Source organism: Acetobacter fabarum (assembly GCF_029069195.1).
GTDB lineage: Bacteria > Pseudomonadota > Alphaproteobacteria > Acetobacterales > Acetobacteraceae > Acetobacter > Acetobacter fabarum_A.
In genome coordinates, this window is record NZ_JARDYK010000010.1 from 1 (window position 1) to 57,671 (window position 57,671).

Sequence of the window (57,671 nt, forward strand, 5' to 3'; positions counted from 1 at the left end):
ACTGGCGACGTGTTGCGACCAGATATGACCGTTGCGCTCACACCTTCATGTCCGCAATCCATATCGCAGCAAGCTTCATCTTCTATCTTAAAGAATGAGTCCTGAGCCTAGCGTGTTCAGGACTTCAGGAATTTTCCGGATAGCCGGGTATAGATCTTCCAATGCACACGCCTTGCTGAAAAGCCAGCCCTGAAGAGAGTCGCAATGCATATCCAGGAGTATCTTCGCCTGTTGCGCCGTCTCTATGCCTTCTGCGGTAACGGTTTTTCCCAATCCATGAGCGATGTCGATGACGCCGCGCACGATTACATAGTCTTCTGACAACATTTCGATATTCGACACAAAACGGCGATCAATTTTCAGGCGGTCGATCGGAAATTCGCGCAGATGCGTCAGTGACGCATAGCCGGTGCCGAAGTCGTCCAGCGCTACTTCAACGCCGACGCCGTGTAACTGACGCAAACCTCGTTCTACCCGTTTCTGATCGTCACCCAGTAACATGGTTTCGGTGACTTCGACACAAAACTGCTCGGGATCAATGGCCGTCTGGGCACAGCGGTTGAAGAACCGTTCCAGAAAAGCATCCGATCGGAAGTCTGCATTGGTCAGGTTGATTGCGACCCTTCCAAAGCAAATGCCTTTATCACGCATGATCACCATATCATCGAACACGTGTTCCAGCATATAAAGGCCGAAAATAGCGCATGTGGCCGGATCGGTGAGAGCTATATGGAAGTCGGTAGGACCGATAATGCCGCGCTGGGGATGATCCCAACGGGCAAGAGCCTCGAATGAGATTGCTGGATTGGACGCAGGATAGAAGACCGGCTGGTAGAAAAACACGAATTCTTCGCGCCGAAGCCCAACACTAACATCAGATAAAAGCTGGGACTTTTTTTTAACAGCCTCCATATTTTCATTATTGAATACTTCAAATCTGTCACGCCCCAGCGTCTTGGCGCGATAGAGCGCTATATCGGTGGCTTGTAACAGACTAGCTGCATCTGTTCCATGTTGGGGGAAAACTGCGCAGCCCATGCTGGCCGAAAAGTAGTGGGTTATCGAGCCGATCGTGATCGGGTTGCGAACGGAATCAAGAATTTTTTCACAAAGTTTTCTATTATCAAATGAATTTTCTCGATCAAGGACGATCCCAAATTCATCCCCTCCCAAACGCGCGATAAAGACATGATCATCCACAATGGCACGCAGGCGCGATGCAATGACTTTGAGTAGGTAGTCTCCCATTTCATGACCGAATGAATCGTTTATTTCTTTGAAGAGGTCGATATCAAGGATGGCCAGATGGAACGTGCCTGACTTTTTGGCGCTTCGGCTGATTGTATCTGCCAGGTGTTGGGAAAACCGTCTGCGATTAGGAAGATCGGTCAAAAAATCAGTGTTCGCAGTTTCTTCAAGGCATCTTATATTGATCTGAAGTTCTTCCTCCAGTTCTTTTCTTTTGGTAATGTCAAAGCGAATGGCAACGTAACCGTCGATTTTGTCTGTACCTGCAACGTGGGGAACGATCGTCGTGTCAACCCAGTAGAGGGAACCATTCTTTCGTCTGTTGCATATTTCTCCATGCCAGATATGCCCGGCCTTGATCCTTTGGTACATCAAATGGAAAAATTCTTTGTGATGTACTCCCGAACGCAGAATCCTGTGGTTGGAGCCAATTAATTCTTCTTTACTGTACCCGCTGATTTCACAGAATTTCTTGTTTGCAAATGTAATGGTCCCGTGCGCATCTGTCATGACGACAATGGCGGCATTATCAAGCGCATATCGGATGAAGCTTTCCTTCATGCTTATCCCCGACGATTATAATCGTTTGCGCTGACAAGCCTTAATGGATGGTTTGTTTTTTTGCCAATACTGCTTGCAGGTTCAGCCTGAGTTCTGAACGATGCGACCGACTGCGCCAGTTCGTCAGCTATTGTGACCAGCTTGTACGCGGCGGCGGCACTTTCCTCAGCGATGGCCGTGTTCTTCAGCGTGGTCTGTTCCAGACTGCGGATCGCGATTTTAACCTCATCCAGACCAGCAGACTGAGCCTGTGATGCTGTGGCGATGGTGGTGATGACACCGTTCATATCGCTGACCTGAGAGGTGATACGCTGCAAGGCTTCTCCCGCCCTGTGAACTTGCGTCACGCCAGACATTACATCCTCGGCGGCTTTGGTAATCAGATTGGCAATTTCCTTGCTGGCATTTGTCGAACGCTCTGCAAGCGCACGAACCTCACTGGCGACTACAGCGAAGCCACGACCGTAATCACCAGCCCTCGCGGCTTCAACGCTTGCATTCAATGACAAAATGTTGGTCTGCATGGAGATTTTGTTGATCACGCTTATAATATTCGAGATTTCCTGAGAGGATTTCTCGATCCGACTGATCGCTGCGATCGCCTCGGCCACGATCTGGCTGGCCTGCTCTGCGTCGGATTGCGCGGATTCCGCCATAAGACGGGCTTTGACCGTCTCTCCGGCCGTTTCGGAAGCGCCAAGAGCAATCTGTGTCACGGCTGCCGACATTTCTTCCTGTGCGGCAGCCTGCTGTTCGGTGGCCTGAGACAGGCTGTCCGCTCCTTGGCGGAACCCATCCGCGTTTGCCATGACGTCATGGGTGGACTGTGCGATCCGGCTCATGCTCTGTGCGAGTTGCTCGGCAGATGCATTGAACCGCTGCTTCAAGGAAGCCGAATGTTCTGGCAGGACCTCAGTTACGCGATAGGTGAGGTCCCCGTCAGCGAGGGATGTCAGCGCGGCATTGAGCGCGGAGAGAACAGCCTGATCGTCCCGCACTCGCCGTTCCTGCTCCGCGAGCAGTTTGGTACGGTCGGCTTCTATGGCTTCCAGGTAGAATGATACGGTGAGGTCGATTTCCGTGAGAACGGCCTTGCACAGACTGCTCACGCTTTCGGCCAGACGCTTCCGTCTCGATGATCTGGAGAGCAAACCGACACGTTTTCCACCATCTTCTTCGATAACGGATCGGATAAGGCGGTCAAGAATAATCGTATAAGCACCGATATACCATTGCGGTGTCAGACCGATCCGGGCATGCACTTCCCCGATGCTACGGACCTTTGCCACGTAAGCATCATCAAAACGCGCGTCCATAATGGTCTGCCAATGCGCCATCTGGGCCTGTTTGGCGTGCTCAAGCTTGGCTTCTGAGGCAAAAAAACGGCTGACTTCAGGCGTTCTGCGAATATGGGCGTAAAGAGTCTCGAGAGCATCAGGCAAAGCCTTGGCAAGAGGAGTGCGAAGAGCGCGCAGGGCCTGCAAATCCTCCGCATCCATTCCGATAAAATCATGTCGGCGCTGAAGATCAGCTAGACTATACTTGTCTTGTTCCACTTAGGCTTTCCAATCTTATTCATTTTCCGACAATATACTTCAATCGTCCAACTCTCACTGTTGGTCAGGCCATAGATTGAACCCCAGTCCTCGTTACCAATGCAAAGCCTTGCAGAACGGTTATCTGTTCTTTGATTATTCCCTATAGCGGTTCATAATCGGTGGTTTTTGACCCCTCGGACATGTGCCCTTACGAGCGTTTGTTCCATTGGATCGAAAACGGGGTTTTTGACGCATGAGATATGGCTATGCGCGGGTATCGACTGATCACCAGTCAACGGACGCACAACTGACGGCCCTTCGTCATGAAGGGTTGACCGATGATCAGATCACTCAGGATGTTATTTCAGGTGGTATCCCCGCCCTGATGCGACCCGGGATGTCTTCGTTGCTTGACAGGCTTCAGGAGGGCGACCACTTGATCGCCGCCAAGCTGGACCGGCTGGGGCGTGATACCATTGATGTTATGGGATTAATTAGAATTCTTAACGAACGAAGGATTAATCTGCGCATTCTCAATATTGGCATCGAAACGAATACGCCAAACGGTCGGTTATTCCTGACAATACTGGCGGGATTTGCTGAATTTGAACGTGAGATCATCCGCGAACGCACTCTTGCAGGCCTGGCCGCGGCCAGAGAGGCGGGTATCAAGCTGGGGCGACGCCCCAAATTGTCGATGCGGCAGCGTGAGCACGCGATCGAACTGTCTCAATCAGGCCTATCGAACCGGAAAATTGCTAATCTGTTGGGTGTGTCAGCGTCAACGATCCAGCGCTTGGTATACCCACGATTGCACCAAAAACTGGCTTTTTGACGCGGGGCATGTCTCACAGAGAACAGCAGTTTAATGAAGACATGACAGTTATCTTGACTTGAATCCGAAAACCACCGTTTTTGAACTGCCTCTGGTTTGGCGGAGAGTAAACCTCTCAGGGGATGAGCCTTATGGTAGAGAAGTAGACAATATCGCGTTATTTGCTTGCGTCCCGTGAGCGTGCTGTGCGCTGACCTGACGAGCATCGACTGGATTATCCGAGCCTTTCAGCGGCCTGTTGTGAAATGAGCGTTAAACCAGACTATGCTGCCGAGCCGCAGATGGGGCTGAAGGATGTGATCCGGGGCAGAAAGTTCATCGCGACCCGTCAGGGTCCGGGCTCCCCTGTCTCGATGACAGGGGCAACCAGCAGTTTCGGGGCGAGACTCCCAACCAGACCTGAAATGGCGTGGCTTATGCGACGTTCGTTATTGATGTGTTGCTACGATGTAACGGGCTGTATGGTCTGGAATTAAACCGAGTGTGCGAACTGTCGAAACCGCACGCATGGCTCCATGCCCGCACGAAGATGTCTGGTAAGCAGATGCTCTGCGGATTCGAGATTGCGAAGCAGGCGACAGGCCGTACGCAAGGCATAAGAATCCGGGTAACGTCATGGAATGTATGATGATGGGTTTGAGTCTATTTTCGTTGCTTGGGAATGATGCCAGTGCAAGCGGCTTTATTGTGTTGCAACCTGAAGAATTGAAATATCCGTACACGCTACGGGATATGATCATCAACTGGCCAGACGATATGTGATGTTCTGACATCATTTACATTTTATGAGAAAAAGCTTTGTCAATTAACTCTAGTCCATTGCCCATCACAGAGGGACGGAGATGTGTTATTTTAGACGACTGCGTGCGATTTTATTTCCCGTGAAGTGTGTTGTAATAATGCAGTGCATGAATATTTGTGAAAGATGTATATGATGCCAAACAGATTTCTTATCAGAATATCAACCTTGTTGATATTAACAACAGGATTTGCTGTACTGCCCACGGAGCAGGCAAGTGCGCGCGACAAGCCGCAGCAGGTGTCTTCCGCCGTTATTCAAAACGTGATCGAAGAGGCTTTTGAGAAGTACAGGACGGTTATGGATGGAAAAAATGCCAGTTATATTCCTTATCTGGCCAAGGCGGACGGCAAACTCTACGGCATTGCTGTTGTTACAGTGGATGGTCGGGTATTCCGGATTGGGGATGCGGGGCACCAGTTTCCTGTGGAATCTGTTTCTAAAATTTTTACACTTGCAGATGTTCTGCACAAGCAGGGGGCGGAGACTGTTCTGCATAAGATTGGTGTGAATGCGACTGGTCTGCCGTTTAACTCCGTGCTGGCACTGGAACTGAATAATGACAGGCTGGGTGGCAGCCCGCCCCCAGGTAATCCGCTGGTTAATGCTGGGGCCATTGCAACTGCCAGCCTGGTTACAGGCAGAACACTGGATGCAAAATGGCAGAGTGTTCTGGACACAGCCTCTGCATTTGCCGGGCATACATTGCATCTGAATGATAATGTTTACCGGTCTGAAATGGCCAGTAACCAGCATAATCAGGCGATTGCGATGTTGCTGCAAAGTTATGATCATTTATACGCTGATGTATCGGAGACAGTTGATCTTTATACGCGCGAATGTTCCTACGATGTAGATGCGGTCGACCTTGCAACCATGGGTGCGACATTGGCTAACGGGGGGACTAACCCGCGGACCCATCATGTTGTGGTTGATGCGGCAACAAGCGCCCATGTGTTGGCTGTTATGGCTACCGCTGGTTTGTACAATACGTCTGGCGAGTGGTTGTTCAAGGTGGGACTGCCAGGAAAAAGTGGCGTAGGGGGCGGTATTGTGGCCGTGGTTCCCGGCAAGCTGGCCATTGGTGTTTATTCGTCTCGTCTTGACGCGGCAGGGAACAGTGTGCGTGGGCAGCTTGCTGTACAGTTTATTACCGAAGCACTGGGAGCGAACATTTTTTTGTCAGAAGCACAGTAAAAATTATGGTAATAAGGAAAGTATACATTCTAAACGTTTTTATGGAGTGTATTTGCACAAAACCGGGGGGCTGGTCTGTTACCCGTTGGGAGGTAACAGACGTACCGGCTGTTTGCGGGCTTTGACCACCAGTGTATCGAGTTCAGAAAGAAAACGGGAGCGATCTACTTTGCCAAATGCAGCGCTCCCGGATGTGATCATTCCGGCTGAGCGTAGATCGGTCATAAGGTTTCGCATGGCCAGAGCCATGCCTATGGAATCGCTATCAAGCAACCTGCCTTTATGCTCAAGCACATAAGCGCCTTTTTCCACGCAGCGTGCGGCTAAGGGGATGTCGGCGGTTATGATTATATCCCGGTTCTGGACACGCTCGGCAATCCAGTCATCGGCCACGTCTGGGCCGGAATCTACAACAATGCGCTCGATATGTGGAGAATCTGGTACGGCAATAATGCGGTTGGAAACAACAAAAACATGCAGCTTATAACGTGTGGCGACACGGTACACTTCGTCTTTGACAGGGCAGGCATCGGAATCGATAAAAATACGGATCATATCCACAATTTGCCGCAGCCTTGTCCATGGAGCAAGACGGGCGGATTGGCGGGATATGGAAAACGCTCAGCAGTGCGGGTCAAGCGGGGAGAGTATTGATAATTCAGTATCCCAGATAGAGGGACAGGAAAGGTACACATATCTTGATCAGGAGAGTAAGGATTTCTTGTTGAAATTATATGTGGGAGTTTGATGAATGAAGGCCAATTTCAAGCGTATGACGTGTTATGGGGCGATTTGCTTTGCCGTGCTCGGTTTGGCGGCCGCTGTGTCTCCCGTAATGGCCGATGCGCAGCCGGATGTGAGTGTGGACAGCGCGAAAAACAGCTTTGAAAATGGGCACTCCATGCGCCCACTATGGGTGCTGGTGGCGCAGCGTGGTCCAGATAATGAAGATGCAATGATCACAGCTTCATTCTATACCAAAGCGGCCTGTGAAGATGCATTGAAGTTCTTCCGTGAACAGCAGGAACATCCTAACCGCGAATTTCACGGGGCATGTCTACCGTCGGGAGCTGCCTAACACATGGCCCGCAAGCTGCTTATCCGGTATTACGGACAGGCAGCTTGCGAGGTATCTGTGACGTTTATAACGGCCGCTCGGCCATATAAGCATGAAACACACCAAACGATGTGTGTTTACGTACTTTGCTAAACCCTGCGGATTGCAAGGTATCCAGAATACGGGCTGGAGGTACGCATTCCTCAATTGTATCCCAGTAATAGGCCATAAGCCTCCTGCTGTCCTGCGAGGCGGCAACACCGGATAGCAGCGGTACAACCCGTCCAAGGTAAAAGCGCAGCAGAGGCTGGACAAGGCGGTTGTCAGCGCGCCCGATTTCAAGGATCAGCACATGCCCGCCGGGTTTGAGCACATTCAGATAACCGGCAAATGTTGCTCTGAGGTCATGCACATGCCGTAATGCGTAGCCCATGCTCAGCATGTCCATACTGGCCGGAGCAACCGGCAGGGCCTGAGCGTCTGCCAGAATGACCTGAATGGGCAACTTGTCACGGCATTGGCTGAGCATGCCAGCACTCATATCCAGCCCGATAATGTTGGCTGCATCCGTTATTGTCGCGGCTTCCTGTGCAACCAGACCTGTGCCGGTTGCGACATCCAGCAACACCTGTCCTGCGCGCAGCCCGGCCATGCGTAGCATCCAGCGCCGGTACCACTTGCCTGACCCGAGCGAAAAAATTGCATTGATCCGGTCATAATAACAGGCTGTTTTGTCAAAAATAGAGCGAACAAACTGCCTGTGTTCCCCCTTGGTGCGGTAGTAGTCAGGCAGGACGGGGTGAGGGGGGCAGGGTATGCGCTCAGACATTACCATTTCCAGTGCAATGATCTTGGTGTTCGGTTCTTATCGTAATTGAGGTATGTGGACCAGTCTTGCCATGTTTTATCCTGTTCTGGTCACCCGGGTATGTCTGCCATGTTCCGCTGTGCTGTTCTTGTTCCATCCTATAATTCCGGCCCCTTGCTACGGAGCACGGTCTCTGCCGTTCTGGCCGTCTGGCCGGATGTGGTGGTGGTTATAGATGGCAGCACCGATGGGAGCGAACGCACGCTGGATGATATGCTGCCAGCACATGCGGGGCTTAAAGTCCTGCACCTGGCACAGAATGGCGGCAAGGGGCAGGCTGTTTTGCAGGGGGCGTTATGGGCCATGCAGGCAGGATATACTCATGTATTGACCATGGATGCAGATGGCCAGCATCCTGCTCAGGACGTGCCGGATTTTATATCGCTCTCCCGTTCCGCTCCGCAGGCTCTGGTACTGGGTGTGCCGGTATTTGGGCCAGAAGCACCGGCTCTGCGCGTGTGGGGGCGCAAGTTATCCAATATCCTCATTGGTATGGAAACGGGGGGAGCTGTTAAGGATTGCCTGTTTGGCTTCAGGGTTTATCCGCTCAGGCCTCTGCTAGCAGTTCTTCAGGCATCACGCTTTATGCAGGGGTTTGATTTTGATCCCGAGGTTGTGGCGCGTATGGTCTGGCAGGGAGTGCGGGTGCTCAATAAACCGGCCGTCGTGCAGTATTTCAATGCGGCGGAAGGTGGTATTTCTCATTTTTGTTACGTGCGGGATAATATACGGCTCATTTTTATGCATCTGAGGCTGTTGTTTGCATGGTCGAGGCGTGTGTGTTGCGGAAAGCCGCCACTGTCGTCCTGAGCGATACGTGTTGGAAATTGCGTATGACAAGACGCCTGACTCCAGATTCCACCACCATGAACAGCAGCGCCATAACAAATGTGCCGCCAGATAGCGGCCATTGCCATGCATCTGCCGGACCAAGCCAGAACAGCAGGGGCGGTGTGGTCAGGGCTGCTGCAAAAAATATTGTCCAGAAAACGGTCAGGGCATGTGTATAGCGTGCAATATCCGCGCGCAAAGGGCCATGGACCCGGCTGGCTATAACAGCAACAAAAGGCTGCCGGGGTGGTAGAAGGGAACGGCCAAAAATGAACAGCATCATGCTCAGAGAAGCCGCATAAAGCACACAGCCATCGGCGACCGTTACCTGATGTGGCCAGTACACGGCCAGAGGCACAAGGCAGATGGCCATAACAGTCATTTTTTTAAGATGCAGGCTTAGAAGAGCAAGCGCCATACACTGCATGAGGAGCGAGGTGATACTAATGGGAATTGCTACGTAAGACGCATAGGGTATATGCCCAAGAAGAATTGATAAAGAGATAAGCATAGCGCCAGTGCCACGCCGGAAAGCGGGGTGCTGTTCCAGCCATGTTGGCTTTGAGATAATGCGCGTTTGTGTTAGCTCACTCATGATATCTGCATTTAACATGAGACATGCTGTGAATACGACCCGCTCGACAACATTACAAACGCCTTTTGAGCATGAAGTTGCAGAACGGCTTGTTGCGGCACTTCAGCTAGAAGTTACGGCTGAAGAGATCGCTCCCGAAGCCCCTCTGTTTGGGGAAGGGCTGGGCCTTGATTCCATTGATGCGTTAGAAATCGCTCTGTTTGTCGGGCGCGATTACGGTGTGGCTTTGCGGTCGGAAGACCCAGACAATAAACGGATTTTTAGTTCACTGCGGTCTTTGTGTGCATTTGTGCAGGAAAACCGTACTGCTGGGTGAAGCCGATGCCAGACGCCAGGTTTGACCAGCAATGGCCCGATCTCTCTCTTGTTTATGCTCCGGACCGACCGCTTTTTCTGACTGATCAGGGTATTGTTACCGGCTGGAGTTTTCTGCGTGCCGCGCATGTGGTGGCCGCTTTGCTGCCAGACTGCCCGATTGTACCGGTCTGCTCAGACATAAGCAGTTTTGCACTTCTGCTGGCCGCTACCATGCTGCGAGGGCAGCATGTGCTCCTGAGTAGTGAGCGGAACCCTGCACGGCTGGCAGAACTTGCCTTGGAGCATAACGCTGTCTGTGCCAGCGTTGAAGGGGATTCCGAGAGCGCGCTGCTGGCTGGTGGTGGGTTGATGGTGCCAGATATTCTGGCAACGCTCCCTTCTTCCTATGCGGAAACCCCGTGTTGCCATAATCCTGTCATCAAGCCGGATGCTCTGGTCGCGCTGGTTTTTACTTCCGGCAGTACGGGGCAACCGGTCGGGCATCGTAAATATTGGGGTGGGTTGGTCACACGTAGTGTGACCGCACGCGTTCTGCTGGACCCGGATGATGCTCCTGCCTGTCTGGTTGGCACTGTGCCACCGTACCATATGTACGGGTTTGAAGCACTGGTTCTGCAATGCCTGAATACACGGGTCACTGTGGTTACGGGGAGCGGAGGGTATCCAGCAGACTGGCAGACCAGCCTGAACCGGGCGCTTGCCCCGCGTATTCTGGTCACAACGCCTTTGCAGCTCCGTACCATGCTGCGTTCGGGCCTGACATGGCCCGCCATCCGGCGTGTAGTCTCGGCCTCGGCTCCACTTGCGTCCGATCTGGCTGCTGAGGCAGAGGAGGTTCTGGGGGCAGAAGTGACCGAAATTTACGGTTCGACCGAAACAGGCTCCGTGGCCATGCGGCGAACGGTTAGCGGGGCGTACTGGCGATGGTATAAAGGTGTCACCCCACATGAAAGGGGAGAAGGGATTGAAATTTCAGCACCGGGTGTACCGAGCTATGTGCTGGCCGATTTTATTCAAACCCGGGACGATGGTACATTCCTGCTGCTGGGGCGGATGAAGGATGTAGTCAAACTGGGTGGCAAGCGGAGCTCGCTCGCTGCACTGAATGCCGTATTAAACGCCATTCCTGGCGTGGAGGATGGCGCATTTCTTCCTCCTGAGGGTGATTCCACCAATATTCTGGCGCGGATGCAGGTTTTTGCCGTATCCTCCACTTTAACTGACCAAAACATTCTGCGGGCCTTGCGGGAGCAGATTGAGCCGGTTTTTCTGCCTCGTAGTGTCAGGCTGGTGCCTGCCTTGCCCCGTAATGCCTTGGGCAAGCTGACCCTTAAGGCGTTGCGCGCAATGGCAGGGCAGGTCATGCAGGAGGAGGAGGCGGGGTCTTTTACGCTGCCTTCCGATCATTCCTGCCTGCCGGGCCATTTTCCTGGCAATCCGGTCGTGCCGGGTATTTTGCTGCTTGAGGCAGGGCTGGAACAACTGGGGCAGACTGGCCTGCATGTGGATATGGTCAAATTTCTGCATCCGGTTCTTCCGGGCCAGAAAGTGGTCTTTCAGGTCCGGAGTTCTGGCTCGGTTGTGCGTCTGACAGCCAGATTGAATGATCAGCCTGTCATGCGGGTCGTGCTAAAGGCAAAACAAGAGCATGCCACGCAGAGCTGACAGGCGCTGGGTTGTGCCGGAACGGGGGAGCCGGTTTGCCATGCAACTGGCTCTGCTTCTGGCCCGCAGGGTTGGAAGGCCGTGGCTGGAATGGCTTCTTGGTCCCATTACGCTTTATTTTTTTCTGCATAACGGGGCAGCCCGCCGGGCATCGCGTGTTTATTTACGCCGTGTTTTGCCGGTTCGTCCTTCAGTCATCATGATTATGCGGCACATGCGGTGCTTCGCGCAGGTTGTGCTGGACCGCATTTTTTTCCTGCAAAACGCCATAGACATGCCGCATGTGCGGGTTACGGGGCGGGAGAATTTTTTACAGACACTGGCTGCCGGGCAAGGATGTCTGCTGCTGGGCGCGCATATTGGATCGTTTGAAGCACTCAGGGCTTTGGGGCGGGAGCATTCCATAACATTGCGCATGCTCATGTACCGTTCCAACCTGGGCGGGGCAACAGATGTGCTGGAGGCGCTGGACCCGACCTACCTTCAAACCATTATTGCCATCGGGCAGGTGGATACCATGCTCCGTGTTGCAGAAAGTCTGGAGCGGGGGGAAGTGGTTGGTATTCTGGGGGACAGAACGCCTGATACGGGCCGGTGTATCAGCGCAAAAATGCTGGGAGGGGATATTTATCTGCCGGAAGGGCCTTTTCGGCTGGCGCTGGCGACAGGGACCCCCATTGTGCTGGTGAGTGCCATACGCGGGGCAGATGGTATTTATGATGTAAGTTTTGAGCCGTTTGATGTGCCTTACCCCACCTCCCGGCAGGAACGGTCCGCTTTTGTGCAACATGCGGTGGAGCGATATGCCGGTTGGATGGAGGCGTTGTGCTACAGGCATCCGTTCTCATGGTTTAATTTTTATGATTACTGGGGAGACCTGCCATGAAAATTTTTTCTCTTCTGGCGGTATGGGGGCTGCTTGCGGGCATGGGGCAGGCATGGGCGGTCGATAACGGAGCCGACCTGACAGGGCAGATCATTGCACATCTGGGGCAGGTGCCCGAGCGCGTTCAGCCGTTTCATGAACAGAAGGATATGGCAGTTCTCACGCATCCATTGCTTTCCAGCGGTGTGCTGCTGTTCCATCGCCCTGCATATCTGGAAAAAAACACGCAGCATCCCCACCCTGAAAAACTGGTGATCGACGGAAGCATGGTGTCCATCCAGCGGGGGGCCGGACGTGTGCATAATGTGCTTTTGTCGCAAAGCCCAGCGCTGGCGCTGCTGGTGACAACCATGCGCGCTCCACTGGCAGGGGACATGGTAAGCCTGATGCATGATTACACCTTGAGCGCGCAGGGCGATCTTGGTGCATGGACGCTTAATATGGCCCCCGCTTCACCGCAGGCGGTGCGTCTGGTACGTCTGGTCGTGTTGAAGGGGCGCAATAACGCCATAGAAAGCCTGAAGATCGTGCAGGCTAACGGGGATGTACAAACCCTGACCCTCGACCCGTGAGGCCGCGCAGAAAACCGGGGGTTCTGGCCATTGCGCTGGCGGCTTCGGCCCTGTTTGCGGTGCTGGTGTTCCTGAATATCCCGTTACGGATGGACATGGCGGGTTTTTTGCCCAAAGGACATGATGATGGAACACGCTTTTTATTGCGTGAAGTGCAGGGAGGTGTAGCAGGCACTGTCCTCATGCTGGGTGTGGAGGGAGCTCCCGAGCCCGAGCTTGTAAGGCTTAGTCTGGGCCTGCACGCAGCCCTTGCGGAGGATGCCCAGTTCGTTTCGGTCCTGAACGGTGTTTTTGCCACGGATCAGGCCGAGGCCCTGCGTGCTCTTCTGCTTGCACATCGTTACCAGCTTGCCCCCGATAATGCCGTGCGCAAACTGGATGCGCAGGCGCTGGAGCAGGCGTTTTCCAGTGTTCTGGATGGGCTGGATTCTGCTGCTGGACCTGTGTTGTCAGATGCGCTCCTGCGGGACCCGACAAATGCCTTTATGCAGACGGTCCGCGCATTGGAGCCGGATGTGCGTGTCAGAGTGGTGCAGGGCGTCTGGTTTGCGCCGGATCGGTCACGCGCCCTGCTGTTGTTGCGCACGCAGGCACCGGGTATGGACCTTGCCCGGCAGACGCGCGTGGAGCAGACCATAACTGCGGCATTTGCAGCTTTGCACCCCGGTCAGGCCAGACTACTCATGAGTGGTCCATCAGTTTTTGCCGTGTCCAGTGCAGCGGGCATGCGCAGCGATGTGGATATGATGGCGCTGTGCTCCTTTGCGCTTGTTGTGGGTATTCTTTACTGGCGGTTTCGTTCCCTGTGGGTGCTGGCAGCTATTGGTGTGCCATTTTTGCTCTCACTGAGTGTTGCCATGCTTGTTGTGCGGCTGGTTTTTGGTTTTGTACATGGCATTGCATTCGGCTTTGGCATGACCATGCTGGGTGTGGCGCTGGATTACCCGGTGCTGCTGATCGGGCACCGTGATCATGGTGAAGGCCCACAGGCAACCCTGTGTCGTATTGGCCATAGTTTGCGGCTGGGCGTTGTAACGGCTGTGCTGGGGCTGACCGGTATGGTGTTTTGCGGTCTGCCGGGGTTGGCCCAGTTGGGCATGTTTGCCGCCGTGGGGCTTGTGGTCGCTGCATTTGTTACCCTGCGCATCATGCCCGGACTGGTCGTGGCGGCAGATCTGGCTCCGCATGTTAGCGGACCATCCAAAGCTCTGGCTTTGGCTGAAGGCTGGCGGCGTTACCGGGTTATGATTTGTCTTCCCGTTATGCTTTGCGCCATGGTGTTATGGCGTTCCCCTCCGGTTATGGACACGCGTCTGACAGCCCTGAGTCCTCTGCCAGCAAAAACCCTGCATCTGGACGACTCATTACGTCGTGACCTGGGCGTGCCGGACTCTTCGCTCATGCTTGCGGTTTCGGGGGGGAATGCGCAGACGGTGCTGGAGCGGGAGGAAGCTCTGACGCCAATATGGACGCAATTGCAGCAAAAGGGCGCTCTGGTCGGTGTGCAGGAGGCTGCACGTTTGTTGCCTTCCGCGCAGATGCAGCGTCGCCGGGTCAGTCAGTTGCCGCCCCCCGCCATGTTGGTGGCTGCCATTGCACAGGCAAGGGAGGGATTACCCTTCCGCGCCACAGCGTTTGATGCCTTTGTGGCCGATGTGGAGCGTGCGCGGCAAATGCCCCCTTTGTTACCGCAGGATATGCTGGGTACACCGGTGGGGGCAGCAATGGCTCCCTTGTTATTTGTAAGGGGTGGGCAATGGTTTGGTCTTGTTTTTCCTGAAAATGTGCGGGACCATCAGGCCATAGAGCGCGCGTTGGAGGGGCAGTCCGATGTTCTGGTGCTGGATATGCGCAAGGAGGTGGACGGCCTGTCCGCCTACCATACCGCCCGGACCCTGCGCTGGATGGCGGTCGGGAGTGTGCTTGCGCTTGCGGTGCTGCTGGTTGGCCTGCGCAATGCAGGGCGCGTGTTCTGCGTGATCGGAGCGGTAGGAGCGGTGCAGATAACGGTGCTGGGGGTGTTTGCCTTGCTGCATCAGCCGTTAACGCTCATTCATCTGATTGCCCTGCAGTTTGTTCTGGGTGTTAGTCTGGATTATGCGCTGTTCTTTGCACGTCCCCAGCTGGACGCGGAAGAACGGGCCAGAACCATGCGCACATTGCTGACCTGCAATGCCATGACCGTGTTGACTTTTGGTCTTCTGGCACTCTGCCAGACTCCATTGCTGCGTGAAATTGGGGTAACAGTTGCATTTGGTGTTGCGTTGGCCATGATCTACGGCTTTCTTCTGGCTGGACAACGCCCGAATATTGGACCTCCCGACTGACCATGAAACCACTCGCCATAACTGCAGGAACAGTCTTGAGCGCAATCGGGCAAGGACTGGCGGCCACCGAAAACGCGCTGCTGTCGCGCCGCTCGGGGCTGACGCCATGTGACTTTGCTGGAATAACAACAGGCTACGTAGGCTGTGTGCCACAAGCCGGTGCTCATGTTCTGGAAGGTGCTGCTCCCGGTTTTACCTGCCGTAACAATCAGTTGGCGGATATGGCCTGTGCGCAGGACGGGTTTGCGCAGACGGTACAGAATGCCTGCCAGTTTTATGGTGCCCACAGGATTGCCGTGGTGCTGGGCACCTCCACGTCTGGCATTCTTTCAGCGGAAGATGCCTATGAGGCACTAGACCCGGTGACCGGGTTCCCGCCTAAGGAGTTTGATCAGGCGCATACGCAGGATCTGTTTTCTCTCCCCCGGTTTGTGGCGGCCCGGCTGGGGCTTGAGGGACCATTACTGAGTGTTTCCAACGCCTGCGCATCCTCATCCCGTGCTTTTGTGGATGCCCGTCACTGGCTGGAAGCCGGGCTGTGTGATGCTGTGGTGGTTGGTGGGGCGGACAGCCTGTGCCGCATGACTTTACGGGGGTTTGCCGCCTTGGGGCTGGTCAGTGCGGAACCAACCTGCCCGTGCGACGGGCAACGCGCGGGTATTTCTGTAGGGGAAGGAGCGGGCTTTGTCCTGCTTGAGCGCGAAGGAGAACGCCCAGATGCCGCGGTTATGGGTCGGTGGGTTGGTTATGGTGTGAGCAGCGATGGCCACCATATGTCTTCGCCCGACCCGCTGGCGCGCGGAGCTGTGGCCGCCATGCGTCAGGCGCTGGAACGGGCCGGGCTGGATACAGCACAACTGGACTATATCAATCTGCATGGCACCGGTACGGTTGTGAATGACGCCATGGAAGACCATGCGGTGCATGCTCTGTTTGGCCGTAACGTGCCCTGCTCTTCCACCAAGGGCTGGACAGGCCATACTCTGGGAGCTTCAGGTATTATCGAAGCCATGTTTGCACTTGTTATGATGCGGGCAGGGTTTGCGCCGGGCTGCCTGAATGTGCGCCAGATTGACCCCACATTCAGGAGCCATGTGCTGACAGAGACACTCCATAGGCCGGTCCGGCGGGTAATGAGCAACGCTTTTGGTTTTGGCGGAACCAATTGCAGTCTGATTTTTGAGAGCGTGTGATGCAGGTTGTTGTTCAAGGGGTTTCGGTCTGGGGGCCGGGTCTGTCTGGCTGGCTACATGCCGCGCGTATTTTGCGCGGGCAGGAAGATTGGGTATCTGCGCCAGTACAGGTGCCTCCTGCCGCCTGCCTGCCTGCCAATGAGCGGCGACGGTGTGGCCCGTTAACCCGTCTGGCTATTGCACTGGCGGAGGAAGCCTGCGCGCAGGCGGGAGTGAAGGCGGCAGACATAAGGGGGGTATTTGCCAGTTCCAATGGAGATGGCGCCGTGGTGGATAGTATTCTAACCGCGCTGAGCACACCCGGAGGGGAGGTTTCTCCAACCCAGTTTCATAATTCGGTACATAATGCATCTGCGGGGTACTGGACCATAGGGCATGCAAGCCTGGCCCCTGTTGTAGCGTTAGGGTGTTATGACTGGTCCTTCGCGCAGGGTCTGCTCAAGGCGGCTGCCGAATGTGTGGTGGAAAATACCCCTGTACTGTTTGTGGCCTATGACATGCCTATACCCGGGCCAATTGGCAAAGTCCGTATTACGCAAAACACGTTTGGCTGCGCTTTTGTGCTGGCACCACAGGCTACGCAGCACGGGCTTTGTATGCTGGATATAACCCACGCCCCAGAAGCCATGGTGCAGGAGACAGCTTTGCCCCCCCACCTGGCAGAACTTGCGCGAGGCAACCCCGCTGCAGGTGGGCTGGAATTGCTCCAGAAGATTGCCTGCGGGCAGAAGGGCACTGTGTATCTGGCCTGCCAGCCGGGGACCATTCTGGTGGAGGTAACGCCATGTTAGAGCGTGTAAAGCTGGAGCGTGTGGATATTCTGGCCTTAATTCCGCATCAGGGTATGAGCTGCCTGCTGGACACATGCTCTTCCTGGTCGGATGCTGCATTGCGTGCGCATACAGCGGCCCATTTACGCCCTGATAATCCTTTGCGACATGGGGGGCGGCTGGGGGTGCTGATCGGGGCCGAAATGGCCATGCAGGCCGCAGCTCTCCACGGTGCGCTTACAAAGCAGACCATGGCCGGAACGGGCGGTTATCTGGCAGCCCTACGGGACTTGCAGGCGCAATGCGACAAGCTTGATTGTGCAGATTATGGCCTGTTGCAGATTGATGTCCTGCGTGAGCAGGTTGATAGCGCTGGTATGGTCTATGGTTTTTCTGTTCATTCCCAGCCGGGGGATTTGCTTTTGCAAGGGCGTGGCACGGTCATGTTTGAGCGGGTTGCTGCTGGCGCAGGGGCGGCGGAATGAAGCGTGCACTTGTAACTGGTGGTAGTAGCCCGATTGGCGCCGCCATTTGCCATAAACTGGCGGGGGATAGCCTGCATGTTGTAGTACATGCACATTCTTCACACAGCAGGGCTCTGGAGGTTGTGGAGCACATACAGGCCGAAGGTGGCTCTGCTGAGGTATGGTGCTGTGATCTGACAGATGCGGACGCGACCAGGCAGGGTCTTGCCCCGGTGCTGGAAGCAGGCGTTCCGCAGATTATCGTCCATAACGCAGGCACGCATGATGATGTAACGCTGGCTGGTATGGCTCAGGCCCAGTGGCGGGATGTTCTGTCAGTTTCACTGGATGGCTTTTTTAATGTGGTGCAACCACTGCTGTTACCCCTGACCCGTACCCGCTGGGGGCGTATTATAGCCCTGTCGTCCGTTACAGCACGGATGGGGAACAGGGGGCAGGTCAATTACGCTGCGGCAAAAGCCGGACTGGAGGGCGCAGTACGCTCCCTTGCGCGCGAAGTCGGCAGCCGGGGCATTACGGTGAACGCTGTGGCACCGGGTATTATTGCCTCCCCCGCCACGGCAGCGATTTTGAGCGAGGCGGATATTGCCGCTGTAGTTCCGGCCCGCCGTGCAGGGCAACCGAAGGAAGTAGCTGATCTGATAGGGTTTCTGGCCTCGGAACAGGCTGCCTACATTTCGGGGCAGACCATTGGGGTTAATGGGGGTATGGCATGAGTGCTTCGGATATGTCCGCGCGGGAATGTGATGTTCTGGTTATTGGCGGCGGACCTGCGGGGAGTACGGCCGCCACGCTGCTGGCCCGGCAGGGTGTGTCGGTCATTATGCTGGAAAAAGACCCACATCCCCGTTTCCATATTGGTGAATCCCTGCTGCCTTGCAACATGGATATGCTCCGTGACATTGGCGTGCTGGACAAGGTGCGCGAGATCGGGGTGTTTAAGCCCGGTGCTGAATTTGTATCGGACCGGGGGGAGGGGCGGCTGGCTTTTCCCTTCAGCCATGCCATCAGCCCGAAGGATACGCATGCGTATCAGGTCAGGCGTTCGGAGTTTGATGAAATCCTGTTCCGTAATGCTCAGGCTCATGGGGTGGAAGCCCTTGAAGGTCTGCGTGTAACAGAAGCCCGTTTTACGCCCCGCCAGCCAACACAGGTTGTGGCACAGGATGAATCAGGGCAGGCATACACTTTTATGCCCCGCTTTGTGCTGGACGCATCCGGGCGGGACGGATTTCTGGCACGGCGTTTGCATACGCGCCACGCTGATAAAAATAACTCCACTGCTGCCATTTTTGCGCATTTCCGCAACGTTGAACGCCGTGAAGCCGATATGGAAGGCTATATTTCCATCCATCTGGTGGATGACGGATGGTTCTGGATGATTCCCCTGCGGGACAACATTATGAGTGTTGGTTTTGTGGGGGACAAAAATGCTTTTAGTTCCTATACCGGTCCAAAGATCGACCTGTTCTGGAAAAAGGTGGCGGAAAGTCCAAGTGTTTCACAACGTCTGGCTCCAGCGGAACAGATCGGGGAACTGACAACAACGGGAAATTACTCCTATTGTGCGGACAGGACATGGGGACAAGGGTATTACATGATCGGAGATGCCTTTGCATTTCTGGACCCTGTGTTTTCATCTGGCGTGCTGCTGGCCATGAAGAGTGCTTACCGCGGGGCGCGGGTCGCGCAGGCATGGCTGCGTAGCCCGGCACAGGGGCGCAAGGCTGCCCGGCATGAGGAATACTGCACACGGCGGGAAATGCGCCGCGTGGCCTGGCTGATTTACGGGATTAACGACCCCGTACAACGGGAACTGTTTCTTAACCCCCGGAATGTCCTGTGGATGCGTGATGCCATTATCTCACTGCTGGCAGGGGACTTTGTGGGGCGTTGGCGGGTGCAGGCACCTCTTCTGGCGTTTCGCTCCGTGCTGGCTGCCATGCGCTGGAGATGGGCGAAGAGGCAGGCAGCAGACTAAGCCCCTTTTCCACAAGAGCCTGCTGGGTGCCGAGCCATACGTAATAGGCTTTGTAAAACGCAGAAAAATCCGCAGGCTCTTTTTTCAGCCACTCGGCAAGAGGCCGACGTTCTGCAGCGATCTGTGCGTAAAGAGCCTGATACCAAAGCAGGTTGGCGCGCAGGTCATGGTAACGCGGCCGTGCCAGATAGCGCGTGAATGCCCGGTTGTAATGGCCTAGCAGCGGGTCATCGTAAAAAATAAGAGAGAGGCTGGTGTTGTAGACCGCATTGGGGGTCTTTACGGGGCTGGAGTCCAGAATAATACCTGGCTCATCCGGTAGCCATCCATCATTCAGCAGGGTCTGGCGGGTCAGCGGGTCGTGGAACAGGCTGTGGAGATCCCCCGGTTTGTGGCGGTTCGTCCGGTCCAGCAGGTTGACCACCTCATTTTTGGGAACAGGAAAAGTCAGCGCTGCCTGAAGAATGAACTGATGAACAGGCAGGTCATGCCAGAAGTCTGTTGCGGCGAGTGCATTATGGATAAGATGGTTGCAGTTATCCTGCATGACATTGGTTTCAAATGTCTTGGGGCCATAGTGGTACAGGGCATTGCGGCTGTTCAGAAAATCGACGATCTGAACCATCTGGGGTGCGCTGACCGGCAGACGGGCGCAGTATCGCGCCCGCCCATAGCTTACGGCATAATCCGTGCCGATGGAAACTTCATATTTCCAGTCCTCTGATGGAGTATCGGCCGGTCTGTCCGCCAACGCCCAGTCCCGGAATGTAATGGCGCTGTAGAGGCCGCGCATCTGGGCCATGTTTTTGGTGGTCTGGTAGGCCTCCCGCGTCAGGCCGTCTCCTGGTTTGAGAATGCCATTATAGAAAAACGCGCGTCCGGGTATGCCAACCCAGTTTGCGTTCACAAAATGGGCGTTCATGCTTATCCCGGTTTCACCCTGTGGGCAGGCTTTGAGCACAGGGTAAGGGGATGAGGGATCAAGGCAGGCTCCATGCAGGAACAGAACTGCGTGCCCACCCGGTCCTCCGGCAATATCTGCCCCATAACCGGGTTTTTTGGAAATTTGTGAAACTGCACATAATTCGGCCCATTGGGGGAACAGCGTGTTGTAGGTATCTTCCTGCGGCAAGGGGCCGGGGGTGTTAAAATCCGGTGGCGTGCAGCCCGCAAGAAAACAAAATGCGACTGATACCGCGCAGGAGGTTTTGAAAGAAGGCACACACAGTCTCGAAATCAAAATGGAAGAAACACGCTTGCTCATCTAAACTGGCTGCTTCTGCTAGTTAAGGCAAGCGGCAGGATAATCAAAATAAGGCATGCTCCATCCGGGCTTAACAGGGAAGATGCATTGGATACGGCTTAGCAATAAAACATAAATGACGTTTTTTGCTCGGAAACCACCATATCCTGCGCAATGGATAAGGTTATCTTCAGGGCCGGGGGCTTTGCCCGATATGACTGACTTGAAGCCCTGCAAAACAGGATTTGAAAAAAATGCTCGACATGCAACGTGCTCTGGACCTGAAGCGACTGGCTGCAACATGCCCGCTTACAGATGGAGATTACAAAACGGCCCGCTATGCGTTGCCTGTGGCTGATGGTGCTGTTCAGCTAGAACTGGTGGCACCTCAGGGTAATGGGCATGCTGATGCAGTCGATGCGGATGTTTTTCTGTTTGTGCTGAGTGGCCAGTTTTCCATCAATGACACGACCATGATGGAAGGGCAGGGAAGCAAGGTGAATGCTGGCACAGCGTTTGACTGGTCTGCCACGCGGGGTACCCGGCTGTTTGCCATGGAGGTAACGGAAACGGAAAAAAGTGGACCCGGCGTGGTCGCCCTTGATCCCACAGTGGTTATGTCTCCCTCCACCCCACCTCCAGCCGAGTATCTGATCGGCCCGACCCCGGCATGCCAGAGTGCGCCTGCATGGCGGTCGTGCAACGGGCAGTTCTATGGTGGCATATGGTCAGCAACCCCCTATTGCAGGAAAAAAGTTCCTTACGTGCATGATGAGTTTATGTACCTGCTTGAAGGTTGCGTATCTTTTGTGAACGAATCAGGCGAAAAACAGACCTTCAGAGCCGGGGATGCTTTTCTGATCTGTCGCGGGGCAAGCTGTTCGTGGGAAAGTCTTGAAGTCGTGAAAAAGATATATGGTATTTTTCGTCCCATAGAACCGTAAAACGGCGGGTATCTGGAGTGCGGTTGCATAAACCTGATTTCTCAAAAAGCATCAGAAAGGCTGCCATTGCATGATGGCGGCCTTTTTTGCGCTCCATTTCAGGGATGTTCCGTGCGTTTTTGAATAGAGCAGATAACCTGCGACAGGGCTTATTTCGTGCAGGCTGAGAGAAGTGCTTCTTGGCCATTATGAAAGAATGGCAAGCTTCGGGAGAATTTTACTCATTCCGATATAAAAACGATATGATGTACTGTATAGCATGGGAAATCGGAGTATTCCGCTGCACCGATCCGCACATAATCATTCGGACAACTGGCGCTGTCTCACGCTTTACCGCCCTATTTTGGGTGTTCCGGAGGATAGGCATGGCAAACACTCAAACTTTTTTTGTTTCGCGGAACTGCACGTTGGCGCGGGTCCCGCGCATTGTAGCGCAGAAGGGTATGTCCCGTTCTCTGGCTCTGCTGCTCTCAGTCTCCTCTTTAGTCAGTTTTGGTGGGCTATATTGTTCCGTATCCGAAACGGCATGGGCGGAAGCAGACCAGTCCACACTGGCGGTAAAACGGCAGGCGAAGGCGGCGGCGCATAAAAATTCCGCGGCATCCAGAGCCGGTGCTACCGAGCACAAAACAACAGCGGTTGAATCAGCAAAAACGGAAGAAGTGGGCGTAACAGGCCACGTGACCCTGTCCAATGGGGTGACCAACAGAACACCCGGTGGAGGTATGATGCCACCGCAGACCATTGCCAAATCCCGCAGTGGCCTGACGCGTGACTATATTGCCAAACAGAGCCCCACCAGCAACCCGGCCGCCCTTGTGGCCAGCCTGCCCGGTGTTGTGTATGCAGGGAACGACCCGCTCGGCACCAATGATGACCAGCAGGGTCTGACCGTGCGCGGGCTTAACCAGCAGGAAATCGGCTTTCTGTTTGAAGGTATTCCCGCAGCAGCGCCTGTGTACCTTCTGCCTTATACATCTGCCGCCGCGGATAATGAAAACATCCAGTCCCTTACGCTCACACAGGGTTCGCCAGACACACGCTCCCCACTCTATAACGCGGTTGGGGGTGAGTTGTCTGAAACCATGCATGATCCTTCACACCATTTTGGAGGGTTGATTGATGCTTCTTATGGCTCTTTCAGTCTACGCCGTCATTTTATCCGTGTTGAAACGGGTGAAATTGGCAAAACAGGTGTGCGTGGCTTTGTTTCCTTCTCGCACCGTGTGGCGGATGAATGGCGTGGTGTGGGTGGAACCCAGCGCTACCATGTGGATATGAAGTTTGTGAAAGACTGGGGGCGCGATAATCACGCAGCCTTTGTCATGAGTTATAACGATGCCCAGCAGTATTATCTGCGTGCCCCCACCAAGGCGCAGTGGGATGCTCAGGGTGTGAACTTCAACTACAACGATACGCCGTTTGGCTCCTCTCCCGGAAATTATTATAAATATTACGAAAACAGGATGAAGAAGTTCATTCTGGGTGCGCCGATCAACATGAAGTTCGACCACGGGCTGGCACTGGATGTTACGCCATATTTTACCTACTCATGGGGATATGATAACGGCGGGACCACGCTCGACCGGAACAATAGCTATCTGGGACCGGGTCCGGCAGGTCCGCTTCAGGTTCAGGGCACAGACAATACGATTGTTGCGGATTCCATTGATACCTACACACTGGCGTATTCGGGTATTAATGCCGCCCTGTCCTGGACACGTGGGCATAACACGGTTACCGGCGGCGCGTGGTATTCCTACTTTGACCAGTCCGAACCGCAGAGCTATCAGGCCGTCAATCCGAATGGCAGTGTGCCGAGCGTGTGGGGTAACAACCCTATTCTCACTGCCAATGGCAGCGTACTGCGGACATATGACATTCATCTCATCCAGCAAACAAATGCGCTATTTATCAACGATACTTACAAGACGTTCCATGACCGGCTGACGCTTACAGCCGGGTTCAAGGAGGTTATGGTCACACGGTCACAAACCAACAATGTGCCGGGGGTGACCTACGCCACCGGGCAGAGTGCGGCGGAGCCGCTGCCACAGTTCATGGCCAGCTTTAAAATTACACCGTATGACCAGATCTATATTAATGGCACCTCTTCTTTTCGGATGCCTGCTTCAATCATGACGTATGCGGATCGTTATAGTGTCAGCAGTGGTCAGCTATCCGCCCGACATGCCACAAAGATTAACCCGGAATTTGCGATTGGAGAGGAAATTGGTTACAGACACACGGGTTTTGCTAATGTATCTGTTTCCCTGTTCAACTATAATTTTACGCACCGGCAACTGAGCACAACCACCTATCAGGGGGGGCTGCCTGTTTCTGAATCGATTGACGCGGGTGGTCAGACCATGCGCGGTGTACAGATGGAAGTCGGGTTGCGGCGGTGGCACCACTTCAGCCCCTATGTTTCGGGGCAATATGAGCATGCGACCATCGACAACAATCTGTCTTCTGGCACCAGCGATGGTTCCAACACAACGGTCACCTTGCCAACCAAAGGTAAACGGGCTGTCAATACGCCTGAATTCACGGCGGCAATTGGCCTGAACTATGATGACGGATCCATTTTTGGCGGGTTCAACATGAACTATATTGGCAGACAGTATTCAACGTTCATGAACGATGAATCCATCCCGAGTTATGAAACGTTTAATGCCAATATTGGTTACCGGTTCAGGAATATGTGGCTTGCAAAACACCCACAGATCCAGCTGAACCTGCTCAATATTGGTAATAGCGGTTACCTGTCTGGCACAAGCAGCATCAAAACCAATGCCCGGAGCATGGTGGTGAATGGCCATACGGTCGCCGGGAGCGCTCCGCAGTACTATGTTGGCGGTGGTTTTGCCGGTGTTCTTTCCTTCTCAACAGGTTTTTAAGCACTCAGTCACGGAGATTTTGATGTGGCCCGTTTTCCCAAAGCATTAACCTTTGATGTTGTAGGTACCCTGATCGACTTTGAAAGCGGGATGATAAATGCGCTGCAAAAGTTATGTGGGGTTGCCATTGAGCGTGAGGCATTCCTGAGTGCTTACAGGGGGATGCGTGCCCGCGGGCAGACGCGGCTTTTTCCGCAGGACCTTAAACCCATTTATCTGCAACTGGCCGCGCAGTTCGGTCTGCCCGAAACGGAGGCCTATGCAGATGCATTTGTGTACGCGGCCAAAGACTGGCCTGCGTTTGCAGATAGTGTGGAGGCCATGCAGCGTCTTGGCAGGCACTTCCGGCTGGTGGCCATGACCAACACGCAGCGCTGGGCTTTTTCTGGCATGGAAAAAACGCTTGGCATGCCATTTCATGATTCCATCACGGTAGATGACGCGCTGTGCGAAAAACCGGATGCCGCTTTTTTTGGTTTTGCACGAGGTCGCCTGAGCCGGGACGGTATTCTGCAAGGAGATATTCTGCACGTTGCGCAAAGCCAGTACCACGATATTGGGATAGCCCGCAAACTGGGCTACACGGTGTGCTGGATCGAGCGGCGTAAGGCCGTTGGCGGGTTTGGTGGCACTATTGCAGTCGAAACCCTGACTGAACCAGACTATCATTTTTCCACCTTGAAGGAACTCGCAGACCTGGCGGATCAGGGCCACCTGCAAATGTTATATACCTAAGAGGATACAAGGCATGGAAGTCCGGACCCTTGATGACATACCGGCATCGGCCTTTCATTTACGTCTGGCGCTGATTGCTGGTGGTGGACCTTTTTGCGATGGCTATATTCTTGGCGTCATTGGTGTAGTACTGCCACTGCTGGTTTCCAGTTTCCATCTGGGAGCCAACGCCACCGGGTTTGTAGGTGCGGCTTCTCTGGCTGGTGTTTTTGTGGGGGGGCTGGCTGGAGGGGTCATCTCTGACCAGTTCGGGCGCAAGATCCTCTATACCGTGAACATTCTTATGTTTACGGTCTTTTCCGCCGCCCAGTTTTTTTGTGCCAGCTTTACCGGCCTGCTGGTCTGGCGCTTTCTTATCGGCATTGCCATTGGTGCGGATTACCCGATTGCTACAGCTTATGTGACCGAGTTCATGCCCAGGCGCTGGCGTGGACCGGCACTGAGCGGGCTGATTACCTTCTGGTGGTTGGGTTATGTATGCAGCTTTCTTATCGGGTATGCTCTGCTTTCGTTTTTTCCCGGTAACTGGCGGCTTATTCTGGGCTCGAGCTTTGTACCGTCGCTTTTTTTACTGCTGTGTCGAGCAGGTATGCCGGAATCCCCTCTCTGGCTGCTTAGTATGGGACGAACGGCGGAAGCGCGACATATCGCTAAAACATTCCTGAAGATGGATGTCGCATTTGAGGTGCCTTCCCCTGTGGTTGCTGAAGGGAGCGTGCCGCAGGTTATGGCTCTGCTATGCAGCCCACGTTATCGGGGTTTGCTGCTTTTTGTGAGTGTATTCTGGATACTGCAAAGCGCTCCAGCATTTTCCATCCATACCCTGCAAGCACAAATTCTGACGCAAATGCACCTGATCAACCCTGTTCTTGCGACCTGTGTGGTCACATGTTTTACGTTCCTTGGTATTCTGCCGGTCACATTCGGGCTGATTAACAGGATCGGGCGCAGAACGCTCCTGATCTGGTCTTTTGTGCTGGCAGCACTTTCCCTGCTTTTTATTGTCGTATGGCCGTGGCAGGCAGGATGGGCGGTTCTGGTCGCGTTTATTGTGTATTCAGCTGTGGAAGCCGCAGGAAGTGGCCTTCAGTTCGTGTATCCCAATGAGTTGTTCCCAACAGAGATACGGGGCACAGCGGTTGGTTTTGCGTCTTCTGTCAGCAGGCTGGGGGCGGCTGTAGGTACTTTTTTACTTCCCGTTGGTGTGGCGCATTTTGGCGTACAGGCAACCCTTTTTGGCGCTTTTGCGCTTCTTGCCCTAGGGGCGCTCATATCCTGGCGTTGGGCACCAGAAACAGCAGGGCTCAGCCTTTCCCAGGCTAGTCATATTACCCTTTCCTGATACGGTTATGAGGAACACGTTATGAAGTTAACCTCCTATTGGCTGGAAACAGCACCATCATTCACAGCCAGTTCCATTGCCGCTCTGCCCGGTTCGGTGGATGCCGTGGTGGTGGGCGGTGGATTTAGCGGTCTTTCTGCTGCCCTGCGGTTACGCCAGCTGGGTGCATCTGTTGTGCTGCTAGAGCGTGAACATGTTGTAGGTGAGGCATCTGGCCGTAATGGCGGTCATGTGAACAATGGTCTTGCCGGAAGTTTTTCTCTCGCATGCAAAAATATGGGAGTAGATAAAGCAACAGCCCTTTATAAAGTTTTTAACACGGCAGTTGATACGGTTGAGGCCATAGTAAGGAACAATGCGATTGACTGCGATTTTAAACGCTGCGGCAAGCTCAAGGTTGGCAACCTGCGGGCGCACCGGATGGCGCTGTTGTCCGATTATGAGCTGCTTCAGAAAGAAGCTGACCCGGACGTAAAATTTATAGATGGGCAGCAGATCAGGAGTGAACTGGTGTCAGACCTGTTTAACAGCGGGTTGATCTACCCCCAGAGTGCACGCATGCACATGGGCCGCTTTGGTGTAGGGCTGGCCCGGTCCGTTATTAAGACCGGAGGGCTGATTTTTGAAAACATGCCCATGACCGGCATAAAGTCCGGTAAGGGAGGATTTGAGGTGACAACCCCACATGGCCGGATTTTTGCAAAAAACGTGCTTATGGCAACAGGCACCAGCAGGCATGGTCCATCCTGGTTCCGTCAGCGCATCATGCCTGTGGGGAGCTTTATTGTGGCGACCGAGCCCATGGACGCCACAACTCTTGATCAGATAATGCCCGGCGGCCGCAATGTTGTGACTATGCAGAATATTCATAACTATTTTAGGGCAACGGCGGATAACAGGCTTATTTTTGGCGGTCGCGCCAGCTTTTCGCGCTCGCGGACCACAACGGATATTGCTAGTGGGCATATGCTGCTCGCTGCCATGCGTCGTACACTCCCAGCCTTGCCAGATGTTAAAATAGACTATTGCTGGGGAGGGGATGTGGATATGACTGTTGACCGTCTGCCGCGCGCGGGCCAGTGGAATGGTGTGTATTACACCATGGGATATAGCGGCCATGGTACGCAGATGTCTGTTTATATGGGCCAGCGCATGGCCGAAGCCATGAGTGGCATAAGTGGTAGCAACCCTCTTGCGGGACGGGCATGGCCGAAGATTCCGTTTTATGGTTTGGCGTCACACTTCCTGCCCGTTGTGGGCGCATACTACCGGGCCAAGGATTATGTGCAGAACCTGGAACCCTGACCGTATTGATGCTGTTATCTGGTCATTCCCAGCCGGGATGGTCAGAGTATTGGTTGCAGCTATGGCTGGCTGGTTTAACTGGGGAGTAGAACAGGCAGGGGTTGCTGTCCCTGCCTGTTTTTACGTTACCGAATAAAAGACTAATACCCTTTGGCACGATCTACTTTGGAGGGGAAGTTCCGCTCCCCGGCCAGGTAGCGCTGTACGGTGTCAAGGAGCACACGCCCTGCGGTTTCTGTCTGGCTGTTGCTCGCCACATGGGGAGTGATCAAGATATTGGGGTGTGTCCATAAAGGACTGTCAGCGGGGAGGGGTTCGGGGTCTGTTACGTCCAGAATGGCTGCTCCAATCTGACCGTCATCAAGTGCTGCAAGCAGGTCTGGCGTAACAAGATGCGCCCCACGTGCAACATTGATGATCTGTGCTCCTTTTGGCAGTTTTGCAAACAGATCAGCATTGAGGATGCCCCGTGTGGCGTCTGTTAGCGGAAGCAGGCAGACCAGAATATCCGTTTCAGCCAGAAAGGTATCCAGTTCATCCGCACCCGCGTAACAGGCTACATTGGTTACAGCGTGGCGTGAACGTGACCAGCCACGGCAGTTAAACCCGGTATGTGCCAGTGCGCTGGCGACGGAGGTGCCCAGTGTACCCAGCCCCATAACACCCACCCGGCGCTGCGAAGCTATTTTGTTATGTCGGGTTTTCCAGACATGCTGCTTCTGTTCGGCCAGATAGGTCAGTATATCGCGGTGCAGAGTCAGGGTTGCCCACAGAACGTACTCAACCATCCCGTCTGTCAGGCCGGGTTCGATCATGCGGATAATGCTCACATGCTCAGGTATTGTGCTCATATCGAACTGGTCAACACCTGCCCCGACTGAAAACAGGACCTCAAGGTTGGGAAAGTGCCGGAGCAGGTCTACCGGGGGCTCCCATGCGGCAATAAAGCGTACATCCTCGGGATTCCCAGTTTCCGGCCAGATATGAAAGGCAAGGTCAGGCAGCGCTTTTTGGAACAGCGGCTTCCAGACTTCTGCACGTGCACGGGAGGATTTGAGCAGAAAAGACATAGCGTAAGTTCCTACAAAAAAGAGACAGTCGTGCCGGATTCAGCACAGTGCCTGACTGCACAGGGCAAAGCAGGTGGAAGACTGTGTAGTTACATCCCGGGTTTCAGCCATCTCGGTAGACATGGACACAACAGAGCCCACGCACAACAGGCCCCACTGGTCAAGAAGCCCTGCCACGGTTTCGTCCTGTGGAATGTCCACGCGCAGGAACTGTCCCGCGCAGGTTCCGGCCCAATAGGCCAGCATGGGCAGGGCATAGGCCTGATCCAGCGCAATAATCGGGCCAGTGGCCTGCCCCCAGCCAAATTTACGGCAGAAAGAAAACCCCAGAATACCTTTTTCTGAATCCACCAGAATACCGCGTCCATCCTCCAGCAGCCGCATGAGCAGTGCAGAGCGGTCGAGCCTGAGCGCCGCTTTGTCCATGTCACGGATTGCGTTCAGATCGGCAATGCCCATAGGCCGCATACGACAGCCTTCTGGAAGGGGGATCAGGGGGACGGTTGATACATTGCCCTGATGTTGCATGACAACACCTGTGGAACGAAAACCACTTTTTTCATATAATGGCACGCCAGCGGATGTGGCGTTCAGGTGGAGCCTGTAACCCGGCAGAGCTTGCCGGGCCAAAGCCATAAGGTGTTTGCCTACGCCATGTCCCTGCCATGCGGGGCTGACAATGATCATGCCCAGACTGGCTGCATGGGGCCCCCACGCCCACCATAGGAGCGTTCCCACAATGGAACCATCTGTGGTCGTTGCCACAAAGCCATTGCCCAGAGCAAGCATCTGTTCCCAGTCTTCCAGTCTGTGGGGCCATGCCAGGTCCTTGGAGAGTTGCCATGCCTGGGCAAGGTCTCCGGGGGTCATGGGGCGGAATGCAAGCTGGGCCTGCAGGATGGGAGGAGAGGTTGCGGTCTGGGTCAAATTTTCTGCTCCGGGAAAAAGTCCTGAATCGGAAAAGACTCTTTTACAATTGGGGATTTTATCACGATATAACTGAAGTATTTCTCGATCCCGATATTCAGTTCAAGAAGATTTTCCATGATAATCTGGTAATGCTCTACATCACGGGTGATAAATTTAACCAGATAGTCATACCCTCCGCTGATCAGGTGACATTCCACAACGGTATCAAGTTTGCTGACGTGGTTTTCAAAACGCGCAAAATCATGGCGTCTGTGATCAGATAAGGTGATTTCCGTAAATACGGTCAGAATGGACGTAATTTTACGGATATCAATCTGGGCGCCGTAGCCCGTTATGTAGCCAGCAGCCTCCAGACGTTTGACACGGATCAGGCATGGGCTGGCCGAAAGGCCAACCCTGTTGGCAAGTTCGACATTGGTCAGGCGGCCATTGCGCTGCAACTGCGTAAGAATTTTAAGGTCAATTCTGTCCAGCTTGGGGGTGGGCTGCATGGCAGAGATGATCTCCAGAGCAAGGATGGGTCAGCCCCGGTGTGGAACTGATGAAACACTGATCAGAATGTTCCGGATGTTAAACGTCAAGCCCGCCAAGATGCAGACTTTTTGTTTCCAGAAATTCTTCCATGCCCGCATATCCTCCTTCGCGGCCAAGACCGGATTCCTTTATCCCGCCAAAAGGCACGCTTTCCATGGAAATGGCGCCGGTGTTGTGCCCGATCATGCCAAACTCCAGTGCTTCACCCACACGCCACAAACGACGGATGTCGTTTGTAAAAAAGTAGCTCGCCAGCCCAAAAGGCGTATTGTTGGCTATATTTATCGCCTCTTCTTCCGTTTTAAAGCGGAATAGAGGTAAGACGGGGCCAAATGTTTCCTCATGGGCTACACGCATTTGGGTGGTTACGCCTTCGAGCACGACCGGCCAGACAAAGCGACCTTCCGTGCGTAGGGGAGCGCCGACGTAAGAGGCTCCTCTGCTCAAGGCATCCTCCACATGGGCGCGTACTTTGGCTACGGCAGAATCGTTGATAAGCGGCCCAATCGTGCTTCCCGCCTCCATTCCGGCACCCACCTGCAAGGCTTCGACCCTGCGCATGATGGCGACAAGCAGGCGGTCCCATATGCCGTCCTGCACCAGTACGCGGTTGGCGCAAACGCAGGTCTGACCGGCATTGCGGAATTTGCTCTGGATAATGCCTTCGGCTGCGGCCTCCGCATCTGCATCATCAAACACAAGAAAGGGCGCATTGCCGCCCAGTTCCATGCTGCATTTTTTTACGGTTGCGGCGGATTGTTCGAGCAGGATTTTGCCAACACCCGTAGAGCCGGTAAAGGTAAGTTTGCGCACTACCGGGCTTTCTGTCAGCACTTTGCCCACCGTGGCGGGCAGGCCGGTAACTACGCTTAACAACCCCGTGGGCAGGCCGGCACGTTCGCCCAGAGCGGCGAGAGCAAGGGCGGAAAAAGGGGTTAATTCAGAAGGTTTGATGACCATGCTGCACCCTGCGGCAATGGCAGGGCCACATTTGCGGGTGATCATGGCCAGTGGGAAGTTCCATGGTGTAATGGCGGCCGTGACTCCAATGGGCTGTTTAAGCACCAATACGCGCCGGGCAGGGTCTGCCGTGCTCAGAATGCTCCCCTCGCTCCGACGTGCTTCTTCCGCATACCATTTAAGGAAAGATGCAGCATAACGCACTTCGCCCTGCGCTTCAGCCAGAACCTTACCCTGTTCTGCGGTCATGATCGCGGCAAGGTCTTCCATATTGTCCATAACAAGCTGGTACCATGTTGCCAGAACTTCGGCCCGCTGCGCGCCGGTTCTGCTTCGCCAGGCCAGTTGGGCCACACGCGCGGCTTCAATTGCCTTCTGGGTATCCTGTGCGGTGCATGCAGGCACGGAACCAATAATGGCTCTTGTTGCCGGGTTATCGACATCAATTCTCAGCCCTTCTTCCGCATCACACCAGATACCGGCAACAAAAGCCTGCTGGCGAAAGAGCGTGGAATCGTTCAGGTCAAGTTGCACCATGGTATTTCTCCTAACTAAAGGGGGATCAGGATAGGTCTGATGCCTGTAAGTGGCAGTTAATCAGTGCGCCAGAAGGCGACTGCCATGTTGGGGGAAGGGTTTGTGCGCAGTCTGCAACAGCAACCGGGCAACGTGGCATGTAACTACAGCCGTGAGCGGGAACAGGGGTCACTCTGTCCGGCTTTAGCCCGTTCTGCAGGATAATCCCGTCCAGCCAGCCGGGATGCATTTCTGGCACCGAATTTTCCAGTCTGCGGGTGTAGGGGTGCCGGGGAGAGGTGTTCATGGCAGACGTCGTGCAGAACTCCACACAGTGCCCGGCGTACAGAACGGCCACATGGTCACAGACAGAGCGGAGCGCATGGAGGTCATGCGTAACAAAAAGCCACGAGAGTCCGAGTTCGCGTTTGAGTTCCATCATCAGATCCAAAATGGCGGCGGCCACAACGGTATCGAGTGCTGCGGTTATTTCGTCACAGAGTACAAGCCGGGGGCGGGCGGCCAGTGCGCGCGCAAGATTGACACGCTGTTTTTGGCCGCCGGAAAGCTGGGTAGGGTAGTGCCCAGCCACGGTGGCAGGCAGACGCACCATATCCAGAACCCGGTTCAGGGCCGCGTCCGAGGCGTCCTCATTATGGAATGTCAGAACACGGCGGAGCGTGGTACCTACGCTTAAGGCCGGATTAAGCACCAGATCAGCGTTCTGCGCGACCAGTTGCAGGTGCTGGCGCTGTTGGGGGGTGCGGTCCTCAATTTTGGGGGGGAGAGGCTGGCCAGCAAAGAACATGTTGCCTCCTGACCAGGGTTGAATACCAGCTATGGCCCGGATAAGGGTACTTTTGCCACAACCTGATTCGCCGATAATCCCCAATGTTTCACCCGCGCGGACAGGAAGACTTACGTTGTTGATAATTGTGTGTCTTGGGTGGCCATTGGCCATAATGGCGCCATAACCAACCACCATATCCCGCACATCAAGCAACGGTGTTGCAGGGGGCAGGGCGTCATGGTTGCGCAGGTGCGGCTGGCTGGCTGCAACAAGCTGCCGGGTGTAGGGGTGCGTGGGCTTGCTCAGGATCTGTCCGGTCGGGCCTTCTTCCTGCACGCTACCGTTTTTGAGCACAACGGCGCGGTCGGCCATCTGGGCAACAATGGCCAGATCATGGGTTACATAAACGCCCGTAAACCCGCACTTGCGCATGGCGCTTCTGAAAGCTTCCAGTACTTCTATCTGTGTTGTGACATCCAGCGCCGTTGTGGGTTCATCAAAAATAACCACTTCAGGCTCGGTGATCAGCGCCATGGCGGCCATGATCCGCTGAAGTTGCCCTCCTGAACATTCATGTGGGTAGCGCGCGCCAATAGTATGAGGCATGGGCAGGGCCATTATTTCGAACAACGTTATGGCATGGTCTATGGCCTCGTTACGGGGGAGCGTGTGGTGGGTCAGGGCCGGTTCGATCACCTGCTCCATAAGGGTCAGGGCCGGGTTAAAGGCGGCGCCAGCATTCTGGGCAATATAGGCGATGGTTCTGCCCCGAAAACTGCGCAACTCGCCAGAATCCATGCTACGTACGTCATGCCCGGCTACCCGTAACTCCCCCTGTGCTATGCGGCAGCCTGCGCGGGCGTAGCCGGTCAGGGCAAGGGCAATGCTGGTTTTACCTGAGCCGGATTCACCGATTAACGCCAGCATCTCACCCTCGGCAACGTCAAAGCTGACATTGGAGACGATGGTGGTTTCCGGCCCCGTAGCCCTGCGGCCAGTCAGACAGAGGTTCCGGACCGTAATCAGAGGAAGGCGGGAGTATCCGCTCATTGGCGTCGCCCTTTACCATCCAGCGCAAGATTGAGCCCTACGGTCAGCAGTGCAATGGCCAGTGCAGGCGCAATGACGGCGGGCGCTCCGTACACAAGACCCAGCAGATTTTCCTGCGTGAGGGAGCCGAGGTCTGTCTGTGGGGGCTGTAATCCTACACCCAGAAAGCTGAGATTGCTCAGTAATCTTACGGCATAAATAAACCGTAGCCCCACATCGGTCAGTACCGGGCCTGCCATGTTGGGCAGGATTTCCCGCAGGACCAGATAGCCGGTTTTTTCTCCGCGCATGCGTGCGGCAAGGATGAAGTCTTTTTGCACAATGGAGAGTGCCAGCATCCGGCATGTGCGGTAGGAGCCGGGCAGGTAAATACATGCCATTGCCAGTACAAGCACTGGTATGGAGGAGCCGAAGGTTGCCACCGCCACAAGCCCGCTTAACAGCGAGGGGATGGAAATTACACCATCCATGAAGCGTGAAAGCAGGGTGTCCGTCATACCCCGTTTAAGGGCTGCCATCATGCCCAGAAAGGCGCCAGCGCCACAGGCCATGGCGGTAGAGGCCGCACAAAGCAGCACGGTACTGCTGACGCCATAGAGCAGGCGGGTCAACACATCGCGGCCCAGATAGTCCGTGCCCAGCAGGTGCCGGGCCGACATGGGAGCGAATACGGTGGAACTAACCACTTCTCCGGGCAGACAGGGGGCAATCCATGGCCCGATAAGAGCCAGCAGAAGCCATAGCATGGCAAGTAGCGCCGGTGCTTGCAAGAACGGGGGCAGGCAGCGTAGCGGGGGCAGGGCAAGAATCATGCGCGGCTCCTTTCCTGCGCGGAGAACAGGGAAACAACATCGGCCAACGTGGTCAGCAGCAGATAGGCGGCGCAAAAGATGAGAGCACAGGATTGTACCAGCGGAATATCGCGCGATGCCACACTATCCACCATCAGGCTGGCGATCCCGGGGTAATGAAAAACAGATTCCACAATGACCACGCCTCCAAGCAGATAGGAAAGGCTGAGCGCCATCACATTGAACAGCGGCGCTACAACATTGGGTAAAACGTGGCGCAGGATAATAGCGGTGGGGGATACCCCCTTGAGCACGGCCATTTCCACCCATGATGAACTGAGCACATTCACCATTACGGCGCGTGTCATGCGCGCCATCTGCCCCATGATCACGCATCCCAGTGTGGTGACCGGCATAGAGAACGCCGCCAGAAATGATCCGATGGAATGAATATCGCTAATACTGGCAAGAGCGGGCAGCAGGTGGAGTTGCACGGCAAACACCAGAACAGCCAGTGTGGCGACAAGAAACTCGGGGACAGAAACAACGCAAAGTGTAAGCACGGACATACAACGGTCAAAAACCGTATTGCGGAATATGGCCGAGAATGTGCCAAGCAGCAAAGCCGTGGGAACCGCAAACAGCGTTGTAATCCCTGCCAGCACAAGTGAGTGCAGCAGGCGCTCATGCACCATGCTCATGACAGACTGGTGACTGACCAGTGACATGCCAAAATCACCATGGAGTAACCCATCTGCCCAGTTTGCAAAACGTAGAAGAACAGGTTCGTCCAGCCGGAGGTTATGGCGCAGGGCGGTAACCGCATCAGGCGTTGCCGCCTGCCCCAGAAGGGATTGCGCCACATCACCGGGCAGGGCGGAGGTAATAAAAAAGACCGCAACCACTACAAAAACAAGCGATACGCAGGATGCGCCAAGCCTGCGGGCAATAGCTATGCCAAGTTTTGCACTCATGGAGCAGTCTCCTCTGCCGTGGAGCGGCTGGACTGTTCATCTACCCATATATGGCGGGCAAAATTATACCCCATCAACTGCCCGCCCTGATGCGGGCGCAAACCCTGTATGCGGGGGTGAAACCCATCCAGGCTGGTAATAAAGCTGGGAATGCATACGCCCGAACCGGTGTGAATCATGGCCTGCATATCGTTATACAGGGCATGACGTTTTATAGCGTCTGGCTCCTGACGGCTGAGAGCGAGCAACTGGTCAAATTGCGGGTTGCACCAATGGGATTCATTCCATGGGGCTGTCGAGGCAAAGCTGAGTGCAAAGGTCATATCCGCGGAAGCTCGGGGGTTAACATTCCCAAACCCCATGGGAAAATGCATCCACGACTGGCTCCAGTACCCATCTGCTGGCATGCGTCGCACATCCAGTTTCAACCCGATGTTCTGAGCCGTATTCTGGAGGAGCACTGCCATTTCCACCGACCCGTTTGCTGCGGGGGAACAGACGAGTGGCGGCAGGTTCTGGTTGAGAAAACCGTTTTTTTTGAGCAGGAACCTTGCCTTGTCCGGATCAAATCTGGTCTGGGGCAGGGTTGTGTTGCAGTCACGGTGTTCGGGGGGGAGGGGCTGGTCATTACCTGTGCGGCAAAAGCCCAGATAAATGGAACTGCGCATCTGTTCGCGGTTAAACAGCAGCTTCATGGCCTGTACAAAATCCGGGTTCTGGCCCGGTCCGACATCCTGACGAATGGCCAGATTGGTGTAGGTGCCTGTAGGGCTTTCCAGCACTGCGATGTTGTGTTGCCGGATCAGCGCAACAAGCCGAGGGTCTACGGCGGCAATAATATCCACATCACCCGAGAGCAGGGCATTGTGCCGGGCCATGTCATCGCTGATGGAAATGAGTTCAAGGGAATCCACCCATACACCACCGGATTTCCAGAAATTGGGATTACGCAGGGCAACCGAACGGATGCCGGGCTGGAAAACGGCACAGGTGAACGGACCAGTGCCATTGGCTTTATGAAACTGGGTTGTACCCTCTCGGATAATAGCAAAATTGGTTAAACCCAGAACAGAGGGGAATGCGATATTGGGCGCGTCCAGTTCGATCACTACACCAAGTGGCCCATCGGTTTTTACGATGCGCATGGCCATGGCTTGATAATGGACCTGTGACCCAAGCTCAGGCGCTTTATGGCGGAGGATGGAATACACAACATCAGCCGATGTCAGGGTGGCTCCATCATGGAAGCATACGCCACTGCGTAACTGGATCCGCCATGTTTTGAAATCGGCGCTGTCGATGCTTGTGGCAAGAGCCGGATGTGGGGTCAGGGTCTCGTCCAGTGCGACAAGACCATCGTAAAACATGTTGCCCCGCATGTAATCAGTGGCCATGGACTGACGCGCAGGGTCCAGCGTGTCGCTCAGGGAGCCCGATGTGGAGGCGGCACGCACATGCCCGCCGGTGCGGGGTTGTGCGCCCTGCAGCCCTGTTCTTGCAAATCCGGCTCCATCAGTATTGTTACCAGCCGCCCCTGCTGCGCCTGACCACGGTTGAGCCGCACAAAAACCTGTAACCAGCAGGCGCGTTCCCTGTTTCATCATGTTGCGTCGGTTCAGCATCAACACGCTCCAACTGGGAAAAAAACGGAGGGGAAGAAACAAAACGGGTAACGGGGCGCATGTTGTATTGGAATGATCGCCCCGTTGCCGGACAGAAAGCTTACAGGCCCAGAACGCCGGGCAGACCACCAATGTCAGGGATCTCGGTGTAGCCATAATACGGCGTGGAAGGTTCATGCCCGCGAGCGACAAAAACCTTGTTGCGAATGCCCAGATCATGCGCGGTCATCAGGTCATAACGCAGGGAGGATGAAACGTGCAGGATGTCTTCCGGACCGCAACCCAGCTTGTCCAGCATGTATTCAAACGCACGCATATGAGGTTTGTATGCCTGAGCATCTTCCGCCGTGAAAACGGCATGCACAGGTGCGCCAAGCTTGGCGACATTGGAGTGGATTTGCATATTGGATGCGTTGGAAAGGATGACCAGCGGCACTTCCCTGGCAACCTTGGACAAGCCCGCGGGCACGTCGTCCCAAGGCCCCCATGTGGGAACGGCTTCATAAAATTTGTTGGCTATTTCGGGCGCAAAAGGAATATTCCACTTTTTGCAGGTACGCTCCACGGCATTAAGCAGCACGTAGCGGTAGGGCTGCCATGGACCCAGAACTTCGTCCAGCCTGTAAGCGGCAAAGTCCTTGCAGAACTGCTCCATGCCTTCGGGGGGCACAACATGGGCGTAAAGCTCACGCGCCATGTCGCTCATACGAAAGCGGGTCAGGGTGCCGTAGCAGTCAAATGTTACGAATTTTGGCCTGAACGTCGTCATGATGTTTTTGTCCGTCTGATTAACGTTACGGTATGACAACATAGACCGGATGGAGAATGCTACTGCTTTCTTGGTTTATGCAGCAGAGCATTCTGTATGTGGGAAAAAGGACCACAGATAATGCCGTTGGGCAGATCAGGCCCTGCTATGGACCAACAGGGGCTGCAAACCGGGCGATGCTGAACGGTTCAAGAGGAATGTCGGTTTTGCCTGTAGCCAGCAGGTCCGCCATGGTGGCCCCTACACCCGGCCCAAGCTGAAAACCATGACCACAGAAACCAAAGGCATAATACAGACCTGGCACCCGGGCACTTGGGCCCATCACGGGCAGGTCATCATCCGTATAGCCTTCAATGCCGCTCCATGTCCGGATAATGCGCAGGCGCGCAAAGTCAGGCAGGATGCGCTCCAGATGTGGCATCTGCCGCACGGTGTTCAGCGGGTTAAGCTGTGCACGTTTGGTATTCAGGTCCACGGTGCCGCGTAGCCCGCCCCCAAATACAATATTGCCGCGTTCCACCTGTCGCAGATAAACGCCTTCTTCTTCCACCCATGAGGCATAGCCGATAACGGGATGAATACGGTAGGGAACGGGTTCTGTTACCCCCATTTGTGGTGCTTTGGGGGTTAGGGGTAGGTTTTCGCCAAAAGCGGCTGCCATTTTTTGCCCCCATGCGCCGCTGGAAATCTGGAGCAGGGGGGCGGTAAAGCGCAAGCCATCAGCAGTTTCCACCACAAAATCTTCTGTTGTGCGTGTAATATTGCTGACTTCAGCCCCCTCCTGTACGGTAGCGCCCGCCCGCCTTGCCGCGCGGCCAAAAGCCGGAGCGGCAAGACGGGGGTTGGCGTGTCCGTCAAGCGGAGAAAAAGATGCACAATCCACATCTGGTGCGAGCATGGAAAAGCGTTCTACTGCTTGGCGACCACTGTAAAGCTCCAGTTCCAGTCCGTAGGGTTTGCAGTCCTGTGCGTATTTTTCCAGTCGCGCGCTGTCCTGAGGCTTAAAAGCAACGCGCACATGGCCGGTGGGCAGGAATTCAACATTTTCTCCAATCAGGCGGGAAAGATCGCCCCATAGGAGGCGCGACCTGTTGGCAAGGGGCAGTTGCGGTAAAAAGCGCCCCTGACGGCGCACATTGCCAAAATTGGTACCCGAAGCATATTGACCGACCAGATCACGCTCAAGCAGAATGACGGACAAACCTCGCTGACGCGCAAAAAACGCGGTTGCAGCTCCCATAATTCCACCGCCAACTATAATAACATCGGCCCGTGCAGTGGTGTTTGTAACGGGTTGGGTTGGATGGCTCATGTCATAATACCCCGGATTTTGGCGGGTAAAGGCTTAATGGGAGCCGCACTGCGGATGCGGCCAGCCTGTTCAATAGGCATTTTGCGGGCCGCTGCCAGAATTTCCGCCCCGGCAAGACCGCACATGCGCCCCTGACAGCGGCCCATGCCCACACGTACAAAAGCTTTGGCACGGTTGAGTTCGGGTGCGTCCAGAGAACCCGCTGCACGGCGGATGTCCCCTGCTGTTACGTTTTCGCAGCGGCATATAACGGTCTCATCCGGTAGGGAGGCGGCATGACGCCATGGCCACGGAAAACCCGTTTCCAATCCTTTACGGAAGGCAGTCATAGGCTCCAGCGCCTTACGCAAACGTGCAGATTCCTGCGGGGCTACATTAAAGCCCAGATCAGCAAGGCAGCGTAGGGCAGCCAGAGCCCCCGCATACTCCGCACCATCCGCGCCGCGTATGCCAGCGCCATCTCCGGCTGTATAAACGCCGTGTTGAGAAGTCGCGCCATCCTCGTCCGTAACGGGCAGCCACTGGCGGGACAGGGGGTCAAAAGCGAAGTCACATTTCAGCAGATCAGCCAGTTGTGTTTCCGAGCGCAGGCCGTAGCCCATGCCTACTGCATCGCCTACGGTATGGCGTAACTGGCCGCGGCTGTTGCGCCAGGTCACGCCCCGTACCCGCAATCCATTGTCCTCATCGCATTCTTCTATGCGCACGGGTTGAATACCGGCGTGCAAGGATACGCCGGAGCTTATGAGTTCAGCCATGTAGCGCACACCATGCGCCAGTATGGAGGGTCGATGGCGCAGGCCGCGCAGCCCTTTGAGGCGTGTTTTAAGGGACGATGTATCCAGCACCGCGCGCGGTTTTATACCGGCCTTGAGATATTGCCATGCGACCAGATACAGAAGTGGCCCCGTGCCCATAAACACAGGTGCAGCTCCAATGGCGCAGGCCTGCGCCTTGAGCGCGATCTGTGCGCCGCCAAGGGTGAATACACCGGGCAATGTCCAGCCGGGGCAGGGCATGATGCGGTCAGTGGCCCCAGTGGCAATGATCAGCGCATCATAGGCAATGGCTTCCACCCGCTGATTATGTTCAATCAGCACCTGCTGGTCCACAACACCCCATGCCAGTGTATCGGGGCGGTAGTCTATATGGGGAAGTAATTCTGCAAAATCCTTGTGTAATGCCGTGGCGGAGCGTGCGGACGCCCCGTAGAGCTTTGAGGCCGGACGTATGAAATTTTCTGGTTGCCTGCGGTATATCTGGCCACCCTGCTGGCGGTTTTCGTCCAGCACAATCGGGCGCAGGCCTGCCCGGGCAAGGATTTGTGCCGCGCGTGTGCCAGCAGGCCCCGCCCCGACAACAATAACTACTGGCTTGTCCATGGCACCTCTGCTGTTACTATACGTAGGCCGGGGGTGGCCGGGGTGGAACAGGCGCGCAGTTCATCGCCGTTTTCAGTCCAGACGCGGCAATCCTGACAGGCTCCCATCAGGCAAAAACCCGAGCGCGGTTTGTGGTCAAACTCGTTCAGACGGAGTTGTGCGCCAGACAGCAGAAGGGCGGTCAGAATGGTGTCTCCCTCAAGCGCTGTTACGGGCTGTCCGTTTACTGTGATGGTAATGGGTGAGCGTTGTGTTTCGGATACACGTCGGAAAAGTCCTTTCATAAAGGGGAATCTCCTGCCATGGCTGTGGCGGTGTTTGCGTCGCTGCCCGGTGTCTCAGGCAATTGCTGCGGCTATGTCTTTGTCATCCAGCAAGGTATTCAATACGACTTCGATACGAGTGCACAGAATGTCTGTTTCTTCCAGTGTCATGCACAATGGAGGAGCCAGTCCGATGATGTCATCTCCAAAGGCGCGGAACAGAACACCATTTTCGTAACCAATCTTGGCCAGTTTTTTGGAAATGCCCAATGAAGCCGCAGGTTTGGTCTTGGCCTGTTTGTCTGTCACCAGTTCAATGGCTGCGAGCATGCCCATGGACCGGGTATCACCCACCAGGGGGTGGGCTTTCATGCTGGCAAGGCGGCCAGCCAGATGCACGCCCGAGCTTACGCCGTTTTCAAGCAGTCCGTTCTGATAAAGGTCCAGCACGGCAAGGCCAATGGCGGCGCTCACAGGGTGCGCGCTGTAAGTCATGCCGTGGCCTACGGCAACACCTGCAGGGGTTGCATCGCGGATTGTGGCATACATGCCCTCGCTCAGGAAAACAGCCCCCATGGGGGCATAGCCAGAGGTCAGCCCCTTGGCCACGGTCATCATGTCGGGCACAACATTTTCATGTTCGCAGGCAAATAGGGGGCCGGTACGGCCAAAGCCGGTAATGACTTCATCCGTTACAAACAGAATATCCAGTTCCCGGCAGGCGTTGCGCATGGCGCTCAGCCACCCCGCTGGCGGTACAGCAACACCGCCGGAGCCCTGCACGGGTTCACAAAAAAAGGCAGCTACATGCTCAGGGCCGCCAAGTTCAGCCACCTTGTTGTGGAGATCGGCCACACAGGCAGCAATAATTGTTGCGGCATCCGGTCCCTTGGGGTGGCGATAGGGGTCGGGGCTGGGGATGTGATGCTGCCAGGCCAGAGGTACATCCGCGTTGCGATGGAAGGTGGCAAGGGCTGTCAGGCCTGCACCGGCATAAGTGCTGCCGTGGTAACCACGTGCCAGACCAATAACATGGCGCTTTTCCGGTGTGCCACGTGCATGCTGGTAAAAGCGGATAAAGCGCAGGGCGCTATCCACGGCATCAGACCCACCCTGAGAGAAAAAAACCCGGTTAAGATCACCCGGGGTTACGGCTGCAAGGCGGGAGGCAAGGGTAATGGCGCTCTCACTTGCAAAGCCAAAATAACCGGTGGCGTAGGGCAGACGGGTCATCTGTTCTGTAGCAGCCTGCACAACACTTTGATGGCCGTAACCGACATTGACGCACCAAAGCCCGGCAAACCCGTCGAGCAGCCTGTTGCCATGAATATCCGTCAACCACGATCCCTGACCGGATTGCAGGATACGTGGTCCATGGTCTTCCTGATCACGCCATGATGAGACGGGATGAATCAGATGAGCGCGATCGAGTGATACGAGTGTCTCTGGAGTCATGGCTGGTTGGTCCGTTGTGTTGTTGGCCTTGTTTTTCCTATGCTGGTAAAGGCGGAAAATATGGTGCCGTAACCAGTCGTTGCGATAGCGGATTGTGCTGTTCTGACGCTAAGGGCTACAAGAAAGCATTAAATTGCTCTTTGCTCCGTTTTAGTATTTGCGCCAGCGGTGTGGATAAGAAAAACTACGATACCGCAATGACCTATATGGCGTTTGCAACAGCACAATACAGGGGAGTAGAGCGTGAGCAATCTTGGTTTCCGTCCAGAAGATGTAGCGCTGCCTGTTGGGCATTTTCTGGCAGGTAAGCTCGTGTCCGGTAAGGCGGATATTGTCGTAACCAGCCCGGGGAATGGCCATATTCTGGCGCATCTGCCAGAGGCCGGGGGTGATCTGGTGGACGAAGCCGCGCAAACTGCTGCCCGTGTGCAGCGCCAGAGTGGGTGGGCAGATTGCGCCCCACGTGAGCGTGCAAAAATCCTACGTCGTTGGGCTGATCTGGTTGAACGCAACGCCATGGAACTGGCCCGGCTGGAAACAGTCTGTTCCACCCGTCCCATTGCCCAGACAGTTGGATGGGATATTCCTTTTCTCGCTGAAGGTATAAGATTTTTTTCCGAGTATTGTGATAAGGTTGGTGGAGACGTAGCGACGACGGCAACCAACCTTTTGGGCATGACCGTGTACGAACCCTATGGAGTGACTGGGGCGATTGCACCATGGAATTTTCCGCTGGTCATGGCGAGCTGGAAAGTGGTTCCTGCCCTTGCCGCAGGGAATGGTACGGTACTCAAGCCGTCTGAAATGACCCCCTTCTCAGTAGTCAGGCTGGCTGAACTGGCTATTGAGGCCGGGCTACCTGCGGGGTTGTTCAATGTTGTGCAAGGCTCGGGAATAGCAACAGGCGAGGCCATTTGCAGGCATCCCGCTATTGGCAAGATCAGTTTTACCGGGTCCACGCGTACTGGTATTGCAGTCATGAAGGCTGCAGCCGAAAGCGGGCCAAAACCGGTTACGCTGGAACTGGGCGGGAAAAGCCCGCAGATGGTGTTTGATGATATTCCGAGTGTAGATGATGTGGCGGACCGCATTTTTCGGGCATTTACGGGAAATGCCGGACAGGTGTGTGTTACTGGCTCCCGCCTTATTGTGCAGCGCGGTGTGGCTGAAGCCCTTATTTCTGCTCTTGTTGCACGGTGCGGACAAGTAAAAGCTTTGGCACCATGGGATGAAAATTCCCTATATTCCCCCATTATTTCAGAATCTCAGGCAAACCATATTCTTGCATTGGTGCAAGGCAGTGTGCATTCCGGCGCGCAGGAACTGGTGGCATGCAAACGCATGAATACGCAGACCGGTGGAATTTTCCTCTCCCCCGGTATGGTGATGGTTCAGAATTCGGAATGTCCCTTATGGCACGAAGAGGTATTTGGCCCCGTACTGGCCATACAGGTGTTTGATGAGGATGATCAGGCATTTGCACTGGCCGAACATCCCGTTTACGGGCTGGCTGCGGGTGTGCATACGGCTTCCCTCCCCAGAGCCATGCGTGCCATTCGTACGCTCAAAGCCGGTACGGTGTGGGTTAACCGTTATGGTCGTTCTTCAGATTTTGTGATCCCAACAGGCGGGTTTGGTGGTTCTGGTATTGGCAAAGATCTCGGTCGGCAGGCGTTTGAAGCTAATCTTAGGCTTAAAAGTGTGCTGATGGCTGCGGAGTAATACAGTTATGGAACCATTAGCTGTTGATGCAGTTTTTCTGGCTGAACTGCGCAAGGATCTGCATGCGCACCCCGAACTCAGGTTTGAGGAGCGCAGAACATCGGCCCTTGTTTTCAAGCATTTGTACAATCTGGGTTACACACCTCATACTGGTCTTGCCGGAACAGGGGTTGTTGCCACGCTGGATACCGGGCTTGCAGGTCCGGCCGTTATGCTGCGAGCTGATATGGATGCCCTGCCAGTGCGCGAGGCCGGACAGGCTCCGTGGGCATCCTGCGCGCCCGGTGTCATGCATGCCTGTGGCCATGATGGGCATACAGCCATGCTGCTTGGTGCAGCAGCTCTGCTTAAGGCAGACCCACCGCCATGCGGCCGGGTGCACTTTGTTTTCCAGCCAGCAGAGGAAGGCGGGGCTGGTGCGCAGGTCATGATAGATGAAGGTCTGTTTGATCTTTTTCCAACAGATTACTGTTTTGGTCTGCATAACTGGCCGGGGCTGGAGGCCGGGCGTATGGGGGTTCGTGCTGGCCCGATCATGGCTGGTGGCTGGCGCTTTGCAATCCGGATTACGGGCAAGGGCTCCCACGCCGCCCAGCCACATCTGGGTACGGACCCTCTCACCATTGGGGCAGCTCTTGTGCAGGAGGCCCAGCTACTGGTGGCCCGTCGAACAGATCCAACCATTCCTGCCGTGTTGTCCTTCTGTATTTTTGATGCAGGAACAACAGATAACATATTGCCCGAAACAGCCCGGCTGGCAGGCACCCTGCGCGCTCTGAATCCGGCGGTGCTCGATGAACTCAAAAACGGGCTGCAACGCCTTTGCAATGGGCTACAGACGGCTCATGGCGTTGCGATACAGGTAAATTTTCACCAGCCTTATCCTGTTACGGTTAACGAACAGAGTGCCACACAGATTGCATGCAAAGCCATGCGCGCGCTGGAAGTGCAGATGGGTGGCCCGGCGCCGGATATGGATATTAGTCCCAGTCTGGCATCTGAGGATTTTGGATTCATGCTGCAAAAAAAGCCTGGAGCCTATGCCATGATCGGGAACGGAGATTCCCCTAAACTCCATTCTCCTGATTATGATTTTGACGATTCAATCATAACCAGAGGTGTGCGCTACTGGCATACGCTTGCCCATACATGTGCCGCACAGAGGCATACCCTCTGATTAAAAAACGTGTTTTTTGCTCTGGTAGTAAGGATAAAACCGCGTGAAGACTTACGAAATAGCCGTTATCCCGGGGGATGGCATTGGCACGGAAGTGATGCCACAAGCCCTGAATGTTCTGGAGCGTGTGGCAGAGGTTTGCAATTTTGGAATAAAATTTCGTAATTACGACTGGAACTGCGAAACATGGCTGCGCACCGGGCAGATGATGCCAAAAGACGGTATAGACCAGCTTTCGCAAAGTGATTCCATTCTGCTTGGTGCTGTGGGCTTTCCCTCCGTTCCGGACCATATTTCGCTTTGGGGGCTGCTCATTCCCATTCGGCGGGAATTTCATCAGTATGTCAATCTGCGTCCGGTCCGGCTTTTGCCAGGGATTCCGTGCCCATTGGCCAATAAAAAACCCGGCGATATCGACTTCTGGATTGTGCGCGAAAACTGCGAAGGAGAATATTCCCAGATTGGTGGCGTGTTTGGTGAGGGTACTCCATCCGAAGGGGTCATGCAGACTGCCGTGTTCACCCGTTATGGTACAGACCGTATTCTCCGTTACGCTTTTGAATATGCCCGCAGGTTAGGGCGTCTGCACGTAACATCCGCGACCAAATCCAATGGTCTGTTCCATTCCATGCCATACTGGGATTCCCGCTTTGAAGCGATTGGCAAAGACTACCCGGATGTACGGATGGATCAGTACCATATTGATATTCTGGCCGCGCGGTTTGTCATGTCTCCCGAACGGTTTGATGTCGTAGTTGGCAGTAACCTGTTTGGAGATATCCTCTCTGATCTGGGGCCGGGCATTACAGGCACAATTGCGGTTGCTCCATCGGCCAACATTAACCCCGAGCGGGCTTATCCCTCCATGTTTGAACCCGTTCACGGTTCTGCGCCAGATATAGCTGGCCGCTTTATTGCCAACCCCGTTGGGCAGATATGGGCAGCAGCCATGATGCTGGAGCATCTGGGAGAGCCAGAAGCTGCAGAACTGGTGATGCAGGCAATTGAAAAAACTCTGGAAAATCCGGCAGCTCCCCGTACGCCAGATATGGGCGGCACTGCGGGCACGCGTGAGCTTGGTGCTGCAATCGTGCAGAGTATTCCTGTTTAAATACCGCATCTCCCGCATGCGATGGCCTTCTGTCTGAGGCATGGCATGCAAGAAGGAGATGGGGTCAGGGCAGATGATGGTGCCGCTGGCGTAGTCCTGCACTGCAACTGCCAGCGCATCGACCAGACTGGCAAAAGGCTGGTCGATGCGGTCTGGGCTGCTGGGGTATTTATTCGTGCAGCCCCGGGGCTTCTCGCCCGGTTCGGGCGACGTATTCTGTGTAACCTCCATCATACCGGTGCAGCCCATCGGGCGTGAGTTCCAGAACACGGTTGGAAAGCGCTGCCAGAAAATGTCGGTCATGCGAGACAAAGAGCATGGTGCCGTCATAATCGGCCAGTGCTGTAATCAGCATTTCCTTTGTGGCGATATCCAGATGGTTGGTTGGTTCGTCGAGCACCAGAAAGTTTGGCGGGTCATATAGCATCAACGCCATCACCAGCCGGGCTTTTTCGCCGCCGGATAAAACCTTGCAGTTTTTATCCACATCATCGCCTGAACAGCCGAACCCGCCTGCAACCGTACGCAAAGCACCCTGATTAGCTAGAGGGAAGGTATCGCACAACGTTTCAAATACTGTTCTCTCACCGTCCAGCAGATCCATGGCGTGCTGGGCAAAATAACCCATCTTAACGCTGCCGCCCAGTGTAACCGTACCTGCATCGGGTTCGGTTGTGCCAGTTACCAGCTTGAGCAGGGTGGATTTGCCCGCACCATTTACACCAAGAACGCAACAGCGTTCCTGCCGCCGGATGAGCAGGTCCAGACCTTTGTAGATCACGCGCGAGCCGTAGCTTTTATCCACCTCGCGCAGATTGACCACGGAATCACCTGAACGGGGAGCCTGCGGGAATGTAAAAGACAAAGCCTGCCTGCGCTTTGGTGGTTCTACCCGATCAATCTTGTCCAGTTTTTTAACCCGGCTTTGCACCTGTGCTGCATGGGAAGCACGCGCCTTGAACCGCTCAATAAACGCAACTTCCTTGGCCAGCATGGCCTGTTGCCGGTCAAACTGGGCCTGCTGGTGTTTTTCATTCAGGGCACGCTGCTGTTCGTAAAACTCATAATCACCTGAAAAACTGGTCAGAAGTCCACCATCAATCTCGATCACCTTGTTGATGATCCGGTTCATGAAGGCCCGGTCATGCGATGTCATGAGCAAAGCGCCATCATAACCTGCGAGAAACTGCTCCAGCCAGATCAGGCTTTCGAGGTCCAGATGGTTACTTGGCTCATCCAGCAGCATCACGTCTGGTTTCATCAGTAGAATGCGGGCAAGTGCGACACGCATTTTCCAGCCACCAGACAGGAGCGCCACGTCCCCGTCCATCATGTCCTGGCTAAAGCCCAGCCCATGCAGTACTTCACGCGCACGGCCATCCAGAGCGTAACCTCCCAGTTCTTCAAAACGGGCCTGAACTTCGCCAAACTGCTCCAGTATGCTGTCCAGCTCATCAAAACGTTCGGGGTCTGCCAGAGCTGTTTCCAGTCTGGCAAGCTCCGCCCCCACCTCCGCTACAGGGCCAGCGCCGTCCATGACCTCAGCAACCGCGCTGCGGCCCGCCATTTCCCCTACGTCCTGATTGAAAAAGCCGATGGTAATACCCCGGTCGGTCAGCACATGCCCTTCGTCCGGTTCTTCCTGCCCCGTGATCAGTCGGAACAATGTGGTCTTGCCCGCGCCATTAGGGCCAACCAACCCGATTTTTTCGCCTTTTTGCAAGGCGGCGGATGCCTCGATAAAGATCACACGGTGACCATTATGTTTACTGATATTGTCGAGACGGATCATGAAACCTCGGAGAAACGCGCGTATGGGAGAACAGCAAAGCAGCCTTATCGCGTAACGCCGGTGCTTCGTAAACTGCTGCGATTATGAAGTTTTGCGCAGACTACGCTTTGAGTGTGGGTTACAGTGCGCAAAAAAAAGCGGCTCTATACGTGGCGGGGCGTAATGTTTGCCCTTATGCCATGCATATGCCGCCTTATCCCACCCTATCTGATGTCCAGACGGGGTGATGAGCGCAGATGTTCAGGCAGAGGTCGTATGTTCCAGGGTGACCGTTGCTTCACTGGTCAATACGCGGAACATGAAGCTTTCCTGCAGGTAAAGCTCCACGGTTTCGGCCGTATGGCTCAGATAACCAATAGAGAAATCCTGGCCGATATCGAGCACAAAATCTCCCCCTCGCATGGAAACGATAAAAGCGCCTTCCAGAGCGGGTGCCCAGATGATTTTGCCGTCAATCATGCTCTCGATATGTTTGCGAACGGGGTAGCCATCATCATCCCCGCCGCTGACAGCCAGATACGCCTGTGCGCCCAGCACAACCGAATACGGACCATTGACGCCAGCAAGGCGCAGGGTGTTCAGGGCTTCTGCAATGGCGTGGGGGTAATCCTTGGCCTGTGCCGGCAGTTTGATATGCGTGTTGGAGGTGCCTTTGCGCAGCCCACAAATACCTGCAGCTTCAAAGCCATTAAATATGGCGTGGTCTTCGGCAAAAGCAATTTTCTGCGCTGCATCCTTGACTGTCTGCCAGTCTGAATCCAGAGCGCCACGTTCCACGGCGTCAATTTCTGCGCGGGACAGGGTGAAGGGGATGCGCAGTTCAACCAGCGGCAGCACTTCGCGTTGGGTAGCCATTACACCGGTATCCGAGATGTCGATTTTTTTGCCTCGCCCGGTTCCAACGCCAGAAAAAGCAATACCCTTGGGGTCTGGTGTATCCACTACGCGACGACCCGCCAGATGGCGGCGGATGGTGCGGGTGGCTTCTTCCTCAATCTGGGACCAGGCTTCAGCGGAAATGGGGGCAAGGTGTTTGTGCAGGTTGTTCATGTCTGGCGTCCTTAATTCCTGAGTGATCCAATGCCAAGAGAACCGTCTTGCTTGTCATGTGGTTGGGGTGCGGGGGCAGGAGCGGCAGGTTGTGCCTGAGCTCCCATGTCCGGAGCTGCGTCCAGAAACTCGCAGGTGGGTGTAAAGAACAGCGAACCTGTTACTGCAGTGCTGACATCAAGCAGTCTGTCATAGTTACCCGGTGGTTTGCCTACGAACATGTTCTGGAGCATCTGCTCCGTGCGGGCCGGGGAGCGGGCATAGCCAATAAAAAATGTACCAAACTCTCCCTTGCCCACGGTGCCGAACGGCATGTTTTCGCGCACGATCTGGAGTTGCTCACCGTTTTCTTCAATATTGGTCAGAACATTATGGGCGTAGCTGGGCTTTGCGGCCTCGGGTAATTCTATATCCGATACTTTTTTGCGACCAATAATGTGCTCCTGAATCTCGGTGGGAATGGCATCCCATTTTTTGAGATCATGCAGGTATTTTTGCACAATTACGTAGCTCCCCCCCGCAAAGGAGGGGTCTTCTTCGCCGATGATTGTCGCATTCGTGGCCACCTGACCAGAAGGGTTTTCGGTGCCATCCACAAAGCCAAGCAGGTCACGGGCATCAAAATATTTAAAACCGTGGACTTCATCCACAACGCTTGCGGCACCTTCCAGCCGGGCGGCAAGCGCCGTGGCCAGTTCAAAGCAAAGGTCCATCTGGGTTGCGCGGATATGAAAAAGCAGATCCCCCGGCGTTGCAGGCGCGTGATGCACACCTTTAATCTCACGGAAGGGGTGGAGTTCTTTTGGGCGGGGGGCACCAAAAAGCTGGTCCCATGCCTGTGACCCAATCCCGGTCACGCAGCTCAGTCTGCCTTCTGGAATCCGAAAACCAATTCCACGCACAAGGGAGGATATATCTCCCAGAAGGTCCAGCACCTGCGGGTTGACCGAGGGTTCGCTGTTAAGAGTCAGAACCAGAAAAACTGCGGCCTGAGTCAGTTTTGGATCAACAAGTTGCGGTGTGAACAACGGACACAAGCTCCCAGTGGAAACGCACACGGTAACAATGGTAAGCAGCATAAGCCCATAAGGCTGGATGGCAAGATCCAAGACGTATGATGCCTTCTGGCAGGAGCATTGCAGGTGTTGCATCCAGAGCGCGACGGCGGCGCATTTTTAAAAAATAAAGCATCAGACCAGAGAAGTCCTGCCTTTGCGGGACAGGTGGGGTTCTGTGTGGAATTTTGTACGTGTCAAACACCATATATGGTGTAATCATCTGCTCCGAGATACAATATGAACGATATCGGGCCGATTGCCATGCGGCTGGGCGAGATGATGGAGTCAATCTATGAACGGGCATTTTATACACGCGAGCACCTTTGCTGCGCGACCTGTGGTGGCACGTTATCCGTTTGAAGAAGCCTTTGGCCTGCACCCTGCACCAGCCCGCGCACTTGACCCTGGCATGGGGGAGGCGGTCGGACGGCGGACGGTCTTCCGCCCATCAGACCATGAAAATTTTGGAACAGTTGCCAGCAGGGTGGCAGCAGGCAACACGGGTCTGGTTGCCTCTGTGGATGAAAAGGAGGTTCAGCAACTGCGCAATGCCATTGCAACCGGCGCATTGCTGACATCTGGCAGGCACCTTCAGCACGGGGACAAGGACCAGTCTGGCCGCAACATGGAAGTGTTTACCAATTGCGCGACGGCAATATGCTCCTTTGCAAAATTCTATCTGCTGCTGAATGGCTCGGGAGTTGGCCGTGCGTATGATGATGAACTCTGTATTGTAGATTGGGCACAGGCTCCTGATCTGCATTTTGTGCTGGGGGAAGACCATCCGGATTATCCGCATGATCGGGCTGGATTGCTCCATTTTGGTCTGGAAATGCAGATATTGCCCTGGGGCACGTCGCTGGATGCGTTTGATGCCAGGATGGAGGCGCAGGTTGCCAGTTTTTTAGATCAGTGCATTAGCACCACCATGCCAGCACAGCCTGGTGCGGTTGTGCATGTCATAGAAGATAGCCGCGAAGGGTGGGCCAAAGCGGTTGAACTGATCGAGGCCATGGCTTTTCAGGGGGGGCTGGGCCGTTCATTGCTGCTTGATTTCAGCCATATTCGCCCGGCGGGCAGCCCTATTGCTGGTATGCAGGGGCGACCTGCCTCTGGCCCGATTTCGCTCCTGCGTGGGCTATTGAATGTGCGTGAACATGTGATTGCACCCGCGCGCAGCAATGGTATGCCCAAATGGGAGCAGGCGTTGCGTGTGGATCACTACCTGTCTGTTGAAGTGCAGGTGGGTGGAGCCCGCCGCGCTGCGCGCATGGCCACCAAATCCTGGCGGGATACGGAAGTCCTCCGTTTTATTCGCGCCAAGGAGGAAGGGGGGTTATGGACTGCCAATCATTCGGTCATGGTGGATCAGGAATTCTGGCAGTTTGTGCATGATCCGGCACAGGTCGGATCGTTGGCTGAACATGCAAGATCGGTTTTTGCAGAAGCAACCCGTTGTGCATGGATCAACGGTGAACCCGGTTTTATCAATGGTGACAAGCTGGAAGATAACCGCACCGGCAGCGCCCGCCTGAAGCCCGTTCATACCGATGGCAGGGATTTTAGTTCTTCCCGTTATCAGGCTACGCATGCCGCTGCATTACTGGCAGAACTGGCTGGCTGCGCGGCCGGGGCGCATTTTCCCGTCACGACTAACCCGTGTGGTGAAATTACGCTCCATGTCACAGGTGGCTATTGTGTTATTGGGGATTTTGCGCCCCTGCTGGCATGTCCTGTGCCTCTAGAAGAGGTTGCTCCGGGTGCTCTTCGGCCAGAACTGGCACAGGAGTGGGATGCGCGGGTAAGGGATTCCGTGCGGTTGGGTGTTCGTTTTCTGCTGCGGGCAAACCGGATGGATGCCCTGTATGCACAGGAAGTGGCCCGAACTAACCGCATAGGTATTGGTCCCACCGGGCTGCATGAATGGGCATGGCTGCGGTTTGGCCTTGGTTTTAAGGATATGCTGGACGAGACGCGTGCCGCATCTTTTTGGAATACTGTGCACCAGCTTTCCTGCATCGCCAAAGAGGAGGCCAATGCCTATGCGCAGGATATGGGGACAGAACGCCCGGTAACAGTCACCACTATCAAACCCGCAGGAACAACCTCCAAGCTGTTTGGTCTGACCGAAGGGGCGCACCTGCCAGCCAGACGGCAGTATTTACGCTGGGTGCAGTTCAAGGGTGTGCGGCGTGAAGATGGTGTGTGGGAAACCGGTACGGACCCGCTTTTGTCGATCTATGAGGCAAAGGGCTATCCTGTCCGGTCGTTACGGAGTTTTCCCGGTATGAGCATTGTCGGATTTCCAACCGTGCCCCTTATCCAGAGGCTGGGCATGGGGGAGCGGGTTCTGACAGCGCCGGAAGCCACGCCGGAGGAGCAGTTTTGCTGGTTGGAGCTTTTGGAAAAATACTGGATTGGTACGGAACAGGGCAATCAGGTTTCCTACACGCTTAAAATTTATACGGATCGGCATGATCTGGAAAATTTCCGTGCCATGATCGCCACGCACCAGCCGGGCGTCAGGTGCTGTGCCGTGCTGCCAAGCCGTGCGGATTCAGACCTGGGATATGAATACCTGCCTGAAGAGGAAGTTTCCGCTGGCCGTTTTGCGGCTATTACCGCAGGCATTGCGGATGAAAAGGTAAGGGAGGTTGTGGACTGGGCCCACCTGCAATGTGCGAGTGGTGTGTGCCCGGTCTGATCGGGTGGGCTTTCTGCATCCCCCTACATATGACAGTGTGCAGGGGGGATACCAGTATTCTGCGTGACTGGTTTACGCCGTGCCTGCCCGACGGAAGCGGATAATGCTGCGCGAAAGCCGCCCTGCCGCCCAGTTAGGCATTTTACGCCATGGGGTTACAACATCTGCGTAATCACCGTTCAGGGTGACTGTTCTGCGCTGTTCGGTACCGACCCATTCTGGTGCCCATGCGGTTTGCACACTGGTGATCCACTGATCGCCTTCAACACGGTAGCGGCCGATATAGGCGACCAGTGTTTTCATGAGCTGGGAGCGGTCTGCATCTGTTGTGGCCGCAAGGCGGTTGCTGCCTTCCAGATTAAAAGCGACCCAGCCATCGGGGGTAAAGACAACACGGCCACGGGGCGCAGGTCCCATTGCGTTGATGAAGTTGCCGGTTTCTTTCTCTTCCACCTTGTAGGACACGAGTTCCCATGTGCCGATGAGGTTCTGCCTCAGAGTGTCTTCATGCGATAAGGCGGGATCGTTATAATCTTCCTTGATCCGCTCGGCGGTCGCGTGCATTGGCATTGTCTCATTCCGTTGCTGGTTTGTATCGTCTGTCCGCTTTTTGACAGATGGGCAAAGGAGGTTTGTGCTTTACCATTATCTTCCAAACTGAATATGCCCTTCCTTTCACATCTTCGGTAGTGACAATTTAGGAAAAATAATATTACACTAAACGCAAAAATTGGTCATCAGAGCACGTTATAAAAGGAGCAGGCGCCGTGTCTTATGACGAAACCGGGGATCTACGTTTTTTCATCAGTCTGGTAGATGCTGGTAGTCTTTCCGCCGGAGCGCGTAGCCTGGGTACATCTCCGGCAGCCGTATCCCGCCGTCTGGCGCGTCTGGAAATGCGGCTGGGCAGTACGCTGGTTATCCGGAACACGCGCCATTTTGGTCTGAGTGAGACGGGGCGGTTGTATTACGAACGCGCCCTGACCATTGTAGCCGATATTGACCATCTGGAAGAGGAAATATCGTCCAGCACCAATGCACCGCGTGGCACGTTAAGCATTGGTGCTCCGGTCGAACTCGGTCGCAGGCAGATCGCACCGTTTATCGAAGCCTTCAGCGCCAGGCACCCACGCCTGATGATCAATCTGGCCCTTGCGCCAGAAGGGAACTATGATTTTAACGATTATCTGGACGTGGTGCTCAGGCTTGGTCTGCCAGAAACACCGGGGGCGGTTGTAACCCGCCTTGCCTCTACAATGCGGGTGCTCTGCGCGTCCCCTGCCTATATCGCGCGCCGCTCCATGCCGACACATCCGCGCGATATTCCCAAACATGATTGTTTATGTCTGCGTAAAAACAAAACCATGGCGCTGCTAAACAAGTGGGTCATCGGGAATGAGACGGAAACGGGTGTGGTTATGGTAGAGCCCCGCCTTTCCACCACCAATGCCGAGATTATTCATGACTGGGCGCTCTCGGGGCAGGGGATCGCCTATAAACTGCTCTGCGACGTTTATCAGGATCTTGAAGAAGGCAAACTGGTGCGTATTTTACCGGACCTGCAAGGCGAGAAAATTGACCTGTACGCCGTTCTGCCAACGCGGCAGCATACGCGGGCAAGTGTTAAGGCTTTTTTGAGTGATTTACGGCCTTATATCCGCACAGCAGGATTTTTGTAAAAAGCACCTGATGATTACGTATAAGCTCCCAGAACCTTCCGTGAAACACGGAAAAGGGTTTCACGCAGCCAGCGATGCACGGGGTCCGTATCCCGCCGTGGGTGCCATGCCTGAAAAACATCAATGCCGGGCAGGGATAACGGAAACTCAAATGCTGCCAGTTCCAGCGCCTTGAGCGAGATATATTCAACAACAATACCAGGCAGGGGAAGAATAAGGTCTGTCTCCTTCATGCTTTCCACCATACAATGGTAGTTGGGTACCACCATGGCGATACGTCGGGTCAACCCGAACTGGTTGTGTAAAATCCAGTCAATCGGGCCTTGAGCACGGCCACGGCGGGAAACGCTGATATAATCGTAAAGCACCATGCTCTGGGGGGTAACAGGGTTCGCCAGAACAGGGTGATCCCGGCGCACAACGCCGCGCATATGATCACGGAACAGGGTCTGACGCCTTATTTCGGGCTTCATTACATCGGTTGCACCAATATAGAGGTCAACGCGGCCATGTCGTAACGGGTCGGAGGCCGGGTCATCAGTTTCTGGCGCCCAGATCAGTTCGCAGCGTGGACATTCTTTTTTGAGCGCCTGCAAAAGTGGCAAGGCAAGGGATGCAACAACCAGATCATTCGCGCGGATGGTAAAGGTGGGCGCCATGTTGGCCAGATTGGCCAGTGCGCGTGTTTCTATCAGACCATCTGCCGCGCGCACCAGTTCCTGCACCCTGTCCAGAATACCTGCGGCAAAGGCGGAGGCGCTCATACTCCGGCCGGACTGAACCAGAATGGGGTCGGCAAAAATCACTCGTAGTTTGGCCAGATGGCGGCTCATGGCTGGCTCGCTTACCTTCAGCCGCCTCGCCGCGAGCGAAACGCTTTCCTCTTCTATCAGAACCTGTAGGAAGCGCAGCAGATCTAGGTCGTAGCCTCTCATGGCTGCAAAAATAGATGTTATCTGGCGCAGATACCACCATTTATTATTCCAGAAAGTGGAATCGTCAGTTGCCATGAATGAGGGTTGTTTCTGGCGCTCTGATCGGAAACATCTGGGGTATGACAAACGCCGCTCCTGCACCAGTGGCTGGTGCGCCTGTTATTCATGCGTCACCACCGCAGTTTTCCTATATTCCGCCATTTGGCCTGCGCACTGTGATCGGGTGTCTGGGCATGCTGCTTGCCGTGCATGTCGCAGGTTTTGATGAGCATGTGACAGAAATCGGCCTGTCCGACATTCGCGGGGCCATGCACATTGGTCACGATGAAGGGACTTGGGTCGTCGCCATTTACGAGGCGTTCAACATTGCCGCCATGGCCTTTACACCCTGGTTCTACACGACCTTCTCGATCTACCGGTTCTCCATTTTCATGACCGCAGTTCTGGCGTTGCTGTCCATTCCGGCTCCTTTTATGCCGGACGTCACTTCCCTTTGTATTCTCCGGGCTTTTCAGGGCCTGTCAGCGGGGTGTCTGCCGCCGGTGCTCATGACCGTAATGCTGAAATACCTGCCACCTCAGTTCCGTGTGCTGGGTATTGGAGGGTACGCCATGAGTGCTACTTTTGGCCCTAATCTTGGCCTGCCACTGGAGGCATTCTGGTTTGAGCATGTAGGCTGGCACTGGTTGTACTGGGAGATCATACCCACAGCAGCTCTTGCCATCGCCATGATGGCCTATGGACTGCCACGTGATCCAATGCACTTTGAACGGTTTGAGAAGTTCAACTGGCTGGGCCTTCTGGTCGGGTGGCCAGCCATCTGCTCCCTGGTGATCGTGCTGTATCAGGGGGACAGGCTGGACTGGTTCCGTTCATCCATCATTACCAATCTTACATTCTGGGGGATGGCTGCGTTTATTGTCTTTGTAATCAATGAGGCTTTTCACCCCAGCCCGTATTTTAGAATTCAGTACTGGCGTTCGCGCAATATTCAGGCATCCTTGCTGTCGCTGGTGGGTATTCTGGCCATTTGCTCCATTATGGCGGAAATACCGGCTACGTACCTGCAATCCGTGCGGGGGTACAGGCCCATACAAATGGTACCGGTATCTCTGGTCGTGGCTTTGCCGCAACTGGTCATGCTGCCCCTGATCGCCTGGATATGCAGTAATCGTAAAGTGGACTGCCGCTTCGTGCTCGCGGGAGGCATGGTGTGTCTTGCCATTTCTGCCTGGTTAGGCACCTGGCTGACGGTGGACTGGGTGCGGGATAATTTTTACCTGCTTCAGATACTCCAGGTATTTGGTCAGCCCATGACCGTTATCCCTACCCTTATGCTGGCGACAATGGCTATGGGGCCAGCAGATGGACCATTTATTTCCGGTATGGTGAACATGCTCAAAGGGTTGGCCAATGCGGTTGCTTTTGCCATTTTTGCCGTCGCTACCCGCAGGCGGGAGCAATACCATTCCTCCATGCTGCTCGATCACCACGGCACACGACGGCTGGCGTTACAGGGTATGGGTAATCCCATTGACCAGCAGCTTGGCGGCACATCAGTCGATGGTGCGCATGTTACATGGAACGGTCTGCAGGTTTTCCATACCTTTGTGCATGAGCAGTCACTCGTGCTGGCGCTGACTGATCTGTACTACGTACTGATCTGGGTCTGTCTTGGCTATGCCGCCATGAATCTTGTTCTGCCGCATCGCGTGTATCCACCGCGTGTGCCTTCACCCAACACTCCCGTCCATTAAACCGGAATAACAGATCATGATTTACAAAAAACCTCTGCTGTATGCCGGATGTGCTGCTGGCGTTCTTGCCCTG

At 54.8% G+C, this 57,671-nt stretch carries 49 protein-coding genes and 1 pseudogene (1 of these 50 running past the window's edge); 27 read left to right on the plus strand and 23 right to left on the minus strand.

Annotation, left to right across the window (positions count from 1 at the left end; all coding sequences use genetic code 11):
- Positions 1 to 98 (plus strand): annotated as a pseudogene (locus PY793_RS11100) (IS5/IS1182 family transposase); the annotation flags it as partial.
- Here the strand turns inward: PY793_RS11100 and PY793_RS11105 are convergent.
- Both PY793_RS11105 and PY793_RS11110 read right to left on the minus strand, forming a co-directional pair.
- Complete coding sequence (locus PY793_RS11105; RefSeq protein WP_275178080.1) at positions 88 to 1,809, minus strand: putative bifunctional diguanylate cyclase/phosphodiesterase; 1,722 nt, start codon at positions 1,807 to 1,809, stop codon at positions 88 to 90. The pseudogene PY793_RS11100 and the gene PY793_RS11105 overlap by 11 nt on opposite strands.
- 2 nt (positions 1,810 to 1,811) lie before the next feature.
- Positions 1,812 to 3,365, minus strand: coding sequence for a globin-coupled sensor protein (locus PY793_RS11110; protein ID WP_275178081.1), 1,554 nt, complete (start codon positions 3,363 to 3,365; stop codon positions 1,812 to 1,814).
- Between the two features lie 235 nt (positions 3,366 to 3,600).
- Here PY793_RS11110 and PY793_RS11115 point away from each other — a divergent pair, with 235 nt between their 5' ends.
- Together PY793_RS11115 and glsA are read left to right on the plus strand one after the other, a co-directional pair.
- Positions 3,601 to 4,182, plus strand: coding sequence for a recombinase family protein (locus PY793_RS11115; RefSeq protein ID WP_275178082.1), 582 nt, complete (start codon positions 3,601 to 3,603; stop codon positions 4,180 to 4,182).
- A gap of 967 nt (positions 4,183 to 5,149) precedes the next feature.
- Positions 5,150 to 6,178: a glutaminase A gene (gene glsA / locus PY793_RS11120; protein ID WP_275178083.1), complete on the plus strand. Its 1,029-nt coding sequence runs from the start codon at positions 5,150 to 5,152 to the stop codon at positions 6,176 to 6,178.
- Between the two features lie 78 nt (positions 6,179 to 6,256).
- On the opposite strand, the gene PY793_RS11125 is transcribed toward glsA, so the two are convergent.
- Positions 6,257 to 6,733, minus strand: a complete 477-nt coding sequence (locus PY793_RS11125) for a YaiI/YqxD family protein (protein WP_275178084.1) — start codon at positions 6,731 to 6,733, stop codon at positions 6,257 to 6,259.
- Between the two features lie 196 nt (positions 6,734 to 6,929).
- On the opposite strand from PY793_RS11125, the gene PY793_RS11130 reads away from it, so the two are divergent.
- Positions 6,930 to 7,256: a hypothetical protein gene (locus PY793_RS11130; protein ID WP_275178085.1), complete on the plus strand. Its 327-nt coding sequence runs from the start codon at positions 6,930 to 6,932 to the stop codon at positions 7,254 to 7,256.
- A 64-nt stretch (positions 7,257 to 7,320) separates the two neighbouring features.
- On the opposite strand, the gene PY793_RS11135 is transcribed toward PY793_RS11130, so the two are convergent.
- Complete coding sequence (locus PY793_RS11135) at positions 7,321 to 8,064, minus strand: class I SAM-dependent methyltransferase (protein ID WP_275178086.1); 744 nt, start codon at positions 8,062 to 8,064, stop codon at positions 7,321 to 7,323.
- A gap of 108 nt (positions 8,065 to 8,172) precedes the next feature.
- On the opposite strand from PY793_RS11135, the gene PY793_RS11140 reads away from it, so the two are divergent.
- Complete coding sequence (locus PY793_RS11140) at positions 8,173 to 8,913, plus strand: glycosyltransferase family 2 protein (protein ID WP_275178087.1); 741 nt, start codon at positions 8,173 to 8,175, stop codon at positions 8,911 to 8,913.
- Here PY793_RS11140 and PY793_RS11145 read toward each other — a convergent pair.
- Entirely contained in the window at positions 8,843 to 9,529 is a 687-nt protein-coding gene (locus PY793_RS11145; RefSeq protein WP_275178088.1) for a COG4648 family protein, read from the minus strand. The two genes, PY793_RS11140 and PY793_RS11145, sit on opposite strands and share 71 nt — an antisense overlap.
- 16 nt (positions 9,530 to 9,545) lie before the next feature.
- Between PY793_RS11145 and PY793_RS11150 the strand changes: the two genes are divergently transcribed.
- The 15 genes from PY793_RS11150 (at position 9,546) to PY793_RS11220 (ending at position 28,195) form a co-directional block, all read left to right on the plus strand.
- Positions 9,546 to 9,845: a phosphopantetheine-binding protein gene (locus PY793_RS11150; protein WP_275178089.1), complete on the plus strand. Its 300-nt coding sequence runs from the start codon at positions 9,546 to 9,548 to the stop codon at positions 9,843 to 9,845.
- 5 nt (positions 9,846 to 9,850) lie between these two features.
- On the plus strand, positions 9,851 to 11,512 hold the full coding sequence (locus tag PY793_RS11155; protein WP_275178090.1) for an AMP-binding protein: 1,662 nt from the start codon (positions 9,851 to 9,853) through the stop codon (positions 11,510 to 11,512).
- Complete coding sequence (locus tag PY793_RS11160) at positions 11,496 to 12,398, plus strand: LpxL/LpxP family acyltransferase (protein WP_275178091.1); 903 nt, start codon at positions 11,496 to 11,498, stop codon at positions 12,396 to 12,398. The genes PY793_RS11155 and PY793_RS11160 overlap by 17 nt, the downstream gene beginning before the upstream one ends.
- A complete protein-coding gene (locus PY793_RS11165) occupies positions 12,395 to 12,970 on the plus strand; it encodes a LolA-related protein (protein WP_275178092.1) in 576 nt (191 codons plus the stop codon). The genes PY793_RS11160 and PY793_RS11165 overlap by 4 nt, the downstream gene beginning before the upstream one ends.
- Positions 12,967 to 15,297, plus strand: coding sequence for an MMPL family transporter (locus PY793_RS11170; RefSeq protein WP_275178093.1), 2,331 nt, complete (start codon positions 12,967 to 12,969; stop codon positions 15,295 to 15,297). Before PY793_RS11165 ends, PY793_RS11170 begins: the two co-directional genes overlap by 4 nt.
- Positions 15,298 to 15,299: 2 nt before the next feature.
- Positions 15,300 to 16,490: a beta-ketoacyl-ACP synthase gene (locus PY793_RS11175; protein ID WP_275178094.1), complete on the plus strand. Its 1,191-nt coding sequence runs from the start codon at positions 15,300 to 15,302 to the stop codon at positions 16,488 to 16,490.
- Positions 16,490 to 17,281, plus strand: a complete 792-nt coding sequence (locus PY793_RS11180; RefSeq protein WP_275178095.1) for a beta-ketoacyl synthase chain length factor — start codon at positions 16,490 to 16,492, stop codon at positions 17,279 to 17,281. Before PY793_RS11175 ends, PY793_RS11180 begins: the two co-directional genes overlap by 1 nt.
- Entirely contained in the window at positions 17,275 to 17,745 is a 471-nt protein-coding gene (locus PY793_RS11185) for a hotdog family protein (protein ID WP_275178096.1), read from the plus strand. Before PY793_RS11180 ends, PY793_RS11185 begins: the two co-directional genes overlap by 7 nt.
- Positions 17,742 to 18,461 (plus strand): 3-oxoacyl-ACP reductase FabG, encoded by a 720-nt coding sequence (fabG, locus tag PY793_RS11190; protein ID WP_275178097.1) that lies wholly within the window; start codon positions 17,742 to 17,744, stop codon positions 18,459 to 18,461. The genes PY793_RS11185 and fabG overlap by 4 nt, the downstream gene beginning before the upstream one ends.
- A complete protein-coding gene (locus tag PY793_RS11195) occupies positions 18,458 to 19,726 on the plus strand; it encodes a tryptophan 7-halogenase (protein ID WP_275178098.1) in 1,269 nt (422 codons plus the stop codon). The genes fabG and PY793_RS11195 overlap by 4 nt, the downstream gene beginning before the upstream one ends.
- A gap of 1,497 nt (positions 19,727 to 21,223) precedes the next feature.
- Positions 21,224 to 21,913, plus strand: a complete 690-nt coding sequence (locus tag PY793_RS11200) for a cupin domain-containing protein (protein ID WP_275178099.1) — start codon at positions 21,224 to 21,226, stop codon at positions 21,911 to 21,913.
- Positions 21,914 to 22,278: 365 nt separating this feature from the next.
- The gene (locus PY793_RS11205) at positions 22,279 to 24,813 is read left to right on the plus strand and encodes a TonB-dependent receptor (RefSeq protein WP_275178100.1); all 2,535 of its coding nucleotides are present in this window, start codon (positions 22,279 to 22,281) and stop codon (positions 24,811 to 24,813) included.
- A 24-nt stretch (positions 24,814 to 24,837) separates the two neighbouring features.
- Positions 24,838 to 25,548: an HAD-IA family hydrolase gene (locus PY793_RS11210; RefSeq protein WP_275178101.1), complete on the plus strand. Its 711-nt coding sequence runs from the start codon at positions 24,838 to 24,840 to the stop codon at positions 25,546 to 25,548.
- A gap of 13 nt (positions 25,549 to 25,561) precedes the next feature.
- Positions 25,562 to 26,890 carry an MFS transporter gene (locus PY793_RS11215; RefSeq protein WP_275178102.1) on the plus strand — a complete coding sequence of 443 codons (1,329 nt, stop codon included), beginning with the start codon at positions 25,562 to 25,564 and terminating at the stop codon, positions 26,888 to 26,890.
- Positions 26,891 to 26,911: 21 nt separating this feature from the next.
- Positions 26,912 to 28,195, plus strand: coding sequence for an NAD(P)/FAD-dependent oxidoreductase (locus tag PY793_RS11220; protein WP_275178103.1), 1,284 nt, complete (start codon positions 26,912 to 26,914; stop codon positions 28,193 to 28,195).
- A gap of 140 nt (positions 28,196 to 28,335) precedes the next feature.
- On the opposite strand, the gene PY793_RS11225 is transcribed toward PY793_RS11220, so the two are convergent.
- The 13 genes from PY793_RS11225 to PY793_RS11285 form a co-directional block, all read right to left on the minus strand.
- Positions 28,336 to 29,265, minus strand: a complete 930-nt coding sequence (locus PY793_RS11225; protein ID WP_275178104.1) for a 2-hydroxyacid dehydrogenase — start codon at positions 29,263 to 29,265, stop codon at positions 28,336 to 28,338.
- Positions 29,266 to 29,304: 39 nt separating this feature from the next.
- Positions 29,305 to 30,192 (minus strand): GNAT family N-acetyltransferase, encoded by an 888-nt coding sequence (locus tag PY793_RS11230; protein ID WP_275178105.1) that lies wholly within the window; start codon positions 30,190 to 30,192, stop codon positions 29,305 to 29,307.
- Positions 30,189 to 30,686 (minus strand): Lrp/AsnC family transcriptional regulator, encoded by a 498-nt coding sequence (locus PY793_RS11235; RefSeq protein WP_275178106.1) that lies wholly within the window; start codon positions 30,684 to 30,686, stop codon positions 30,189 to 30,191. The genes PY793_RS11230 and PY793_RS11235 overlap by 4 nt, the downstream gene beginning before the upstream one ends.
- A 79-nt stretch (positions 30,687 to 30,765) precedes the next feature.
- A complete protein-coding gene (locus tag PY793_RS11240) occupies positions 30,766 to 32,223 on the minus strand; it encodes an aldehyde dehydrogenase family protein (protein WP_475638944.1) in 1,458 nt (485 codons plus the stop codon).
- A gap of 28 nt (positions 32,224 to 32,251) precedes the next feature.
- Positions 32,252 to 34,045: an ABC transporter ATP-binding protein gene (locus PY793_RS11245; protein ID WP_275178108.1), complete on the minus strand. Its 1,794-nt coding sequence runs from the start codon at positions 34,043 to 34,045 to the stop codon at positions 32,252 to 32,254.
- Positions 34,042 to 34,857: an ABC transporter permease gene (locus tag PY793_RS11250; protein WP_275178109.1), complete on the minus strand. Its 816-nt coding sequence runs from the start codon at positions 34,855 to 34,857 to the stop codon at positions 34,042 to 34,044. The genes PY793_RS11245 and PY793_RS11250 overlap by 4 nt, the downstream gene beginning before the upstream one ends.
- The gene (locus PY793_RS11255; RefSeq protein ID WP_275178110.1) at positions 34,854 to 35,810 is read right to left on the minus strand and encodes an ABC transporter permease; all 957 of its coding nucleotides are present in this window, start codon (positions 35,808 to 35,810) and stop codon (positions 34,854 to 34,856) included. The genes PY793_RS11250 and PY793_RS11255 overlap by 4 nt, the downstream gene beginning before the upstream one ends.
- Complete coding sequence (locus tag PY793_RS11260) at positions 35,807 to 37,414, minus strand: ABC transporter substrate-binding protein (protein WP_275178111.1); 1,608 nt, start codon at positions 37,412 to 37,414, stop codon at positions 35,807 to 35,809. Before PY793_RS11260 ends, PY793_RS11255 begins: the two co-directional genes overlap by 4 nt.
- 118 nt (positions 37,415 to 37,532) lie before the next feature.
- The gene (locus tag PY793_RS11265) at positions 37,533 to 38,201 is read right to left on the minus strand and encodes a haloacid dehalogenase type II (protein ID WP_275178112.1); all 669 of its coding nucleotides are present in this window, start codon (positions 38,199 to 38,201) and stop codon (positions 37,533 to 37,535) included.
- A gap of 145 nt (positions 38,202 to 38,346) precedes the next feature.
- Positions 38,347 to 39,513, minus strand: a complete 1,167-nt coding sequence (locus PY793_RS11270; RefSeq protein ID WP_275178113.1) for an NAD(P)/FAD-dependent oxidoreductase — start codon at positions 39,511 to 39,513, stop codon at positions 38,347 to 38,349.
- Positions 39,510 to 40,895, minus strand: coding sequence for an FAD/NAD(P)-dependent oxidoreductase (locus tag PY793_RS11275; protein WP_275178114.1), 1,386 nt, complete (start codon positions 40,893 to 40,895; stop codon positions 39,510 to 39,512). The genes PY793_RS11270 and PY793_RS11275 overlap by 4 nt, the downstream gene beginning before the upstream one ends.
- Entirely contained in the window at positions 40,880 to 41,179 is a 300-nt protein-coding gene (locus PY793_RS11280) for a (2Fe-2S)-binding protein (protein ID WP_275178115.1), read from the minus strand. The genes PY793_RS11275 and PY793_RS11280 overlap by 16 nt, the downstream gene beginning before the upstream one ends.
- 54 nt (positions 41,180 to 41,233) lie before the next feature.
- Complete coding sequence (locus PY793_RS11285; RefSeq protein ID WP_275178116.1) at positions 41,234 to 42,613, minus strand: aminotransferase class III-fold pyridoxal phosphate-dependent enzyme; 1,380 nt, start codon at positions 42,611 to 42,613, stop codon at positions 41,234 to 41,236.
- A 243-nt stretch (positions 42,614 to 42,856) separates the two neighbouring features.
- Between PY793_RS11285 and PY793_RS11290 the strand changes: the two genes are divergently transcribed.
- From PY793_RS11290 to PY793_RS11300, 3 genes are read left to right on the plus strand one after another with little or no spacing between them, the layout of a single operon-like run.
- The gene (locus PY793_RS11290) at positions 42,857 to 44,335 is read left to right on the plus strand and encodes an aldehyde dehydrogenase family protein (RefSeq protein ID WP_275178117.1); all 1,479 of its coding nucleotides are present in this window, start codon (positions 42,857 to 42,859) and stop codon (positions 44,333 to 44,335) included.
- A 7-nt stretch (positions 44,336 to 44,342) separates the two neighbouring features.
- Positions 44,343 to 45,512 carry an amidohydrolase gene (locus PY793_RS11295; RefSeq protein WP_275178118.1) on the plus strand — a complete coding sequence of 390 codons (1,170 nt, stop codon included), beginning with the start codon at positions 44,343 to 44,345 and terminating at the stop codon, positions 45,510 to 45,512.
- A 43-nt stretch (positions 45,513 to 45,555) separates the two neighbouring features.
- Positions 45,556 to 46,623, plus strand: a complete 1,068-nt coding sequence (locus PY793_RS11300) for a tartrate dehydrogenase (protein WP_275178119.1) — start codon at positions 45,556 to 45,558, stop codon at positions 46,621 to 46,623.
- A gap of 169 nt (positions 46,624 to 46,792) precedes the next feature.
- On the opposite strand, the gene PY793_RS11305 is transcribed toward PY793_RS11300, so the two are convergent.
- The 3 genes from PY793_RS11305 to PY793_RS11315 form a co-directional block, all read right to left on the minus strand.
- On the minus strand, positions 46,793 to 48,415 hold the full coding sequence (locus PY793_RS11305; protein ID WP_275178120.1) for an ABC-F family ATP-binding cassette domain-containing protein: 1,623 nt from the start codon (positions 48,413 to 48,415) through the stop codon (positions 46,793 to 46,795).
- 240 nt (positions 48,416 to 48,655) lie between these two features.
- Complete coding sequence (locus PY793_RS11310; protein ID WP_275178121.1) at positions 48,656 to 49,465, minus strand: family 1 encapsulin nanocompartment shell protein; 810 nt, start codon at positions 49,463 to 49,465, stop codon at positions 48,656 to 48,658.
- 11 nt (positions 49,466 to 49,476) lie between these two features.
- On the minus strand, positions 49,477 to 50,493 hold the full coding sequence (locus tag PY793_RS11315) for a Dyp-type peroxidase (RefSeq protein ID WP_275178163.1): 1,017 nt from the start codon (positions 50,491 to 50,493) through the stop codon (positions 49,477 to 49,479).
- 322 nt (positions 50,494 to 50,815) lie between these two features.
- On the opposite strand from PY793_RS11315, the gene PY793_RS11320 reads away from it, so the two are divergent.
- Complete coding sequence (locus tag PY793_RS11320) at positions 50,816 to 53,227, plus strand: recombinase (protein WP_275178122.1); 2,412 nt, start codon at positions 50,816 to 50,818, stop codon at positions 53,225 to 53,227.
- A 72-nt stretch (positions 53,228 to 53,299) separates the two neighbouring features.
- On the opposite strand, the gene PY793_RS11325 is transcribed toward PY793_RS11320, so the two are convergent.
- Positions 53,300 to 53,797: a lipocalin-like domain-containing protein gene (locus PY793_RS11325; RefSeq protein ID WP_275178123.1), complete on the minus strand. Its 498-nt coding sequence runs from the start codon at positions 53,795 to 53,797 to the stop codon at positions 53,300 to 53,302.
- 197 nt (positions 53,798 to 53,994) lie between these two features.
- Between PY793_RS11325 and PY793_RS11330 the strand changes: the two genes are divergently transcribed.
- Positions 53,995 to 54,906 carry a LysR family transcriptional regulator gene (locus PY793_RS11330; RefSeq protein ID WP_275178124.1) on the plus strand — a complete coding sequence of 304 codons (912 nt, stop codon included), beginning with the start codon at positions 53,995 to 53,997 and terminating at the stop codon, positions 54,904 to 54,906.
- A gap of 14 nt (positions 54,907 to 54,920) precedes the next feature.
- Here PY793_RS11330 and PY793_RS11335 read toward each other — a convergent pair whose 3' ends face one another.
- Positions 54,921 to 55,841: a LysR family transcriptional regulator gene (locus tag PY793_RS11335; protein ID WP_275178164.1), complete on the minus strand. Its 921-nt coding sequence runs from the start codon at positions 55,839 to 55,841 to the stop codon at positions 54,921 to 54,923.
- Between the two features lie 119 nt (positions 55,842 to 55,960).
- On the opposite strand from PY793_RS11335, the gene PY793_RS11340 reads away from it, so the two are divergent.
- Positions 55,961 to 57,598: an MFS transporter gene (locus tag PY793_RS11340; RefSeq protein WP_275178125.1), complete on the plus strand. Its 1,638-nt coding sequence runs from the start codon at positions 55,961 to 55,963 to the stop codon at positions 57,596 to 57,598.
- A gap of 16 nt (positions 57,599 to 57,614) precedes the next feature.
- Positions 57,615 to 57,671, plus strand: the 5' end (the start) of a protein-coding gene (locus PY793_RS11345; protein WP_275178126.1) for an HlyD family secretion protein. The gene runs 1,020 nt beyond the window's last position; 57 of the gene's 1,077 nt are visible here — the first part of the coding sequence; its start codon is at positions 57,615 to 57,617; the stop codon falls past the right edge of the window.

Excerpts from the sequence above, each read along its gene's own strand:
- PY793_RS11125 (WP_275178084.1), bottom strand. The coding sequence starts at position 6,733 with ATGATCCGTATTTTTATCGATTCCGATGCCTGCCCTGTCAAAGACGAA.
- PY793_RS11150 (WP_275178089.1), top strand. The coding sequence starts at position 9,546 with ATGAGACATGCTGTGAATACGACCCGCTCGACAACATTACAAACGCCT.
- PY793_RS11275 (WP_275178114.1), bottom strand. The coding sequence starts at position 40,895 with ATGGACAAGCCAGTAGTTATTGTTGTCGGGGCGGGGCCTGCTGGCACA.
- PY793_RS11185 (WP_275178096.1), top strand. The coding sequence starts at position 17,275 with ATGTTAGAGCGTGTAAAGCTGGAGCGTGTGGATATTCTGGCCTTAATT.
- PY793_RS11145 (WP_275178088.1), bottom strand. The coding sequence starts at position 9,529 with ATGAGTGAGCTAACACAAACGCGCATTATCTCAAAGCCAACATGGCTG.
- PY793_RS11180 (WP_275178095.1), top strand. The coding sequence starts at position 16,490 with ATGCAGGTTGTTGTTCAAGGGGTTTCGGTCTGGGGGCCGGGTCTGTCT.
- PY793_RS11245 (WP_275178108.1), bottom strand. The coding sequence starts at position 34,045 with ATGAGCGGATACTCCCGCCTTCCTCTGATTACGGTCCGGAACCTCTGT.
- PY793_RS11335 (WP_275178164.1), bottom strand. The coding sequence starts at position 55,841 with ATGAGAGGCTACGACCTAGATCTGCTGCGCTTCCTACAGGTTCTGATA.
- PY793_RS11235 (WP_275178106.1), bottom strand. The coding sequence starts at position 30,686 with ATGCAGCCCACCCCCAAGCTGGACAGAATTGACCTTAAAATTCTTACG.
- fabG (WP_275178097.1), top strand. The coding sequence starts at position 17,742 with ATGAAGCGTGCACTTGTAACTGGTGGTAGTAGCCCGATTGGCGCCGCC.
- PY793_RS11105 (WP_275178080.1), bottom strand. The coding sequence starts at position 1,809 with ATGAAGGAAAGCTTCATCCGATATGCGCTTGATAATGCCGCCATTGTC.
- PY793_RS11215 (WP_275178102.1), top strand. The coding sequence starts at position 25,562 with ATGGAAGTCCGGACCCTTGATGACATACCGGCATCGGCCTTTCATTTA.
- PY793_RS11115 (WP_275178082.1), top strand. The coding sequence starts at position 3,601 with ATGAGATATGGCTATGCGCGGGTATCGACTGATCACCAGTCAACGGAC.
- PY793_RS11160 (WP_275178091.1), top strand. The coding sequence starts at position 11,496 with ATGCCACGCAGAGCTGACAGGCGCTGGGTTGTGCCGGAACGGGGGAGC.
- PY793_RS11165 (WP_275178092.1), top strand. The coding sequence starts at position 12,395 with ATGAAAATTTTTTCTCTTCTGGCGGTATGGGGGCTGCTTGCGGGCATG.
- PY793_RS11285 (WP_275178116.1), bottom strand. The coding sequence starts at position 42,613 with ATGACTCCAGAGACACTCGTATCACTCGATCGCGCTCATCTGATTCAT.
- PY793_RS11220 (WP_275178103.1), top strand. The coding sequence starts at position 26,912 with ATGAAGTTAACCTCCTATTGGCTGGAAACAGCACCATCATTCACAGCC.
- PY793_RS11305 (WP_275178120.1), bottom strand. The coding sequence starts at position 48,415 with ATGATCCGTCTCGACAATATCAGTAAACATAATGGTCACCGTGTGATC.
- PY793_RS11340 (WP_275178125.1), top strand. The coding sequence starts at position 55,961 with ATGACAAACGCCGCTCCTGCACCAGTGGCTGGTGCGCCTGTTATTCAT.
- PY793_RS11155 (WP_275178090.1), top strand. The coding sequence starts at position 9,851 with ATGCCAGACGCCAGGTTTGACCAGCAATGGCCCGATCTCTCTCTTGTT.
- PY793_RS11260 (WP_275178111.1), bottom strand. The coding sequence starts at position 37,414 with ATGATGAAACAGGGAACGCGCCTGCTGGTTACAGGTTTTTGTGCGGCT.
- PY793_RS11225 (WP_275178104.1), bottom strand. The coding sequence starts at position 29,265 with ATGTCTTTTCTGCTCAAATCCTCCCGTGCACGTGCAGAAGTCTGGAAG.
- PY793_RS11175 (WP_275178094.1), top strand. The coding sequence starts at position 15,300 with ATGAAACCACTCGCCATAACTGCAGGAACAGTCTTGAGCGCAATCGGG.
- PY793_RS11310 (WP_275178121.1), bottom strand. The coding sequence starts at position 49,465 with ATGAACAACCTGCACAAACACCTTGCCCCCATTTCCGCTGAAGCCTGG.
- PY793_RS11250 (WP_275178109.1), bottom strand. The coding sequence starts at position 34,857 with ATGATTCTTGCCCTGCCCCCGCTACGCTGCCTGCCCCCGTTCTTGCAA.
- PY793_RS11270 (WP_275178113.1), bottom strand. The coding sequence starts at position 39,513 with ATGAGCCATCCAACCCAACCCGTTACAAACACCACTGCACGGGCCGAT.
- PY793_RS11195 (WP_275178098.1), top strand. The coding sequence starts at position 18,458 with ATGAGTGCTTCGGATATGTCCGCGCGGGAATGTGATGTTCTGGTTATT.
- PY793_RS11295 (WP_275178118.1), top strand. The coding sequence starts at position 44,343 with ATGGAACCATTAGCTGTTGATGCAGTTTTTCTGGCTGAACTGCGCAAG.
- PY793_RS11320 (WP_275178122.1), top strand. The coding sequence starts at position 50,816 with ATGAACGGGCATTTTATACACGCGAGCACCTTTGCTGCGCGACCTGTG.
- PY793_RS11140 (WP_275178087.1), top strand. The coding sequence starts at position 8,173 with ATGTTCCGCTGTGCTGTTCTTGTTCCATCCTATAATTCCGGCCCCTTG.
- PY793_RS11255 (WP_275178110.1), bottom strand. The coding sequence starts at position 35,810 with ATGAGTGCAAAACTTGGCATAGCTATTGCCCGCAGGCTTGGCGCATCC.
- PY793_RS11135 (WP_275178086.1), bottom strand. The coding sequence starts at position 8,064 with ATGTCTGAGCGCATACCCTGCCCCCCTCACCCCGTCCTGCCTGACTAC.
- PY793_RS11280 (WP_275178115.1), bottom strand. The coding sequence starts at position 41,179 with ATGAAAGGACTTTTCCGACGTGTATCCGAAACACAACGCTCACCCATT.
- PY793_RS11205 (WP_275178100.1), top strand. The coding sequence starts at position 22,279 with ATGGCAAACACTCAAACTTTTTTTGTTTCGCGGAACTGCACGTTGGCG.
- PY793_RS11200 (WP_275178099.1), top strand. The coding sequence starts at position 21,224 with ATGCTCGACATGCAACGTGCTCTGGACCTGAAGCGACTGGCTGCAACA.
- PY793_RS11265 (WP_275178112.1), bottom strand. The coding sequence starts at position 38,201 with ATGACGACGTTCAGGCCAAAATTCGTAACATTTGACTGCTACGGCACC.
- PY793_RS11325 (WP_275178123.1), bottom strand. The coding sequence starts at position 53,797 with ATGCCAATGCACGCGACCGCCGAGCGGATCAAGGAAGATTATAACGAT.
- PY793_RS11130 (WP_275178085.1), top strand. The coding sequence starts at position 6,930 with ATGAAGGCCAATTTCAAGCGTATGACGTGTTATGGGGCGATTTGCTTT.